The organism is Kitasatospora sp. NPDC048662, from assembly GCF_055587065.1.
The window spans coordinates 1-57,671 of the sequence record NZ_JBVJHA010000015.1; the positions used below are offsets into that span (position 1 = coordinate 1).

Genomic DNA, 57,671 nt, shown 5'->3' on the forward strand with positions numbered 1-57,671 from the left:
GCGTAGAGAACTCCATGATCACGTGGACCCGTGCCCGCACTGCATCCACCCCGCTCGATCACTCCACAGCGGCCGCCTATTGCCGGTCGGTCTTACTCCACGAGGGCGTTCGCCGGTTCGCTCGTCCGCGCCGGTTCGCTCACCGGTGCCGGTTCGTTGATCTGCGCCGGTTCGTTTATCTGGCCGATCGGGATGTGCACGCTCGGCGTGGTGCGCGCGGTGCTGTCGAGATGGACGCGCTGGTCGTCGAAGAAGATGTGCGGGCGCAGTACCTCCATGATCCGGCCCTTGTCGATGCCGCCGAGGAAGAACGCGTCGTTCACCCGGACGCCCCAGCGCTTCAGGCTCTTGACGGCCCGTTCGTCGGCGGGGGAGTTGCGGGCGGTGACGATCGAGACGGACACCCGCAGGCGGTAGCCGGGGTCGGTGCGGCGCCGGTCCTCCTCGCGCTGCTGGATCCGGTTGATCCCGGCGAGGAAGTCCCTGAGCGGTCCCGCGTCGTGCGGGACGTCCGCGTGGGCCACCTCGTAGTCGCGGAACTTCTCGATGCCTTCGCGCTGGTAGACCTGCTCGGCCCGGTCGGAGGCCAGCACGCCGTCGAAGTCGAACGCGATCCGCAGGTCGGTGTCGTCCTCGTCGTCCTGCGGCATCGGCCCGAGCACCCGTCCGGCCGGCAGCCCGGTCGCGACCGCCTCGCGGACGTCCTCCTCGTTGGCGGACAGGAACAGCGACATGTTGAGCACCGGCATGAAGCTGTACGGGGCGCGGCCCTGCTTGAAGATGGCCCGGGAGATCGGCAGCTTGTGCGCCCGGATGGAGCGCATCACCCGCAGCCCGGTGTCCGGGTCGTTGCGCGACAGCACGATCACCTCGACGAGCGGATCGTCCTCGGTGCCCAGGTTGTTCAGGGACAGCAGCCGCTTGACGAACGGGAAGGCCACCCCGGGCGCCAGGGTGACGTCCAAGTGGCGTTCCTGGTGCGACCGGTAGGCGTCCTCGCCGTCCTCCCGGAACACCCGGTCCGAGTCCGTCAGATCGAACAGCGCGCTGGAGGCGACGCCGACCACCAGCCGCCCGGCAAGCTCGTACGCCACTCCGGCCCCTCCTGTGCACTCCCGCCCCGAAAATCCCGGACGGCCCAATTGTCGCACTGGTGTTTCAGCGGCCACCGCCGCCGTCCTCCCTGCCCACCGCCGCCGTCCGTGCGGCCCGCCGCGTCGGCCGCATGCCGTCGGGAGCTGACCGCGTGAGGACCGCCACCCCCGACCGGTGTCACATAGTGGCGGGCTGTCGGGTCTCTTCCTGTGAAGGCTGGAACACTCCGTTGCGGCCCAGAAACGAAGACCCTCAACTCTCAAGGAAGAGGCCGTCAATGACCAAGGATCAGCACGGCAGCGGCAGCGGCAGCGGCGACGCCAAGGCCGGCGGGACGTCGCGACGCAGTGCGCTGAAGGCGGCCGTGGCCGGGGCGGGGGCGATCACCGCGCTGGGCGCGGCCACCTCCACCGCGCACGCGGACGGGCCCGGGCGCGGCGCGCCGACCTTCGTCCTCGTCCACGGCTCGGGGAGCAACTCCTACTTCTGGCAGCCCCTGTTGCGTGAGCTGGGCCTGCGCGGACACCGTGCGATCGCGGTCGACCTGCCCGGGCACGGGCCCGGCGCGTACCTCCCCGAGTCCTACCAGTCCCCGCAGGACCTCGACCGGCTGCGCACCGAGCCGTCCCCGTTGTCCGAGGTGACGCTGGGCGACTTCGCGGCGCACGTCGTCGGCGTGGTCCGGCGGGTGCGCCGCAACGGCCCGGTGGTACTGGTCGGCGCCAGCCTCGGCGGCGCCACCCTCAACGCGGTCGCCAACCAGGTCCCCGAGCTGATCGCGCACCTGGTGTACGCCTCCGCGTTCTGCCCGACCGCGCACCCCTCGGTGCTGCGGCTGGTGATGACCCCGGAGGGGGCCGCCAGCTCCATGTTCCGGATCCCCCCGGTCCACACGCCGCCGGAGCTGGGCGTCAGCCGGGTCAACTGGCGCTCGGGCGACCCCGCGTTCTTCGCGATCGCCAAGGAGTCGCTCGCCGCCGACCGCCCCGACGCCGAGGTCCGGGCCCTGCTGAACATCCTGGAGCCGGACGAGTCGGCGGCCGTCGGCGCCAGTGAGGACGCCCGCGGCCTCCTGGCGACCTGGGGCCGGGTCCCGCGCACCTTCGTCCGCTACACCCAGGACCGCACCATCCCGCTCCCGCTCCAGGACCTGATGATCCGCGAGGCGGACGAGCTCACACCCCACAACCGCTTCCGCGTCCGCTCGCTGAGCGCGCCGCACGCCGGCCCGCGCGACCCGGCGCTGCTGGCGGACGAGCTGGAACTCGTCGCCCGGCTGTGCCGCTGAGCACGAGCCACGGCTTTCATCGCGGCCGCCGGTCGCGGACGGGCCGGCGGCGGCGGTGCACCGGTACCGAGGGCCGGATCCGCGCTACGAGGCCAGACCGAGCCGGGCCATGACCTCCCGCAGCGCGGGCGCGCACCGGTCGCTGTCGGCGGCGGTGATCCAGGCGAGTTCCGCGATCTCCGCGCCGGGGGTCGGCAGGCCTTCGGCGGGGCCGGTGTAGCAGTGCATGCGCAGCCGGACGCCGGGGCGGCCGTGGGCGGGGGCCTCGACCGTGTGGGCGTGGGCGAACTGCTCGGGCGCGCAGGCCAGGCCGAGCTCCTCGCGCAGTTCCCTGGCCAGGGCCTGCGCCGGGGTCTCGCCGGGCTCCAGCTTGCCGCCGGGGAGGTAGAAGGCGTCCTTGCCGTGGGTCCGGACGGCCAGCAGGCGCTGGTCGCGGACGCAGATCCAGCCCACCGAGTCCAGAATCGCGTCCTGTGCCGGGGTCTCCCACTTGGGCGTGGGCGGCTGCCACCGGGCCATGGCGTCGAGCAGGGCCTCGGGGTCCGTCCCGGTGATCAGGTTCCGGTGCGCGGGGCGGACGAAGCCGGTGTCGACCAGGTGGTCGGCGAGCTCGGTCAGGGGCTGCCAGAAGCCGGACGGGCCGAGCAGCGCGACGGGCTTGGTGTGGAGCCCGAGCTGCTGCCAGGTCCACGCCTCGAAGAGTTCCTCCAGAGTGCCGGCGCCACCGGGCAGCGCGATGAACCCGTCCGCCGCATCGGCCATGGCGGCCTTGCGTCGGTGCATGTCCTCCACGACCTGCAGGCGGGTCAGCCCGCGATGGGCGATCTCCTTGTCCACCAGGGCCTTCGGCATGACCCCGACCACCTCGCCGCCGGCGGCGAGCGCGGCATCGGCCAGCGCGCCCATCAGCCCGACCTTGCCACCTCCGTAGACGATGCCGATGCCCCTGCGGGCCAGCGTGGTGCCCAGGGCAGCGGCCAGGGCGGCGTACTCGGTGCGGCTGCCGGTGGCGGATCCGGCGAAGACTGCGAAGCGCATCAATCCTCCAAATGCGACGCGACGTCGCGTCGCATTATGGCAGGCTGGGCGCCATGACCCCACCCCCGCCCACCCAACCCAAGGGCCCCCGGAGCCGCGACCAGGTGCTCGACGCCACGCTCGCCCTGCTCAGCGAGGCCGGCTACGCCCGGCTCACCGTCGAGGGCGTGGCGAGCACCTCCGGCGTCCACAAGAGCACCCTCTACCGCTGGTGGCCCGACAAGGCGGCCCTGGTGGCCGACGCCCTGGCCTCCCGGATGGACACCGGCCCCCTCCCGGACACCGGCAACACCCGGGACGACCTGACCAGTTGGCTGTGCGGCACCATCGCCAACTACACCGCCACCCCCGCCGGCGCGACCATGCCCGCCCTGATCGCCGACCTGGCCGGCCGCCCCGGAGCCCTGGACGCCTTCCGTGCGGCCTTCCTCACCGAACGCCGCACCAACTGCGCCACCGTGATCCAGCGCGGCATCGCCCGCGGCGACCTGCCCCCCGACACGGACGTCGAACTCTTCATGGACGCCCTGGCCGGCGCGGTCTTCTACCGCCAACTCGTCACCGGCCTCCCCATCGACCCCGACCTCCCCACCCGCCTCGTCCGCATCCTCGGCCTCTGACGCATGCGCCACTTACGGCAGTTGGTGGCGCTACAAGGTGCGATGTCGACGAGCCCCGGCGGCCTTCCGCGTCAGGCGGGGAGGCCGACGGCGCGTTCCTTGGTACGGCGTTGCTGGATGACGACCGCGACCACGAGCAGCGCGCCCTGGGCGACGTTCTGCCAGAAGGAGTTGATGCCCTGGACGGTGAGTCCGTTCTCGAGGGCGCCGAGGAGGGCGACGGCGAGGAGGGTGCCGCCGATGGTGCCCTTGCCGCCCTTGAGGGCGCAGCCGCCGAGGGCGGCGGCGGTGATGGCCTTGAGTTCGAGGCCTTCACTGCCGGAGGTGGGCTGTCCGCTGCCGGTGCGGGCGGTGAGCAGGATGCCGGCGATGGCGGCGGCGGTGCCGATGAGGGCGTAGACGGCGACCAGGTACTTGTTGATGTTGATGCCGGCGAGGCGGGCGGCGGTGTCGTTGCCGCCGACGGCGTAGATGTTGCGGCCGATGTCGGTGTAGGTGAGCAGGACATGGACGGCGAGGGCGACGGCGATGAGGATCCAGACCATGACCGGAAGTCCGGCGATCCTGCCCCGGCCGAGGAAGACGAAGACGGCATTGTTGAGGACGTAGCCCTGGGCCCGGCCGTCGGACAGGAGTTGGGCGAGGCCCTTGTAGGCGGCGAGGCCGGCGAGGGTGGCGATGGTGGGGTTGACCCGGCCGTACACGATGATCGCGCCGTTGAGGACGCCGATCAGCAGGCCGACGGCGACGGCGGCGGCCATGCCCGCGAAGGCGTTGGAGCCGGCAGAGGTGAAGGCCATGGCGCTGACGACGGAGGCGACGCCCGCCTGGGAGCCGACCGAGATGTCGAGTCCGCCGCAGATGATGACGACGGTCTGGACGACGGCGAGCAGGCCGGTGATGGTGGCGGCCTCGGCGATCACCTGCATGTTGGTGAGGCTGAGGTAGTTGTCGTTGAGGAGGCCGAAGACGGTGAGGACCGCAACCAGGGCGCCGATCAGGCTGAGGTTCTGCCCGCCGATGGCGCCCAGTACGGGAATCCTTGCGGCGGGCCGGCGTCGGCCTCCGTTGTCCGAGACGGCAGGCGGTGTGGTGGTGGTTGTCATGAGGTCGCTCCTGGGGCGCTCGTGCTGATGTCATCGGCCATCGCGAGGGCGAGGACGGCCTCCTCGGTGACCTCCTCACGGTTCAGCTCACCGGTGGTGCGGCCGTTCTGCATGACGACGATCCGGTCGGCGAGGCCGAGCAGTTCGGGCAGTTCGGAGGAGATCACCAGCAGGGCGACGCCCTGTTCGGCGAGATCGGCGATGATCTGGTAGATCTCGGCCTTGGCGCCGACGTCGATGCCGCGGGTGGGCTCGTCGAGGATCAGCAGCTTGGGCTTGCGGGCGAGCCAGCGGGCGAGAACGACCTTCTGCTGGTTGCCGCCGGAGAGCTTGCGGACCTCGTGCTCGATGGACGGTGCGCGTACCCGCAGGCGGTCGGTGTACTCCTGGGCGAGGTCGCGTTCCGCTCCTCGCTTGACGAAGCGGAAGCGGCGCAGTCGCTCCAGTACCGCGATGGAGGTGTTGTCCCGGATCGTGCGGTGCAGGAACAGCGCCTGCGCCTTCCGCTCCTCCGGGGCCAGACCGAGGCCGGCGCGGATCACCGCTCCGGGGTTGCCGGACGGCAGCGGCTGCCCGTCCAGGGTGACGCTGCCGGAGCGGACGGGCAGGTCCCCGGCGAGCGCGAGAGCAAGTTCGGAGCGTCCGGCGCCGATCAGTCCGGCGACGCCGACCACTTCGCCCGCGTGGATGCGCAGGTCGATGCCGTGGACCCGGTCCGTCGTCAGGTCACGGACGTCCAGGACGACCCGGTCGGTGACGGTGGGTCGGCGGACGGACATCGTTGACAGGTCGCGGCCGACCATCAGGCGTACCAGGTCGCCTTCGGTGGTGGTCCTGGCATCCTGGACGCCGATCAGGGCTCCGTCGCGCAGGACGGCGATGCGGTCGGCGAGCTGGAAGATCTCCTGCATCCGGTGCGATACGTAGATGACGGCGACGCCCTGGTCGCGCAAGCGGTTGATCAGTGCGAACAACGCGTCGACCTCGTGCTCGGACAGTGAGGAGGTCGGCTCGTCGAACGCGATGACCCGGGCGGCGGTTCGGCCGGTCAGCGCCCGCAGGATCTCGACCAACTGGCGCTGGGCAGCCGTCAGTTGTGATCCGAGGAGATCGGGTTCCAGGACGTCGGCGAACCCGAACCGATTGAGGTCCGCGGTGATCCGGCGGCGCAGCTCGGCCCGGTCGAGGCGGCGGCCGGCCCGGCGGGGCAGGGACCCGGTGTAGACGTTCTCGGCGACCGAGACGTGCGGGATGATCTCGGGTTCCTGCGGGATGATCCGGATGCCGGCGGCCCGTGCGTCGGCCGGGGAGCGCAGCTCGACCGGTCGCCCGTCCAGGAGGACGCGTCCCTCGGTGGGCTGGTGGTCGCCGGTGAGGATCTTCAGAAGAGTGGACTTCCCGGCCCCGTTCTCACCCATGAGGGCGGTGACTCTGCCGCTGGGGAGGTCGAGGGTCACGTCGCTCAGGGCCTGCACCGCGCCGAACCGCTTGGTGATCCCCTCGACCCGCGCCCCGGCGGCGGGGGGTGGGTCGGCGGGCGGCCGGGAGTGCGAGGCCGAGGGGTGTGCTCTGCTCACTGCTGGGTCACCTCGGGACTGGAGCGGCGGAGTGGGGACGGTCGCCCGCCCACCGGGCGACCGCTGGGGAGGACGGTCAGTTGCAGGTGACGCCGGCGCTCTTCCAGGTGGAGGCGTCGACCATGGTGGTGGGGGCGAACGCCTCGGCGGGCATCTCCTTGTTGTTCTTCAGCCGGTCGTACACGGTCTGGACGGCGAGTGCGCCGACGTCCCTGCCGTTGATGAACAGGGCGGCCTTCATCCCGGAGGGCTTGCCGCCGCTCCAGGCCTTGCAGGCGAGGTAGGCGCCGAGGCCCACGCCGTCGATGTCGTCGGGGCTGACGCCGGCGTTCTGCAGGGCGGTGACGCCGCCCTGGACGTTCTCGTCGTTGCAGCCCCAGACCACCCAGTGCTTGACCCCGGCATTGGCGGTGACCGTCGCAGCGACCTTGTCCTGCGCGCCGGTCGGGGTGTTGTCGGTGGCGACGTCGATGTTCCGGACCCCGGGGACGGCGGAGTCGAAGGCTTCCCGGGCGGCCTTGACCCGGTCGCCGCAGACGGTGACGTCCTGCTTCCAGGCGGAGATTGTCCGGGTGTCGGCGGCGTTCCAGCCGGCCTTCTTGAACTCCTGGGCGGCGCGCTTGCCGACCTCGCCGCCCATCTGCGCGCCGGAGAAGCCGATCCGCGGCACCAGGTCGGACTTGGCGCACTTCGCCGGGTCCGGTCCGGTGGCGCAGACCTGATCGTCCGAGGTGAGCAGGGCGATCCTCGCGTCCCTCGCGGTCTGCACGACCTGCGGGCCGACGGCCGGGTCGGGCACGACCACGATGATGCCGTTGGTCTTCTGCGCGATCGCGGACTGCACCTCGCTGATGGTCTTGTTGGCGTCGTTGCCGAGGTTCACCACCTTGATGTCGATGCCCAGTTCGGCGGCCTTTGCTCTGGCACCGGCCGCCTCGCCGACGAAGTACTCCTGGTCGCCCTGCTTCTGCAGGTAGGTGATCGAGATCTTTCCGCCGACCGGGGCGACCGAGGGGGCACCGGAGGTGGACTCCTGGCCGGTGGAGCAGGCGGTGGCGGTCAGGCCCAGGGCGAGCAGGAGTCCTGCGGCGGCACGGCAGTTGATGGCACGGGACATGAGGGGAGGCTCCTTTTCGTCGAACGCGATGGGGAAGGGACTCCTGGCTCCGTCGCGCAGGCTCTGGTGGCCCGTCAAACCACCAGAAACAAACATGCTCAAACGCGACCCGACATATCACAGTGCCATTGCACAAACATGTCAAGAGGGAGGGTGTGTGGACACCCTCCCGTGGCGTTCTCTGGTGCAGTCAAGCGCCAGTTCGGCCTGAAGCTTCGTGAAGACGGCGCGTTCGGGGTCTTGAGTGCTCGATTCCTGTCTGGCTACCATGTGTTGCTTTCTGTTTGAAGATTCCTCCAGCCGTCGATCTCTGGAGATGGATTCAACAGAACCCACCGGCATGTCACGGTCCCCCGCAGGCTCACCTGGAGCGCCCCCATGCGTCCATCCATGCCCCGCACCCTGCTGCACACCCTTGCGGCGTTGTCCCTCGCGGCATCCGGCCTCACGGCCGTCCTTGCCGACTCCGCCCCCGCCGCGGCCCTCGACAACGGCCTCGCCCTCACTCCACCGATGGGCTGGAACTCCTGGAACACCCTGGGCACCGCGGTGACCCAGCAGCAGGTCGTCCGGACCATCGACTTCATGTCGTCCAAGGGCCTGGTGGCGGCCGGCTACGACACCGTCACCATCGACGACGGCTGGTCGCTGTCCCACCGCGACGGACAGACCACCGACCTCGTCAAGAACTCCTACGGCGCGATGCAGCTGTACGACGCCGACCGCAACCCCGTCAGCGGTACCGACGGCAACGGCTTCGACCTGACGACGGGACACCTGATACCGGACCCGGACCACTTCCCGGCCCACACCGTCAACGGGCAGACCCTCAACGGCATCCAGTACCTGTCGTGGTACGCCCACACCAAGGGTATGAAGTTCGGCCTCTATGCCACCGGCACCTACACCACCTGCCAGGGGCACCCGGGCAGTCTCGGGCACGAGTCGACCGACGCCGCCGACTTCGTCGCCTGGGGTGTCGATTTCGTCAAGTACGACGACTGCCCCTACGGCCCGCCGATCACCGGTCCGGACGGGTACAACTACGGAACCCAGGGCGAGGGCCGGGAGTTGACCCGCTCCATCTACGCCCGCACGCAGGACTTCCAGCGTGCCCTGGACGCCGCCTCCGCCGCCCAGGGCCGACCGCGCGTCGTGCTGAGCGTGTCCGCCCAGCCCGTGCACACCGGCATCCCGTACCTGCTGGCCGGTGACGACCCCGCCCGCACCGACCCGGTGATCAGAGCGGCCGGCACCCCCGCCCGGCAGGCCCCCGGCTACGCGCCGACCGGCGTCTGGTGCGGTCAGGTCGCGAACCTCTGCCGGATCGGCGGCGACCGCGGCCCGGACCTGGAAGGCGTGCTCCACAACGGCCAGTTGCGGACCGCGCTGCAGTATCCGGGCAATGTCCGGCCGGGGAGCTGGAACGACATGGACATGATGTTCGCCGGCTGGCTCGACCCGTACGGCCTCTACGGCGTCACCGACACCTGCACCTGCCACAAGCCGATGAGCGACACCGAATCGCGCAGCGAGATGTCGATCCTCGCCATGACGGCCGCCCCGCTGATCTCCGGCGCCGACCTGCGCAGCGCCGCCGACTCCCAGCACAGCGACCGCGGCTACACCTGGTCAACGGGCATCAGCGACTCCGCGCTCGCCATCTACAAGAACGCCGACGTCATCGCCGTCGACCAGGACAGCCTCGGCAAGCCCGCCACCCTGGTCGGCGACCCGCCGAACAGTCCCACCGCCCCGCTGGTCCTCAAGCGGCAGCTGGCGAACGGCGACACCGCCGTCCTGCTGGTCAACCAGGACCCGAACTCCAGCCAGACCGTCTCCACCACCCTGAGCGCGCTCGGACTCACCGGCCCCGGCTACTCCGCCAAGGAGCTGTGGACCGGCGCCACCGGCAACGTCACCGGCACGCTCGGCGCCTCGGTCGCCCCGCACGGCGTCGCCATGTACCGGCTCAAGGCCCTGCCCGTCACCGTCCCCGCGACGGTGATCGGCGACGGCCGTTACCACGGCATCAGTGCCGGCGGCACCGGCGGCCAGGTCCTGGAGGTCCGGGGCATGTGCAGCGCCCCCGACGGCTCCACCACCGACGTCAACACCTGGTGGGACTGGCACACGTCGGAGCGGTGGCGCTTCGACGCCAACGGTGACGGCACGGTGCACATCACCGACGACTGCTACACCGACACCCAGGTCCACGGCACCCTGACCGGACCGGCCACGCCCGGCACCGCAGCGCGGGTCCTCAACAGCTACGACCCCGACAGCCCGTACCAGAAGTGGCGCGTCGTTCAGAACACCGCCACCGGTGCACTGACCATCACCAGCGTGGCCACCGGCCTCGTCCTGGACGCCCCGCAGTCCACACCCACGTCCGCCGTCGTCCTCAACCAGCCCGACGGATCGGCCGCAGGCCAGTCCTGGAGCCTGCTGTCCTGACGCGGCGGACCCACCAGCCCGGAGGGTGCGGGGCGGCGCCGCCTCAGGTCCCCGCACCCTCCGCCGAGGAGCCACCCGACTCCGCACGGTCCGCGCCACGGCGTCGGCGGACCGTGTGACGACTCCTTACCCGATCCACTTTCCGTGCGGTCGAGTTCCGCACGTCCGTTCCCGGGAGGAACCTTGCCATCCGTACGCGTAAAACTGTCCCGCCGCGTCAGTGCGACGTTGACGTCCCTCACCCTGCTGGCCGGTGGCGGCGCGCTCGTCGTCGGCGCCCAACTTGCCACTGCCCCACCGGCGCTGGCACTCGACAACGGCATCAACCTGACCCCCCAGATGGGCTTCAACAACTGGAACACCACCTGGTGCGGGTCCCAGTTCAACGAGAACCTGGTCAAGGGAATGGCCGACCTGTTCGTCAGCAAGGGCCTCAAGGCGGCCGGCTACCAGTACATCAACCTCGACGACTGCTGGGCGCTGCCCGCCCGGGACTTGTCCGGCAACCTGGTGCCCGACCCGGTCCGGTTCCCGCACGGCATCAAGGCGCTCGCGGACTACGTTCACGCCAAGGGCCTGAAGTTCGGCCTCTACTCGAGCGCCGGCATCCACACCTGCGACGTCCAGGGCTTCCCCGGCGGCCTCGGCCACGAGCAGCAGGACGCCAACCTGTGGGCTTCCTGGGGCGTCGACTACCTCAAGTACGACAACTGCAACAACATGGGTGTCGATGCACAGACCCGCTACAAGGCAATGGGCGACGCGCTGAAGAAGACCGGCCGACCGATCCTCTACAGCATCTGTGACTGGGGCTCCAGCGGCCCGTGGAACTGGGCGCAGCCGGTCGGCAACTCCTGGCGCACCACCGGCGACATCAGCGACAACTGGCAGAGCATGATCTCCATCGCGCACGCCAACCAGGGACTGTCCGCCTACGCCAAGGCCGGCGCCTTCAACGACCCGGACATGCTGGAAGTCGGCAACGGCGGCATGACCGGCACCGAGTACCGCACTCACTTCAGCCTCTGGGCCGAGATGGCCGCACCACTGCTGATCGGCGCCGACCTGCGCACCGCCCAGCAGGAGACGTTCGACATCCTCACCAACGCCGACGTCATCGCGGTCGACCAGGATCCGCTGGGCAAGCAGGGCTCGGTGGTCTCCAGCGACAACGGCCTGGTCGTCATGTCGAAGCCGCTGGCCGACGGCAGCCGCGCGGTCACCCTCACCAACGAGGGCTCCTACGAGGCCACCATCACCACCACCGTGCAGGCCGTCGGCATCGCCGGCGCGCCCTCGTACACGGTCAAGGACCTGTGGTCGAAGAAGACCACCATCAGTACCGGGGCGATCAGCGCCACGGTCCCCGGCCACGGCACCGCGATGTTCCGGGTCACCCCGAGCGTGCCCGTCCCGCCGCCCACCGGCATGAGCTACCTGAGCGACCTGCCGTTCCTCGCCCAGGTCAACGGCTGGGGCCCGGCCGAGCGCGACCACAGCAACGGTGACTGGGTCGCCGGTGACGGCCGCACCCTGGCCATCCGCGGCACCACGTACGCCAAGGGCATCGGCACGAACGCCGCCAGCGACATCACCTTCAACCTCGGCGGTACCTGCAAGAACCTGGTGACCAGTGTCGGCATCGACGACGAGACGTCCGGCAACGGCTCCGCCGTCTTCCAGATCTTCAAGGACGGAACTCTCGCCGCCGACAGCGGAAAGCTCACCGGCAAGGACGCGGCCAAGAAGCTCACCGTCGACCTCACCGGTGCCAGCACCCTGCGCCTGGCGGTCACCGACGGCGGCGACGGCACCAGTTGGGACCACGCCGACTGGGCCGACGCCAAGATCGCCTGCGGTAACGGCCCCGCCGCCGGCGCCCACCAGCTCTCCGACCTCACCTGGACCTCCGCGAGCAACGGCTGGGGCCAGGTCGAGAAGGACATGAGCAACGGCGACAACCAGTCCGGCGACGGACGCACCATCACCATCAACGGCGCGACCTACGCCAAGGGCCTGGGCACCAACGCGTTCAGCGAGATCGTCTACTACCTCGGCGGCACCTGCACCTCGCTGACCACCGATGTCGGTGTCGATGCCGAGGCCATGGGCCGCGGCACCGTCGCTTTCCAGATCTGGAAGGACGGCACCAAGGTCGCCGACAGCGGCGTGCTGAACGCCGCCGCCGGCGCCAAGCACCTCACCGCCGACCTCGCCGGTGCCAACGAGCTGCACCTGGTCGTCACCGATGGCGGCGACGGCAACAACAGTGACCACGCCGACTGGGCGGGTCCGGTTCTCACCTGCTGACCGCTCCTCCGCGCGGGTGCGGTGCCGGACGACCCGTCCGGCACCGCACGGTTTCCGCAGGCGCCCCTACAGGTCGTCGTTCTGACGGGCACCTCAGGGCAGGCGGGAGTGCGGGGGCCAGGCGCCGTCCGGAGTGTCGTAGTCGCTGGAGACCAGGAGGAGGACGGTGGCGCGCCTGGTTCCCAGGGAGCGGAGCCGGTGGGGCGTGGTGGCCTTGAAGTAGGCGCAGTCGCCGGGGTCGAGCGTGATCGCGCGTGAGGGGAGGACCAGTTCGACCCGTCCCGCGTGGACGAAGACGAACTCCTCGCCGGGGTGGTCCCGGAAGACGGCGGGGCCGTCGTCGAGCGGCGGGTAGAGCATGAACGGGGTCATGCCCTTGGCGCCGGCGTCGAGTGCCATGCCCTCGTAGCGGGTGCCGGGCTCGTCCGGGGAGGTCAGGGCCTGGCGTTCCGCGGCCCGGGTGACAGTGACCTCGCTCAGCTCGTCGGCGTCGGCGAAGAGGCTGTCCAGGGGGACTTCGAGGGCCTTGGCCAGGGAGGCGCACACGGCGATCGAGGGAACGCTCTGCCCGCGTTCGACCTTCGACAGGTAGCTCTTGGTGACGCCGGACCGCTCGGCCAGCGCCTCCAGGGTCATCAGCCGTTCCTTGCGCAGCCGGCGCACCCGGTTGATCACTGGCGTCTCCCTCTCCCGTACCCCCGAATCGACGGGGCCGTGCGCTGCGGAGCGTGCCGTCCGCTCCTGATGACACCTCGTGTCCTATAGCGAACAATGCTACGCCGCGGCGTGACCGGCATGCCTGAGAGGTGCAGCCCGCCGGCGCCCGTCGCGGGCCTCCCTTGGCGTGCCGGGGCTGCGGGCGCCTTGCCCGGGGCGGGTCACTCTTGCCGTCAGGAAACCTTGTGTCCTATGGTGAACGAGGTTTCCTCCGGAGCTGCGGCTCCGGACGCAGGCCCTGCCACCGGGGCAGGGTCGGAGAGCGGGAGCAGAGACACATGGCGAAAACGCTGCAGGACTCGAAGGACGTCCTCGTCGACCGCGCCGAGCGGCAGATGAACCGGCACTTCGGGGACTCGAAACTGACCACGCGCCAGAAGCTGGCGCTCACCTGCCGGATCGCCTACGACGGCGGCCACGACTCGGGCCTCGCCGGGCAGATCAGCTCCCGTGGGCGGGAGCCGGGCACCTACTACACCCAGCGTCTGGGGCTGGGCTTCGACGAGATCACCGAGGACAACCTGCTGCTGGTGAACGAGGACCTGGAAGTCCTGGAGGGGGAGGGCATGCCCAACCCCGCCAACCGCTTCCACTCCTGGATCTACCGGGAGCGCGCGGACGTCAACTGCATCATCCACACGCACCCGTTGCACACGGCCGCACTCGCCATGCTGGAAGTGCCGCTGGTGGTCTCCCAGATGGACACGACGCCGCTGTACGACGACTGCGCCTTCCTCAAGGACTGGCCGGGCGTGCCGGTGGGCAACGAGGAGGGCAGGATCATCTCCGCCGCCCTCGGCGACAAGCGGGCCATCCTGCTGGCCCACCACGGCCAGCTGGTGACGGGCTCCACGGTCGAGGAGGCGTGCACCCTGGCGCTGCTCATCGAACGGGCCGCCCGCCTGCAGCTGCTGGCGATGTCGGCGGGGACAATCCAGCCCCTGGACCCGGCTCTGGCCCGTGAGGCCCACGACTGGACCTCCACCGACCGGCGCAGCAGGGCGAACTTCGACTACTACGCACGCAAGGCGCTGCGCAACCACCCCGACTGCGTGACCGGACAGGTGGAACTCTGATGGCCAACCCGCCCCTGAAGGGCATCATTTCCTACCCGGTCACCCCCTTCGACGCCATCACCGGCGAGGTCGACCTGCCCGCGCTGCGAAGCCTCACCGGCGACCTCGTCGCCGCCGGCAGCCACGCCGTCGCTCCGCTGGGCAGCACCGGCGAGAGCGCCTACCTGACGGACAAGGAGTGGGACGCGGTCTGCGAGACCACCCTCAACACGGTGGCCGGGCAGGTGCCGACCCTCGTCGGCGTCTCCCACTGGAGCACCAAAGGCACGGTCCGCCGCGCCCGCGTGGCCGCCCGCCACGGCGCCACCGCGATCATGGTGCTGCCTCAGGTGTACTGGAAGCTGACCGAGGGCGAACTCGCCCGCCACTACAGCGAGGTGGCCCGGGCCACCGACCTGCCGATGATGCTCTACAACAACCCCGGTACCAGCGGTGTGGACCTGCGCCCGGAGGCGGTGGTCGCGCTCGCCCGGAAGATCCCCAACCTCACCATGGTCAAGGAGAGTTCGGGCGAGGTGTCCCGCTTCCGCGCCATCCGTGAGCTGTCCGACGGAGAGCTGTCCGTCTACAACGGCAGCAACCCGGTCGCCCTGGACGCCTTCCGCGCCGGAGCCGTCGGCTGGTGCACGGCCGCCCCCTGCCTCGTACCGGAGTGGGTGCTGGAACTCCACGCCGCGGCCGTCGCCGGACACGACGACCACGCGGACGCACTGCTGCGGGAGCTGCTGCCCTTCCTGCGCTTCATCGTCAACCACGGCCTTCCCCGGGCCATCAAGGCGGGCCTCGACATCCAGAACCGCCCGTCCGGGCCGCCACGGCCGCCGTTGCTGCCCCTGCCCCAGGACGAGACGGCGCAGCTACGGGAGATGCTCGGCCACCTCCTCCCCGACCGCCTCCCGCCATCCGCCAACTGACGGCGCGAACTCCCCACGGCGCCGGGTTCCATGACGGCAGCCGGGCCTTTACGGGGGTCAGGTGAGCGCTTCCACGATGTGGGAGCAGCGCACCCGGTCCTCTTGAACCCGCTCGCCGAACCGGCCAGCGTTTCCGCAGGCCAGCGAGGTTCCGACCTGCGGAAACAAAGGTCTCACCGCCGAGTTCGCGGCCGAGCTCGGCGGATCCCCTGGCCGCTGTGCGCCTCTCGCTGAGTTCGATCCCCGTGCGCTCATTTCGCACTCACTTCACATCGCGAGTCTGCGACCGCGCCCGGCGCAGCCTCGACGGCCGTCCCGATCGCGGCACGGGGGGCGGCACTGATGAGTGACCGCCGTCCGGCACCGGGCGCTGTGTCGGGGAATCTTCGGCGGGTCGCTGCCCGGGCGCAGGTGCTCGCCTGGACCGGCGGGGCGGCGCTGTGGATCGCGCTGACGTTCGTCGAGTGGCTGATCCGTGGGCGCCGGGATCTGCCCCAGCCGTTCGTGGAGCTGCCCGGCGATACCGCGCGGAGGCCACTGACCCGGCCGCTGATCATGTTCGCGGTGATCCGCGCCCTGGTCATCGGCGGCACCGTCGCCCTCGCCTTCGGGCTGGACCTGCCGCACGGCTACTGGATTTCGGGCGCGGCCGTGATCGCGATGAAGCCGAGCCTGGAGCAGTCCACCCTCGTCTCCCTCCAGCGCCTGGTCGGCGCGCTGATCGGGCTCCATCGCGGCGGCGCTGCTGCTCCTGCTTCCGGCCAGCGAGACCGGTCTCAAGCTGTTCGCGATGACGCGCGGACTCGAAGTCGTCGCGCTCGTCCTGTTCGTGCACGCGGTCGGTATCCGCTTCCTGAACCACACCCTCTACACCGCGGCCATCGCCGCAGGGGTGCTGATCCTGACCGATCTTCCGCAGCCCTCCGACTATGCCGCCGAGGGCTACCGGGTGCTGTGGACGGCCTGCGGAGTCGGTATCGGCGTGATCGTCATGCTGCTGGCCGGGCTGCTTGCCCGCACCGCCAAGACGCCGCCGCCGAGGGCCTGATCCTGGTTCTCACTCACCGTCCTCCGCGCTGGCCCGGGCATTCACCTCGGCGTTCCTGCGTTCCCGGCCGCGGCGGACGGCACCCACGACCACCTTGATGGCCAGGCCGAAGATGATCAGGTCGGCCAGCATCTGCACGGTGACCGCCAGCTGCGCCGTGTCGTTCTTGGCCGTGATGTCGCCGAACCCGACGGTGGAGAACACGGTGACAGTGAAGTAGAGCCCCTGGGTGTGGGAGAGGTGCTCACCGAAGCTGGAAGGCGACTGGGCCGCCAGTGTGACGTAGGTGCCCGCGAACAGCAGCAGGAAGAACGGGACACTGGTGGCCAACGCCTCGACGGCCCGCAGCCCCGGGTGCCGGGCGAGGAGGATCGCTCGGACCTGAACGGCGACCAGGGCGACGAATCCCGCCAGTCCGACCAAGAGCACGGTGACGGCAACGCCCGTGGAGAAGTGGTCCAAGGGCAGCAGGTAGTACGCGGCCACCAGTAAGGCGACCGACCCCACCACACGCAGTGTGGCCCAGACGACCCTCACGGAGGGCGGCCGGTCTGCCACCCGCTCCTGTGGAGTCGCTCCGCTCCGCGCGCTCATGATGCCCGCCGCATTCTGCTGATCGCGGCACGCCAGGACATGCCGCGCTCGTCCCCCATCATGCCGGTGGCCGCGCCCAGGATGATCACCACTCCGGTCGCGATGAAGAACGCCATGAGGGAGAAGACGACCCCGATCGGCCCGTACTTCGTGTCGTCGCTGACGATCATGCCGGAGAAGGTGAAGCGGAAGACGATCAGCATGCCGATCCAGAACAGGCCGGTGGCGACGGCACCCGGGAGCAGTCTGCGCCCGGCGACCCTCCCGGCCAGAGCAGACACGATCAGCAGGAACGGAACGGCGCACAGCAGCAGCGTCGCGGCCAGCTGGAGCGCCTGATTGAGGAAGTCCACCGCGTTCAGCCGCTGCCACAGGTTCTCGGCCCAGGACCCGACATACTTCGCCCGGCCCCACTCGGCTGTGCGCCGGGCACGTCGTACGCTCGCCCGGCCGGCCGCTCTCCCGCTCGGCTGCCCGCTTTCCGGCGCGGCTCTGGTTCGTGCCGCACACCCGTCTGGTGACTTGCCCGGGGCGTTGTGCGTCCGCATGGTCAACCTCCCGGCGATGATCACTCGGATCGGTGATCAGCTGGAGCCCTGTATCCACCCTCCCACTGCTGCCCTGGCGGCAGCGCGGCGACAAGGACCCGCCGTCGCGACCGCGTGACCGGCGTCAAGGACCAGGTTGCTGCCGGGTTGCCAGCCCCGGCAGGGGGCGACTCTCGCCGCGCGTGTTCGCCCCCGCGTGCTGCTCGTCATGTCACGTGAGCGCGGATCGTGCGGTGGCGGTTCAGGCCGCTGAGAGATCATCGCGAGCCCCGACCTGCGTTTTCCGCAGGCCGGAGGCGCTCCTACAGGTCGTAGTACAGCTCGAACTCGTGCGGGTGCGGCCGCAGGGCGATCGGGGCGATTTCCTGGGTGCGCTTGTAGTCGATCCAGGTTTCGATCAGGTCGGTGGTGAAGACGCCACCGGCCAGCAGGTATTCGTGGTCGGCTTCGAGGGCGTCCAGGACGGCGCTGAGGGATGCGGGGACCTGAGGGACGGCGGCGTGTTCGTCGGGGGCGAGTTCGTAGAGGTCCTTGTCGACGGGCTCGGCGGGTTCGATCTTGTTCTTGATGCCGTCGAGGCCGGCCATCAGCATGGCGGAGAAGGCCAGGTAGGGGTTGGACGCCGGGTCGGGGGCGCGGAACTCGATGCGCTTGGCCTTGGCGTTCGAGCCGGTGATCGGAATCCGGATCGCGGCGGAGCGGTTGCGCTGCGAGTAGACCAGGTTGACCGGGGCCTCGAAGCCGGGCACCAGGCGGTGGTAGGAGTTCACCGACGGGTTGGTGAAGGCGAGCAGCGACGGGGCGTGCTTGAGGATGCCGCCGATGTAGTGGCGGGCGATGTCGGACAGGCCCGCGTAGCCCTGCTCGTCGTAGAACAGCGGGGTGCCGCCCGTCCAGAGCGACTGGTGGACGTGCATGCCGGAGCCGTTGTCGCCGAAGATCGGCTTGGGCATGAAGGTGGCGGTCTTGCCGGCCCGCCAGGCCACGTTCTTGATGATGTATTTGAACAGCATCAGGTCGTCCGCGGCATGCAGCAGGGTGTTGAACCGGTAGTTGATCTCGGCCTGCCCGGCGGTGCCGACCTCGTGGTGCTGACGTTCCACGGTCAGCCCGGCGCGGCCGAGTTCGAGGGACATCTCGGCGCGCAGGTCGGCGAAGTGGTCGACGGGCGGGACGGGGAAGTACCCGCCCTTGTACTTGACCTTGTAGCCGCGGACGTCGCCCTCCGCGGAGCCGGTGTTCCAGGCGCCGGCCACCGAGTCGATGTGGTAGTAGGACGCGTTGGCGCTGGTCTCGAAGCGCACCGAGTCGAAGACGTAGAACTCGGCCTCGGGCCCGAAGTACGCGGTGTCGGCGATGCCGGAGGAGGCGAGGTAGGCCTCGGCCTTGCGGGCCACGTTGCGCGGGTCGCGGCTGTAGGCCTCGCCGGTGATCGGGTCCTGGATGAAGAAGTTGATGTTGAGGTGCTTCTCGGTGCGGAACGGGTCCAGCCGGGCGGTGGCGAGGTCCGGGACGAGGGCCATGTCGGACTCGTGGATGGCCTGGAAGCCGTGGATCGAGGAGCCGTCGAACATCAGGGTCTCGGTCGGGTCGAAGGTGTCGGCCGGAACCGCGAGGTGCTGCAGCACGCCCGGCAGGTCGCAGAACCGGACGTCGACGAACTTGATGTCGTTGTCGGCGATGTACTGCTTCACCTCGTCGGCGTTGGTGAACATCCGTACTCCTCCTCGGCGTGCGGTCTGAGCCTCCGTCACGGGCGACGGGAGCCCCCGTGCAGGGGGCTCACGATAGGAATGGGCCGTTTCCTGATCGTGACCCGACTGTTTCCCACATGTTAACCAGGCCATTCCGGTGGGTGGCAAAACAGCATGGTTCCGGGCAAATCGCCAAGCTCGCAGCAGCGATGTGCGGCACATGGTCCAGACCACTTGGGGCAGTCGGGCGAACCCCGGTTCACCCCGACGGGATTCCGGCCCGGCGTGCCCGGCCGCGGGCCCGCGAACGGGTTCGGCGGTAAGCCCGGTTAGGGTGGGTCCGTGGACACCAGAGAAGCACTCGGATCGTGGATCGACGGCCCGAAAGCGGCCGCCGAGAAGATGGGCGCCGACTTCGGCTACCGCGGCGAGCGCCTCGGCCTGCCGCGCTCCGGCCCTGGCTCGATGGCCGGCCCCGGCCGCCGGATCGGTGCCCTTTTCGTGGACGGCTGGCTGGTCAGCCTGGTCGCCTACGGCCTGATCGCGCACGGCGACCAGGGATCGGCCAACCTGTGGACCACCCCGCTGTTCTACGCCGTCACCGTGCTGTTCCTGGCCACCACCGGCACCACCGTCGGCAAGCGCCTGTTCGGCCTGCGGGTGATCCGGCTGGACGGCCGCCGCGCGACCATCCCGCAGGTGCTGCTGCGCACCTTCCTGCTGTGCCTGATCATCCCGGCCGCCGTCTGGGACCGCGACACCCGCGGCCTGCACGACAAGGCCGTCGGCACCGTCGAGGTCCGGATCTGACGCCGCCAGGGCCATCAGCCAAGGCCCGTCAAGGTCAGGGAACGTCGAACGGCCCCGCTCGCGGAGAGGAATCTCGCGAGCGGGGCCGTGGTGTCCTACGGGGGGAGTGGCTGCTTAGCGCGCGCCGCCCTTGGGCATCCGGGCGCCCTTCGGCATCGGGCCCTTGGGGATCGGCGCCTTCGACAGCAGGTCGCCGAGCGCCCGCAGCCGGTCGTTGGTCTCGGTGACCTGGGCGGCGGTGATCGCCCGCGGCAGCCGCATCAGGTGGATCTGCAGCTTCTTCAGCGGGATCTGGTCCTCGCCGTTGCCGACCATGATGTCGTGCACCGGCACGTCGCCGACGACGCGGGACATCTTCTTCTTCTCGGACGCCAGCAGCGGACGCACCCGGTTCGGGTTGCCCTCACCGATCAGCGCGATGCCGGCCCGGCCGACCGCGCGGTAGACCGCGTCCTGGCTGCGGGTGACCGCGACCGGGGTCTGGTTGGCGCTCCAGCCGCGGCGGATGTTGCCCAGCACCGCGGCGACCGCGCCCGGCTGGCCCTCCATCTGCCCGAACGCGGCCCGCTCGGCGCGGCGGCCGAACACGATCGCGACCGCCAGCACCGCCACCACGAAACCGAGAATGCCCAGGTAGACCGGGTGGTCCAGGGCGAAGCCGATGGCGAGGAACACGCCGAAGGTCAGCAGGCCGACGCCGGCGATGATCAGGCCGATCTTGGAGTCGACCTGCTTGGTCATGACATATGCCTGGCGGATCTGTGCGAGCCGCCCAGGAGTATCGGATTTTTGCCTCGCCATACCGCTCATGGTACGTGGCATGGGTGGCGATCATCCAAGCGGTGCCGGTTCCGTGACCCTGGACTTTCCCGAACACGACCCCGACGTCACCAGCGGTTCACGCGCTGCGTTCGGGCACCCGTTCGGGCTGCTCGCGCTCGCCCGCCAGCCGGCGGTTCTCGCACACCGCCGCCCACGCGTTGCGGCGCGCGCCGCGGATCAGCAACAGCTGTTCGGCCCGCCGCAGGGCGGTCCTGAGTCCGGTACGCATGACCACACCAACTCCTCGACCCGGGTACCGCTTCAGCGTCCCGGACGCCCGTTACCGTACGGTGACCCGACCGTCAATGCCACGTGAAACGTCGGCGGTTAGCCCGGACAGCTCCCCGAACGCCGGAGGGCACGCCCGGGCAGCTCCCCGAACGCCGAAGGGCGGGCCCGATCGGGCCCGCCCTTCAAAGCGACTACCGGAAAAAGCGACTACCGGCTCAGACCGCCGCCTGCTCGCGACGTTCCAGCGCCTGCCGGTACAGCCGACCGGCCCGGTACGAGGAACGCACCAGCGGGCCGGACATCACACCGGCGAAGCCCAGCTCCTCGGCCTCCTGCTGAAGCTCGACGAACTCCTGCGGCTTCACCCAGCGCTCCACCGGGTGGTGGCGCAGCGAGGGCCGCAGGTACTGGGTGATGGTGATCAGCTCGCAGCCGGCGTCGACCAGGTCGGCCAGCGCCTCGCTGACCTCCTCGCGGGTCTCGCCCATGCCCAGGATCAGGTTGGACTTGGTGACCAGCCCGGCCGCCCGGGCCTGGGTGATGACGTCCAGCGAGCGCTCGTAGCGGAACGCCGGGCGAATCCGCTTGAAGATCCGGGGCACCGTCTCGACGTTGTGTGCGAGCACCTCGGGACGGGACGAGAACACCTCGGCGAGCTGCTCCGGCACCGCGTTGAAGTCGGGGATCAGCAGCTCGACGCCGGTACGGCCGGCCTCGCGGGCCGCCGTCATCGCGTGCACCTGGCGGACGGTCTCCGCGTACAGCCACGCGCCGCCGTCCTCCAGGTCGTCGCGGGCGACGCCGGTGATGGTGGCGTAGTTCAGGTCCATGGTGACGATGGACTCGGCGACCCGGCGCGGCTCGTCCCGGTCGAACTCGGCGGGCTTGCCGGTGTCGATCTGGCAGAAGTCGCAGCGGCGGGTGCACTGGTCGCCGCCGATCAGGAAGGTCGCCTCGCGGTCTTCCCAGCACTCGAAGATGTTGGGGCAGCCCGCCTCCTGGCAGACCGTGTGCAGCCCTTCCTTCTTCACCAGGGAGTGCAGGGCGTTGTACTCAGGCCCCATCTTCGCCCTGGTCTTGATCCACTCGGGCTTCCGCTCGATGGGGGTCTCGCTGTTGCGGACCTCCAGGCGGAGAAGCTTCCTGCCGTCGGGTGCGACAGCGGACACGTGCGACTCCTAGAACTAGACGGGGTACCCCAAAGGGTACGCCGTTGCTTCGGTGGCCTGCTCCGGGCCCCGGGCCTTCGTTCGGAAGGCAACACCGGGCGCGGCGCGCCGATTCCCGGTCCCGTGGGGATCAGACCTTGACGGCCGGCTCGGGCAGTTCGGCGAACACCTCGCGCAGCGTGCGCTCCACCGTTCCCACCGCGTCCCGCACCGCGAACGGACGGGCGAGCTCGCCGCTCAGCGAGGCCACCCCGGCGTCCCGGATGCCGCACGGGACGATCTTGTCGAAGTACGTCATGTCCGGGTCGCAGTTCAGCGCGAAGCCGTGCATGGTCACGCCGCGCGCCACCCGCACGCCGATCGCCGCGAGCTTGCGGTCGTCGCCGCGCTGGCCCGCGTTGGAGGGGGCGTACTCGGGGCCCGCGAGGCGTGGGTCGATGCCCAGCGGCAGGCCCATCCGCAGCGTCAGCTTGCCGATCTCCACCACCTGCGACGGGTCCACCACCGCGCCCGGGATCTCCGCGCCGAGCTTCCACACCCCGCTGCGGCCCTCGATCCGGGTGGTCTCCACCCCGAACTCGGTGCACGCCCGGATCAGCGCCTCCTCCAGCCGCCGCACGTACGCCACCACGTCGATCGGGTCCGGCAGCTTCACGATCGGGTACCCCACCAGCTGGCCCGGGCCGTGCCAGGTGATCTCCCCGCCGCGATTCACCTCCACCACCGGCGTCCCGTCCAGCGGCAGGTCCTCCGGGTTGGTGCGCTTGCCCATCGTGTACACCGGGTCGTGCTCCAGCAGCAGCACCGTGTCCGGAATCTCGTCCGCGACGCGCAAGGCGTGCAGTCGCTGCTGCTCCGCCCACGCCTCCTGGTAGGGGACGGTCCGTTCGCCTATCCCCATCCGCACGAACTGCACGTTCTCGCTCACCACACGCTCCTGCCCTGCCGGCCGGCTCAGCCCAACCTGGTAACTGTACGACTGAAGCAAGGAGCGCGTGGGGGGCACCTCCCGGCCCCCTGGGGCTGGGGGAGAACCGCGCGAAGCGGAGGACGAACGTCGGCAGGATCGCGACGCACGACAATGACGTGCACGTGGACGCGACCTTGCAGACGTGCGCTCTTCTACTCCCCGGCCAGCAGCAGCAGCCGCAGCGCGAGCTGCAGCTCCAGCGCCCGTTCCGGCTGGTTCCAGTCGCGGCCGAGCAGCACCTCGACCCGGTCCAGCCGCTGGACGACCGTGTTCACGTGGACGTGCAGCAGGTCCTTGGCCCGGGTCAGGCTCCCGCCGCAGTCGAAGTAGGCCCGCAGGGTGCGGACCAGTTCGGTGCCGCGCTTGGCGTCGTAGTCGAGCAGCGGGCCGAGGGTCGCGCGGACGAAGCCCTCGACGTCGTGGCCGTCGCCGAGCAGGACGCCGAGGAAGCCGAGGTCGGTCGCGCACGCGCCGTCCCCCTCGCGGCCGAGCACCCGCAGGGCCCGGACGCACCGCACCCCCTCCGCGTAGGCCGCGGCCAGCGGGCCGGGCCCGCTCGCGGCGCGGCCGGTGCCGACGGTGACGGGCACCCCGACCAGCCGGGCCAGCCGCTCCGCGGCGAGGGCGGCGACCGCGCCGTCGCCGGTGCCGTCGTGCGGGACGAGCAGCACCACGCCGTCGCCGAACTCGGCGCTGATGCCGCGCGAGCCGAACAGGTACCGGGCCGCGGCCCCGGCCAGCCGTTCCCGGGCATGGACGTCCGCGGCGACCGCGACCAGCACCAGGTGCGGGCGGCCCAGGTCCACGCCGAGGCGGCGGCCGCGGGCGGTGAGGCCGGCCGGGTCGCGGTCGGGGGCGGTGAGCAGGTCGGCCAGCAGCTCGCCGCGGACGCGGTTCTCGGTCTCGGCGACCGAGCGCCGCAGCAGGAGCAGCAGCGCGGTGACGACGCTCGCTCGTTCGAACACCCGCCGGTCGGCGTCATTCAGCTCGGGTCTGCCGTGCAGCACGAGCGAGCCGAGCAGTTCCTGGCCGGCCAGCACCGCGCACACCCAGTCCGCGCCGTGCCGCACGGCGTGGCCCTCGGTGCGGGAGGAGGCGACGGCGTCGGAGAGGCCGTCGAGGGCGCCGCCGGGGCCGGTGAGCGGGGCGCCCTCCGCGTCGTGGACGGAGGCCTCGCCGTCGAGCAGCGCGGCGACCTCGGCGGCCACGTCGGCGACCTCCGCGCCGCGCAGTACGAGGTCGGTGAGCCGGTCGTGGGCCTGTTCGGCGCGCTGGACGGAGCCCGCGTGGGCGCGGATGACGGCGTTGGCGGTGGCGAGTTCGGCGAGCGCGGCGCGGGTGTCGGCCAGCGACTTGGCGGTGTCCAGGGCGATCGCGGCGTGCGCGGCGAGGGTGCACAGCAGCGCGACCTCGTCGGGGGAGAAGGTGCGCGGGGTGCGGTCGGCGGCGAACAGCACGCCGATCACGGTGCCGCCGAGCAGCAGGGGGACACCGATGATGGCGACCAGGCCCTCGTCGAGCACGCCGGCGTCGATCTGGCCGGTGTGCCGGAAGCGTTCGTCGATGCGGTAGTCGTGGCTGGCGTAGGGGCGGGCGGTCTGCGCGACCAGGCCGCCGAGGCCGTCGCCGAGGCTGAGCCGCAGGGTCTGGAAGATCGGCGAGACGGAGCCGTCGGTGACCCGCATGTAGGTGTCGCCGGCCCGCTCGTCGGGGAGGGTGAGGTAGGCGGTGTCGGTGCCGAGCAGCATCCGGGCGCGGCGGACGATGGCCTGCAGCACGGCGTCGAGGTCGCGGGAGGCGGCGAGATCGCCGGCGGTGTCGAACAGCGCCGTCAGTTCGGCTTCGCGGCGGCGGTGCTGACGCATCGTCCGGTGCACCCGCAGGGCCTGCCAGGTGGCGTCGTCGATCTCGGTCAGGACCTGGGCGGGTGCGCCCTGCCGACGGGCGTCGGCGAGGACTTCGCCGAAGTCCTCGGTGGCGGCGCCGGTCGCCAGCAGGTCGAGGAGTCGGCGCAGCGCCGGTGCGGCGGTGGTGTGGCGGTCCATTCGGTCTTCCCTGTCACTCGTGCCCCCCGTGGCCCCCGTTGCCCGCGGCCCGTCGCACGGGGGCCTGTCCGGCCGATCTTGCCGACCGGACAGGCCCCGGACGGGCCGGGGCCGCGCCGCCGGGCGGGTGCCCGGTGACGCGGCCCTGATTTTGTCGGAAGTGCTCAGGCCGTCGTGGCGGCCTTCACGGAGTCCACCCGAGCGTCGTCCCCTTCGGCGAGGTCGGTGCCGCGGGTCTCCCGGCCGCACAGCACCGCGAGGACGGTGATCGCGGCGGCGATCGCCACGTACACGGCGATCGGGGTGGCGCTGTCGTAGTCCTTGAGCAGCGCGGTGGCGATCAGCGGGGCGGGGGCGCCGGCCGCGACGGAGGAGAACTGGGCGCCGATGGACGCGCCGGAGTAGCGGGTGCGGGTGGCGAACAGTTCGGCGAAGAACGCGGCCTGCGGGGCGTACATCATGCTGTGGAAGAACAGGCCGACGGTGATGGCGGTGACCAGCGCGGTGAAGTTCTTCGTGTCGACCATGCCGAAGAACACGAAGGCCCAGATGCCGACGCCGACCGCGCCGACCAGGTAGACCGGCTTGCGGCCGACCCGGTCGGAGAGCGCCCCGAACAGCGGGATCAGCGCGAACTGGATCGCCGAGCCGATCAGTACGGCGTTCAGCGCGGTCTGCTTGGGCAGGTGGGTGTGGCCGACGGCGTACGCCAGGACGAAGGTGGTCATCACGTAGTACGAGATGTTCTCCGCCATCCGGGCGCCCATCGCCACCAGCACGTCCCGCCAGTGGTCGCGCAGCACCGCCACCAGCGGCGGCTTCTGCTTCTCGGCCCGCTGCTCGGCGGCCGCCAGCGCCGCCTTGAACAGCGGCGACTCGTCCACCGCCAGCCGGATCCACAGACCCACCATCACCAGCACCGCGGACAGCAGGAACGGCACCCGCCAGCCCCAGGCCAGGAACGCCGCGTCCGACTGGACGGCCGTCATCAGCGACAGCACTCCGGCCGCCAGCAGGTTGCCCGCCGGCGCGCCGCCCTGCGGCCAGGACGCCCAGAAGCCGCGCCGCCGCTGGTCGCCGTGCTCGGAGACCAGCAGCACCGCCCCGCCCCACTCGCCGCCCAGCGCGAAGCCCTGCACCAGCCGCAGCACCGTCAACAGCACCGGCGCCGCCACGCCGATCTGGTTGTACGTCGGCAGGCAGCCGATCAGGGTGGTCGCGCCGCCCATCAGCAGCAGGGACAGCACCAGCAGCTTCTTGCGGCCGATCCGGTCGCCGAAGTGCCCGAACACCAGCGCGCCCAGCGGCCGGGCGGCGAATCCGATCGCGTAGGTGAGGAAGGACAGCAGAGTGCCCGTCAGCGGATCCGACTTCGGGAAGAACACGTGCCCGAAGACCAGCGCCGCCGCCGATCCGTACAAGAAGTAGTCGTACCACTCGATCGTGGTGCCGATCAGCGAGGCGGCGACCACCCGGGGCAGGGAGGCGGGTCTCGCGACGTCGGGAGAGGCAGCCATCATGGATTCCCTTGCAGAGGTGGGGGTGAGGGAGTGTCAGGGACCCTATCGGCCCGCTGCGGCCGGACTCAGTGCGCGGTCCAGCCGCCGTCCACCGGCAGGCTCGCGCCGGTGATGTAGGAGGCGCTCGGCGAGCACAGCCACACCGCCAGCTGCGCCACCTCCTCCGGTTCGATCAGCCGCTTCACGGCGGTGCGGTCGAGCATGATCTGCTCCACCACCTCGTCCTCGTGGATGCCGTGCGCCAGGGCCTGCGCGGCGATCTGCTTCTCCACCAGCGCGGTGCGCACGTACGCCGGGTTGATGCAGTTGCTGGTCACCCCGTACGGGGCGCCCTCCAGCGCGACCGTCTTGCTCAGACCCTCCAGCGCGTGCTTGGCCGTCACGTACGCCGACTTGAAGGCGCTGGCGCGCAGGCCGTGCACCGAGGAGACGTTGATCACCCGGCCCCACCCGCGCTCGTACATGTGCGGCAGGGTGCGGCGCAGGATCCGGAACGGGGCTTCCACCATGACCCGCTGGATCAGCGTGAACCGCTCCATCGGGAACTCGTGCACCGGCGCGACGTGCTGCAGGCCGGCGTTGTTGACCACGATGTCCGCGTCGGTGGGCAGCGCCTCCACCGCGTCCGGGTCGGACAGGTCGGTCACGTGCGCGACCCCGCCGATCCGCTCCGCCAGCTCCTCGGCGGGCGCGGCGGCCAGGTCGACGACGTACACGCGCGCGCCGGCCGCGGCGAACGCCTCCGCACAGGCCCTGCCGATGCCGGAAGCGGCGCCGGTGACCAGCGCGGTGCGGCCGAGCAGCGAGGGCTGGGGGAGGGGGGCAGAAGTGGTGTCCATGGCCGAGAACGGTAGGAATCCGCGGCCCCCACAACGATGTGGGCGAACACCACAGCATCCCCGTCCTGCATGGTGCTGTCCGCCATGCCGTCCGAACGCGGGCAACGGCCCTCGAACTCAAACACGCGGCACCCGGGCTTCCTCAGAACGGGCGGGCCTGGTTCACCCGTTCGGAGGATCGACGGGCTGAATCCACCCATAGCGCCCCAATGCTCGCTACATTCGCGCCGATTCCCGATCAGGGGGCGCTGTCCCGGGCAGGAGGGGCCGGAACGGCGCCTGAGAGGTGTGGACTGCTATGCCCCAACGGCCCGTAATCGACAGCCCGGCGTACCGATCGCTCGACCCGCTCGACCCGCGCCAAACCGGAGCGGCCGAGACCCCTCCGCGCGCCGCCGAGCCGGCCGACGCACCGTCCGGCGGGCGCGCTCAGAACCCCCAACTCGCGGCACTCATCGAGGAGTCCGGCTTCTCGCACGCCGGCCTCGCCCGCCGGGTCGACCAGCTCGGCCTGGAGCACGGCCTCGACCTGCGGTATGACAAGACCTCCGTGACGCGCTGGCTGCGCGGCCAGCAGCCGCGCGGTGCCACCCCGGCGCTGATCGCCGAGGTCTTCACCCGACGCCTCGGCCGCCGCCTCACCGCCCAGGACGTCGGCCTGGACGCCTGCGCCCCGGTCTACGCGGGGCTGGAGTTCGCCGAGACCCCGCAGGAGGCCGTCGACATCGTCGCCTCCATGTGGCGCAAGGACAACGGCCCCTACGCCGAACTGCGAAAGATCGCCTTCACCCCCGCCGGACTGGTCGTCCCCAGCCGCGACTGGCTGATCGGCCGCACCGACGAACGCGTCGCCCGGGACGGCACCACCCTCAGCGCCGAGGAACTGCGCACACCCCCGCCGGGCGCCACCGCCCGCGTCCCCCAGCAGGGCGCCCGCCGCCCCACCGGCGGCACCCTCGAACCCACCGCGGACCCCAGGGAGGCCCGGCCCCCGGTCCGGGTCGGCCGCGGCGACATCGCCGCCATCCGCGCCGTCGGAGACCTCTTCCGGGCCCTCGACCACGCCTACGGCGGCGGCCACGCCCGGCAGGCGCTGGTCCGCTACCTGGAGAGCGAGGCCGAGCCGATGCTCCGCGGCCGCTACGGCGAACAGATCGGCCGCGCCCTGTTCGGCGCCGTCGCCGACCTGACCAGGCTGGCCGGCTGGACGTCCTTCGACATCGCCGCGCACGGCCTCGCCCAGCGCTACTTCGTGCAGGCGCTGCGGCTCTCCCAGGCGGCCGGGGACCGGATCCTCGGCGGCTACGTCCTCACCACCATGAGCCAGCAGGCCGTCCACCTCGGGCACGCCCGGGAGGCCATCCAGCTCGCCCGGGTCGCCCAGCAGGGCGTCGGCACCACCGCCGCACCCGTCGTCCAGGCCCTGATGCACGCCGCCGAGGCCCGCGGCCACGCCCTGGCCGGCGACGTGCGGGCCTGCACCACCGCCCTGGTCCGCTGCGAACGGGCCCTGGCCACCGCCCGCAGCGGCGACGAAGTCCCGTCCTGGGCCCGCTACTTCGACGACGCCCAGCTCGCCGACGAGTTCGCCCACTGCTACCGCGACCTCCAGCAGTGGCGCCCCGCCGCCCAGCACGCCGAGAAGTCCCTGCGCCTGCGCGCCCCCGCGTACGCCCGCAGCCGCATCCTCTGCCGCCTCGTCCTCGCCTCCGCCCGTCTCGGCATGGGAGACGTCGACGAGTCCTGCTCCATGGCCACCGACAGTCTCCGCGCAGCCGGCGAGATGCGCTCCGCCCGCACCGTCGAATACCTCCGCGACTTCCACCGCCGCCTGGCCCCGTACCGCACCACGCCCGCGGCGCGCGCCTTCGAGGAGGCCACCCGGCAGGCGGGGGTGATCTGACCCGGCATGCCACGGGCCGCCGCTCCCGCGAGGTGCGGAGGCGGCGGCCCGGATTCGGCGTTCGAGGGGTCAGAGTGCGGTCGGGTTGTACGTGTTGGAGCTCCAGATCGCTGTGCCGGCGGTGTTGTAGACGACGAAGTTGCAGTCGCTCTGGACCTTGGCGTAGGCGCCGTTGTTGCCGCTGGTCTGGGAGGAGTTGAGGGTGGTGCCGTTGGCGTCCGTGATCACCAGGTTGCCGTCGGCCTGCATGGTGGCGGTGGCGCCGGGGTGACCGGCGGTGCCGGTGTTCCAGATCGGCTTGCCGTCGAACAGGTAGTAGAGCACCAGGTTGCCGTCGGTCTGCATGGTCAGCCGGATTCGGCCGGAGGCCACCGAGGCGCCCGGCTTGAGCGTGGTGCCGGGGGTCAGTACGGCCTCACTGGCGGAGCGCAGTGCGCCGGTGACGGTGGCGGGCAGCGGCCCGTTGGAGGCGCTTTCGAACAGTTGCCGGTCGACCGCGGAGGTCTGGGCCAGCCGCGGCGGGGTGGTGAAGCCGCTCGCGTTGCCGGTGTAGAACAGCGTGCAGCCGGTGGGGCAGGTGGTGGACTTGTCCGCGCCGGCCGTGTCGCGGTAGGTGACGGCGGCCGAGTCGGCGGGGGTGCCGGCCCAGAACGCGGTCGCCTGGGTCGCGTTCGGGGTGAAGCGCCGGTAGGTGTAGCCCTCGCCCGGGTCCTCGACGCCGTTGTCGTTGGCGTCCTTGAAGGCGGCCACGGTCGTCACGGTGCCGGCGGTGTTCCCGGCGACCGCGAACTGGGGGCGCTGCTGGAGGTCGCCGGTGCCCCACCGCTGGGGTGCGGCCAGGCCGTACGTGCCGGCGGTGACCTGTCCGGGGAACAGCCACACGGTGCCGTCGCGGTTGTCCTTGGCGAGGATGTCCGGGGTGCCGTCGCCGGTGAGGTCGCCGGGGGCGCCGGCGGTGTACATGTTCCACGGGACGCCGGCGCTGATCACGCGGCCGCCTGCCAGGTCGAGCGGCGCCGTGTGGTTGGGTGTGCGGCCGTCGGCCAGGACCTTGCCGCTGTAGAGCCACAGCTTGCCGTCCTCGGTCACCAGCAGGTCGTTGCCGGGTTTCCCGTCGATGTTGCCGGGGGCGAGGATCTGGGTGGCGGCCGACCAGTCGGCCTTGGTCGGGTGGACGAGCTGGAACTTGGCCTCGTACCGCAGGTGTCCTGCGCCGTCGCCGCCGTAGATGAACATCCTGCCGCTGCTCTCGCGCGCGATCATGTCCTCGTAGCCGTCGGCGCCGGCAGTGAGGGAGGCGGCGCCGATGAAGTCGCCGCGGTGGGTGATCAGGGCGCCGGCCAGGTTGTTGACGCCGAAGGTGCGGGTGCCGAAGCCGCCCGCGCCGTTGCCGGGGTAGATCCACAGGTCGCCGTTGGCGTACACGGTGGCCAGGTCGGCGTAGCCGTCGCCGTCCATGTCGCCGGGCACGTCGTGCTCGGCCTCGGTGAGGACGTTCCAGTCACCGGTGGTTCCGGCCTCCCGGACGAACTCGGGCGGGGCGGTCTTGATGGTCCAGTTGGCGCCGCCGCCGGGGTTGTCGGTGCCGTCCACGGTGCTGCGGTTGCCGGCCTTGTCGTACGCGGCGACGTGCAGTTCGTTGCTGGGCCACTGGGTCTGCAGCACGGTGATGGTCGCGGTTCCGCTCGGGGCGTCCACCCAGGTTCCCTGCTGGCAGCGGGTGTTGGAGGTGCTCAGCGGGCGGTTCAGGATCCAGCAGAAGCCGGCGAAGTTGGCGTCCGAGGAGGTGAGGGTGAGGGTCCGCGGCTTGCGGGCGGTCAGCGGGGTGGAGAGCGGGACGCCGTCGGCCGGGGTGACGATGGGGGCGGTCGGTGCGGTGCGGTCGACCTTGAACGCGCAGTACGGGTCGCCGGGCACGTAGCCGGACTGGGTGATGCCGTCGCGGGCGGCGATTCCCCAGCGGTAGAGGGTGTTCTCCTCGAACTCGGAGGTGGGCCAGCTGCGGGAGGACCAGCTGCCGTTGCCGACCGTCTCGTCCTGGTCGTGGTACCAGGACCAGCCTTCCTTCCAGACCCGGTAGTAGGCGTTGGTGCTGGTGCCGTCGGGGTCGGAGACGCGCGCGGTGAGGGTGAGGTCGTTGTTGCCGATGACGGCCGGCTTCGCGGGGTCGCGCTCGCACGCCACGGGCTTGTTCCCCGCGCCGCCCGGGCTCCAGGTGCCTTCGAAGGCGCCGTACTCGTTGACCACGGGGGTGCGGTTGTAGGTGATCTCGAGGTGCGGGTTGTTCCTGAACCGCTTGTAGCTGGAGGTGCTGCCTTCCTTGCCGCTTTCCGCGGCGAGGCTGAGGGTGAGCGAGGAGGCGTTCCAGTCGGCCATCTGCTGGACGGCGGCCTTCAGTCCGTCGGAGACGAAGTCGTGGCCGAGGTCGTCGGGGCAGTAGTCCGGGTTGCCGCCCGCGAAGCTGTCGGCGGCGACCTTGTTGATCCGGGGGAGCGGGTTGTTCCAGGTCGGATCGTGGTCCCAGCCGCCGACCACCCACAGTTCGGTGTTGCCGGCGTCCGACGCGCTGCAGCCCCACGAGTGGGTCTCGACGGTCTGGAGTGTGGCGGTGAGGATCTGGGCGCCGCCGAGCCCGTTGGTGTCGATGGTGAAGAAGCTCTGGTGCTTGGAGTCGCCCGAGTAGCCGACCCGGAACTCGTCGGTCGGGTTGTTCGACGTCCAGCCGCTGCCGGACACGAACGCGCTGTTCGGGTACGAGGACGCGGTGAACGACCACTTCTGCCGGGAACCTCCGGTGAACACCGGGTCGATCACCAGCGGGAACTGTGCGTCGGCCGCGGTGAGCAGGCCGCGGTCGGGGGTGAGCCGGATCTCGCCCTGGCCGAGCTTCACGCCGAGACGGGCGGACTTCACCGGCAGCGCGGCGGGTTCCTGGCCGCCCCGCGCTGCTGCCTTGGCGGGTTCGGTGCTCGTCGGGGTGTCCCACATGGTGGGTGCCGGGGCCTGGAAGACGGTGCTGCCGTCCTTGGCCTTCGCCTTGATGCCGCCGTCCTCGGCGCTCTCCAGTGACAGGCCGTCGGTCTCGGTGAGGAGCCTGAGTTCGGCCAGCGCGGGATTGGCCGCGGCCTGGCGGGTCTTGACGATCAGGTGCTCGGCGAAGCCGTCGACATTCGCGAGGACCTTCAGGTCCACGCCCGGCAGCACCTCCGGGTACAGGGCGGTGTTCCCGGACAGCGTCGGGGCCGGCAGGGCGGTGGGCCAGCCGACCGACATGGTGTGACCGTCACGGGTCATGGTGGCCAGCGGAGTTGTGCCGCCGCCGGAGAAGGTGATCGGGAAGGTCGGGGCAACGGGTGCGACCCTTCCGTCGCCGGCCCGCGCCAGCGTGGCGTCCGGAGTGCGCCAGGTTCCCCCCACCTTGGCCCGGACGGGCTCGACGTGGCTGCGGCGGGTGAAGGTCCCGTCCGGGTTCGCGAGTGTCTCGGTGAACTCGTCGAGCAGCTCGGTGACTTCGACCGTTTTGCCGGTCTTCTTCGCCTCCGCGGACGCCCGGGCCTCCGGCGACGGGGCGGGAGCGGCGGTCGCGGTCCCGGTGTCGGCGGCGGCGATGCCGGTGGCGATCAGCGGCGTGGTCAGTAGCGCGCTGGTGGTGAGGATCGCGAGGAGACGGTGCCGTCTCGACTCGCGTCCAGGTGCAGTGCTCATGTGAAGGACCCCCCTCGATCCGTGTCGGCCATGCCGGGGGATGGTAGCGAGACCGGAAGGGCGGAACCAGGCCTCACTGGGCGTCAACAACGTTTACGGCATTTGTTGTTCGCTCAAAATGGTGGGGCGTTCGCTGGCGAAACGTCAGTAAACGGACTCGGTAAAGTGTGCGCTACCTCACACCTCCCTTGCCGGTGAGGGAGCTCCGGGTGGAGGATCTCGCAGGAATTTGCGTGGATGGGGGTTCAGGTTCGGGGGAGCGTGGGTCAAATCTGCATCAAGTGTAGGGAAAACCTGCATTTCGTTCTCGTCCTCGCGTCGGCGGGGCGAGGAAGCCGACGTGGACGAACGGCCCTTTCCCGTCCAGGCAGATGGAGCCGGCGGCTCCACTCGCACGGGGATCGATCGGGGCAGGGCGAGTGGGGAGCGGCGTGTGAGCCGCAGGACGGCCCGGCGTGAATTCAACGGCAATCGGACGCGCGGGAATCTCCGGTGATCGCGCGATGAGGGGTGGGACCAGGTGCGAGACAGAAGGTCAAGATCAGATATGGCGGGGGAGTTGTCACGAAGGCGGACCACTGTCGCCGGCGTGACCGCGACCGCACTGGTGGTGGGCCTGCTTTCGGCTCCGGTGGCGGCTGCGGCGGGCCTGCCCGGATTCGAGGTGCGGCCCGTTCAGCAGCCGACCTCGGTGAACGGCCAGGACCTGGGCGTCCAGCCCAAATCCGGTGCATCGCCGAGTTCGGCGAACTGGAAGCCCGGTGAGGTGAGCTGGCCGAAGGGGGCGACCGCCCGGGTCGACCTCGCGAATGCCGGTAAGTCGTCCCGGCAGGCCGAGGGCACCCCGGTCAAGGTCGCGGCAGCTTCCGACCACGGAGCGCCGAACGCGGTGTCCGTCCAGGTGGCGGACCATTCGGCCGCTCAACGGGTCGGAGTGGAAGGCCTGTTGCTGGGCATCCGGCGCGACGACGCGTCCACTTCGGCAGCCCCGGTCACCGTCTCGGTGGACTACGGGCAGTTCAAGGGTGCCTTCTCCGCAGATGCCGCCTCGCGCCTGACGCTGGTCAGCCTGCCGGCCTGCGCGCTGACGACGCCGGAGAAAGCGGAGTGCCGTACCCGCACCGCCCTGCCGACGGTGAACGACCCGGTGGCGGGGACGCTGACCGCGAAGGTCGAGGCGGCCGCGGCGCCTTCGGGGCAGGCCGGGTTCGCGCCCACCGTGCTGGCGACGACCGCCGACACGGCGGCGTCCGGCCCGATGGGCGACTACAAGGCCACCTCGCTGGCGACCACCGGCTCCTGGTCGCAGACCGGCAACACCGGTGGCTTCAACTGGAGTTACCCGATCAGCGTCCCGGCCGTCCCGGGCGGCTTCGCACCCAATGTCGGGCTGGGCTACAGCTCGGCGAGCACCGACGGCCGGACGGCCTCGACGAACAACCAGGTGTCCTGGATCGGCGAGGGCTGGGACTACAACCCCGGTTTCATCGAACGCAGCTACACCGGCTGCGCCAACGACCAGTACCAGGGCAACAACTCCACGAAGACCGGCGACCTGTGCTGGAAGTCCGACAACGCGACCATGTCGCTGAACGGCACCTCCACGCCGCTGGTCAAGGTCGACGACCGGACGTGGCGCCCCGCGGCCGACGACGGCTCGCGGATCGAACGGATCCGTGGCGAGGCGATCGGCAACGGTGACGACGACAACGAGTACTGGAAGGTCACCGACACCTCCGGCAACCAGTGGTGGTTCGGCCGCAACAAGCTGCCGATCCCGGTGGAATCCAACGAGGACACCAACTCCGCCTGGACGGTGCCGGTCTACGGCAACCACGCCGGCGAGCCCGGCAACGCCGGCGCCTTCGCCGACTCCGTGAAGACCCAGGCGTGGCGCTGGAACCTCGACTACGCCGTCGATGTGCGCGGCAACGCCATGGCGTTCTACTACGACCGCGAGAACAACGCCTACGCGCAGAACCGCAAGACCGACTCCGGCGCGGTCTCCTATGTCCGCGGCGGTTACCTGAAGCGGATCGACTACGGGCTGCGCGGCGACCTCGGCGCGCCGTCCAAGCCGTCCGCGCAGGTCACCTTCACGGTCGCCGAACGCTGCCTGACCACCTGCACCACCTTCGACAAGGCGCACGCCACCGACTGGCCGGACGTGCCCATCGACCAGGACTGCGCGGCCAACTCCGCCTGCGCCAACACTTCCCCGACGTTCTGGTCCCGCAAGCGGCTCACGACGATCAACACCTTCTCGCGCCTCGGCGGAACGCTCACCGCAGTGGACCAGTGGTCCCTGGCCCACAGCCTGCCGCCGACCGGCGACTCCTCCACCCCGTCGCTCTGGCTCACCTCGATCGACCGGACCTTCCAGGCCGGCGCGCTGGACGACGTCAAGCTTCCCCAGCCGATGAAGTTCACCGGCGAGCCCTTCGACAGCCGCGTGGACGGCGCCGAAGGCCGCCCGCCGATGCACAAGTACCGCCTGACCAAGATCACCAACGAGACCGGCGGCGACACCCTGATCGCCTACCGGCCGAAGGAGTGCGTCTACGGCTCGACCCCCGCCCCGGAGTCGAACGACAAGGCCTGCTTCCCGTCCTACTGGACCCCCGAGGGCCAGGCCCAGGTCCTCGACTGGTTCCACAAGTACCTGGTCGAGTCGGTCACCGAGGACGACACCACGGCCGGCTCGGGCTCCGAGTCCAATGTGACCTCCTACGAGTACCTCGGCGGCGCCGCCTGGCACCGCGACGACTCGGAGTTCACACTCGACACCAACCGCACCTACGGCCAGTTCCGCGGCTACGCGAAGGTCCGCACCCGGGTCGGCTCGGTCAACAAGACGCTGAGCGAGACCGAGTACTTCCGGGGCATGGACGGCGATGTCCTTCCGGGTGGCGGCAAGCGGTCGGTCAGCGTCAACGGCATGGCCGACCTCAACGGCTACGCGGGCCGGGTGGCGAAGGTCTCCACCTTTGACCAGGACAACGGCACCGTCGCTACCGAGACGGCCAGCACGCCCTGGCAGGGCAGTGCCCGGACCACCGCCACCCCGAAGAGCCTGTCGGGCAAGGACGGTCAGGCCGGCGTAGACCTCCCCGCCATCGAGGCCCGGTTCTCGGGCACGTCGAGCGAGCAGACCCGCACCTTGATTTCCGGATCCACCTGGCGGATGACGAAGCTGACCCGCACCTACGACACGGCGTTCGGCCGGGTGACCGAGGTGAGCGACGAGGGGGACACCGCCGTCACCGGCGACGAAGCCTGCACCCGCACCGAGTACACCGCAACCGACTCCGTCAACTGGCTGAACAACTACCCGTCCTCGGTGACCACCCATTCGACGGCCTGCTCGACCTCGGCCTCCCCATCGACGGCGGTCGGCGCGACCCGAACCTCCTACGACAACCAAGCCGTGGGCGTGGCCCCGGTCCTCGGACGCGGATACGTCACCAAGACCGAACAACTGGAGCGCTACAACGGCTCGACCGAGGTGTGGAACACCACGCTGAAGGCCGCGTCCTTCGACCGCTACGGCCGTTCGACCTCCGTCACCGGCGAGGACAACCAGACCACGACCACCGGCTACACCCCCGCCGACGGAGAACAGCCCACCACGGTCAAGGTCACCGATCCGGCGAGCCGGATCACGACGACCACCTACGACGGTCTGCGCGGCCTGACACTCTCCACCACCGATCCGGGGGGTCGGGCCAAGAGCAACTCCTACGACGCCGCAGGACGGTTGATCGCGACCTGGGCCCCCGGACGGGCAACCGACCGACCGGCCAGCGCGACGTTCGCCTACGCGATCTCGGCGACCGTCCCTACGGCCGTCACCACGAAGGTGCTGTTGGAGGGCGGTTCCTACGGGGCGAGCATCGAGATCCTGGACTCGTTTCTGCGGTCACGCCAGACTCAGATCGAGTCGCCGAAGACCGGCCGGACGATCGCGGACACCTTCTACGACAGCCATGGCCGCGCCTGGAAGACCAACGCCCCGTACTGGAACAAGCTGGCAGCCACCACCACGATGTACTCCGTGGCGGACAACCAGGTTCCGTCGCAGACCGTGACGGAGTTCGACGGTCGCTCCCGGCCGACGGCGTCGGTCCTCAAGTCGCTGAACGAGGAGAAGTGGCGGACCACCACCGCGTACGGCGGTGACTGGACTTCAGTCGTGCCGCCCGCCGGCGGGACCGCCACGCTCTCCCGAACCGACGCACTTGGCCGTACCGTCGAGCTGCGCAAGTACAAGGACAGCAACCCGGCCATCGGCGCGGCGAGCAGCCAGTTCGAGTCGCTCGGCTACACCTTCGACGCCGCAGGCCGCCTGGCGAAGGTCACCGACGCGACCGGGAAGAACAACTGGATCTACGGCTACGACCTCCGCGGCCGTAAGACTCGCACGGTGGACCCGGACAAGGGCACCACGGACTTGAGCTACGGCGCGGATGGCTTCCTCGCTACGACGACTACTGCGGTCGGAACGACCGAACAGGCGGTCGTCGGCTACACCTACGACGCCATGGGCCGGAAGAAGACACTCCGTTCCGGTTCTGTCTCAGGGCCGATCCTGGTCGAGTGGACGTACGACACGGCGCAGAACGGTGTCGGACTCCCCGCGGCGAGTACCCGCTACCGGACGGTCGGGGGTGCGACGTACGCGTACACCAGCACCGTCACGGGTTACGACGCTTCGGGCAAGCCGACCGGACAGACCTACACGGTGCCAAGTGTGCCGAACGAGGAGAAGCTCGCGGGCGATTACACCCTTGGCTACACCTACACCCCTAACGTCGGGCTGCCGAAGACCATCGAGTACTCGACCACCAACAAGGACGCGGAGTCGGCACTACCGGCCGAGATGCTGACCAACGGATACGACAAGTACGGGCAGCTGGGCTCGATCTCGAGCTCCCTGGGCATCAGTTACCTGGGCGGCGCGCAGTACTCGGAGTTCGGGCAGACCCTGCAGGCGCAGCTCGGCACGATCGGCGGCAGGGTCGTTCGGACACTGACCTACGACGAGCCGACCCGTCGCCTGACGACCGTGAAGGACGACCGCGAGGCCGCCGGCCCACAGATCCTGACCAGTGCGGCGTACACCTACAATCCGGCGGGAGACATCACCCGGATCCAGGACCTGCAGAACGACAACGCCGTCAACGACACGCAGTGCTTCAAGACCGACTGGTCCAGGCGCCTGACCGAGGCATGGACCTCCGGCGACAGCTGTGCCACCAGCCCGGACAGCGCCGGCGGGCCGAACCTGGGCACAATCGACCCGTACTGGCTGAGCTGGACCTTTGACGCGGCGGGCAACCGGTCCAAGGAAACCCGGCACAAGGGTGGCTCGATCACCGCCGACACCGTCCAGAGCTACACCTACCCCGCCCCCGGCACCGCCCGTCCTCACGCGGTCACCCAGGTGTCCACCACCGGCGGTGCCACCGGCACTGCGGCCTACGGGTACGACAGCAATGGCAACCTCAAGTCGAAGACCGTAAATGGGACCGTCCAGCAGAGCCTGACCTGGGACCAGGAAGGCAGGCTGGCCACCTCGACCCCGGGGCCGACGGCGGGCTCCACCACCAGTTCGGACGTCTACGACGCCGACGGTACCCGGGTACTCCGACGTGATCCGGGCACGGCAACGCTGTATCTGCCGGGCGGCCAGGAGTTGGCGCTCAACATCGCCGGCAAGACGCTGAAGGGTACCCGCTACTACACGGTCCCTCAGGCGACCGCAGTCCGTACCAGCGGCGACGGCCAGGTCCGGTACTTGTTGGCCGACCAGCACGGGACCAACAATCTTTCGATCAACGCTTCCACCATGGCCTTCAACCGCCAGAAGTCCTTGCCGTACGGCGGGCTTCGCGGCGCTGCCCCGGCAGCCTGGCCTGGCGAACGCGGCTTCGTCGGAGGCACCGTTGACACCGCGACCGGCTATACCCACCTGGGCGCCCGCGAGTACGACCCGGGGACCGGACGGTTCATCAGCCCGGACCCGCTGATAGATCTCACCGACCCGACGCAGATGGGCGGTTATGGCTACAGCAACCACAACCCGGTCTCGTCCAGCGACCCGACCGGTTTGATGAACATGGCGCTCATCGACGGTGGAGAGTACACCCCGAGCGGGCAGGAATGTGACGCTGCCTGCCAGGCCGCTGCCAAGGTTCCGCACCCGGGCAACTGGGTGGGCAGTGCGCCGAGCGAGGAACAGAAACAGCGTGACATGTCGCGCGCACGCCGCAACAAGGGCCTTCAACTGGAGGAGGAGTACGCGGCCCGGTCACCCTACCCGCGCTACATCGGGGACCATCCTGCTCTCTACTACGTGCCCGATGCCGAATGGCTTGATCATTTCGAGTGGGAGAGGCCCAAGGACAAGAAGTCAGCGAGTCCCGCCGAGCAGGAAGTGTGCGTCCTCAGCGGCTTCGACGGGGGCTGTGGCCAGGCGGCGGAAATAGCGGACTGGGCCTATGAAATGCAGCAACAGGAGTATCCCGGCGAGCCTGATTCGAACGACAAGGTCAACTCGTTCCGTCATGCCCTGTGGCAAGCACGCCTGACCTACGAGCTGGGCGAACGGCTCGCGGTCGAGTGGGCCGATGCCCATGAAGCCTATGGGCCGCCGTCCGACCTCCGCGAGTACAGCTACCGCGATCACCTGACCGATCTGGTCAACAACGAACGCGGGAGGCTGATCGGCAGGGAGGCCATCGAACTTCGAGGCGGCGTGAGCAACGAAAAGGCCTTGGACTACATCATGCAGCAGGCCAGGGACTATATTGCGAGCGGGAACTACGCGAGGCGGGACGACTTCCTGCCGGATGCCAAGTAAGCGGTAGATCGAATGTGGTGCGGCGGCCTGCATGGCGCCGCCGCACCACGACACGAAGGGGGCCCTCCGGTATGGCGGTGCGAGTGGTCAGAGGTTCCAAACTGTGGATTCCGTACCTTGCTGCGCTCGGGGTCGCCACGGCTGTTGTGCTCTGGACCCAGGCTGCCAGTGACGCCGTTTCAGAGATGCCGCAGGACCTCCTCGGACGCTGGTCCGTAGGGGAGGAGACGATGGAACTGCGCGCCGACGGGAGCCTGGGGGACGTTCGGATCCTGCCCTCGTTGTGCGGCGGCGGATCTTCGCCCGCGGGGAGTTCGCAGAGCTTCAGCGGGAGCTGGAAGGACGAGGGTGTGGTCGACTACGAGCGGGTCGTCAGCATCACCTTCAACGACTTCTACGGTCCGGGGAAGCCCTGCCAGGTGCCGTTCGGTCAGATGACGGACGAGGCGGGGACGAAGCTGGTGCCCCCGGTCGCCGATGCGCGACAGCGAGGATTTCGACGTCAGTAGACTCCGGTAGGCCGGCCCCGTTCGAGCGTGGCCGGCCTGTCGGCGGTCGTGGGGACTAGGCGGCCACCTCCGCCACGTCGGGCTCGACGCGCACCCCCAGGTCCTTCAGGAGCGCCGTCGCGGCCCGCCGGCCCGAGGCGATGGCGCCGGTCAGGGTGCCGGTGTCGCGGTGGTCGCCGCAGACGTACAGGCCGGCCAGGAGGCGGACGGAGCGGCGGAAGTGGTGCGGGGGCGGCATCGAGACCACCGCGTCCGGGACGTGGCGGACCGTCAGGAACTCCCAGGCGGCGGTGGAGGTGCCGTACAGCTCGGACAGGCGGCGGCGGACGACGGGTTCGTCGCCGGCCGGGCCGCCGGAGTCGAAGGCGCGGCGGCCGAGCACGGTGGTGGCGATCAGGGCCCGGCCGTCGGGCGCGTAGGACGGGTCGGCGTCGCTGAGCACCAGGGAGTACGAGATGCCGGTGCGTTCGGCGTCCAGCAGCAGCACGGGTTCGCCCAGCGGCGAGCGGTTGGCGGCGTGGTAGTAGGTGGTGACGGGGTGGAACCCGGGCTGCCGGAGGCCGGGGAGCAGGGTGGTGGCGGTGGCCGCGTCGGTGGCGACGATCACCGCGCGGGCCCGGATCGGGCCGTGCGCGGCGGTCTCCACGCCGTCCGTGCCGACCGAGGTGACGTCCACGCCCGGGCGCAGTGTGCCGTCCGGCAGTCCGGCGGCCAGTTGGGCGGGGACGGCGCCGATGCCGGCGGCGGGGACGCACAGCCGGCCGAGGGCGTAGTCGCGCAGGACCAGGTCGGCGACCCGGCTGGAGGTGCCGAGTGCCGGGTCGGAGAGCAGTGCGGCGAGCAGCGGGCGCAGGAAGCCGTCCACGGTGCGGCCGGGCAGGCCGCGGTCGGCCAGGGCGCGGGCGGCGGTGGTCTCCTGACGGGTGAGCAGCCGGGTGGTGGGGGTGGCGGCCAGCCGGGCCAGTGTGCCGGCCAGCCGGGCCCGGTCCAGCGGGGTGCCGAGCGGGCTGCGGGTGGCGGCCTGCCGGGCGGGGGTGAGCTGCGGGTCGCCGACCCGGTAGGTGCGGCCGTTGCTGTGCACCAGGACGCCGGGGGCGAGCGGACGCAGGTCCAGCCGGTCCACGTCGAGGTGGCGGCCGAGTTCGGGGAACGCGGTGTTCAGCAGGTGGCCGCCGAGGTCGAGGCGGAAGCCGTCGAGTTCCCGGGTGGCCGTGCGGCCGCCGACGCGCTCGGTGGCCTCCAGGACCTGAACGCGCAGGCCCTGGGCGGTGAGCGCGGCGGCGGCGGTCAGCCCGGCGACGCCGGCGCCGACCACGATCGCGTCGGGGTCAGTGGCATGGACACGACTGATGAAGTCTTGTGCGGGCACGAGTGGGTGCTCCCTCCCTGGCGGAGCCCTCCGCTGCCGCCGCGCGCGGCAGGGCCCGCGAGCGAGCGGGTGGGTGCCGGGGCGGGCTGCGGGGGGCGAGGACAACATGGTCCGTCGAGGTGATGCCCCGTCATCGGGCAACCCAGACCGCCGACCGCCACCCAATCGGTTCATCTCACTGGCGGGGGAGCACGGCGGGGCGGCTCCGTCACCCACCGTGCGTCAAACGGGGCGCGCGGGGCGGGAGCGGGCGCGCACGGTCACCGTTCACGCCCCACGCGCCGTCCCCATGCACCCGTGCGCCCCCCTGTTCCGTCAGTGCCCGCGCCGTCCGAGCGCCGCCGCCACGATCGACGAAAGATCCGGGTCACGGAACTCGAACCCCGCCTCCATCAGGGCTTTCGGTACCACCCGGTGACTGCCGACCACCTCGACGGCCATCTCCCCGAGCACCGCGCGCAGGGTCCACTCCGGTACCGCGAACACCGCGGGTCGCCGCAGTTGCCGGGCCAGCTCCGTGGTCAGCTCGCCGTTGGTGACGGGCTCGGGCCCGGCGAGGTTGACCGGGCCGCTGATGTCCTGGTGGTCGATCAGGAAACGCAGCGCGGCCACCTCGTCGGCCAGCGAGATCAGGCTCCAGTACTGCTTGCCGTTGCCGAGCCGGCCGCCCAGCCCGAGTTTGAACAGCGGCAGCAGCCGGGCCCCCGCGCCGCCCTTCCGGTCGAGCACCAGCCCGGTGCGCGGGTGCACCACCCGGATCCCGGCGGCCGCGGCGGGCTGCGCGGCCCGCTCCCACTCCTGGCACACCTCGGACAGGAAGTCGCTTCCGCTGGGCGCGTGTTCGTCGATCAGTTGGTTCCCGGTCTGCCCGTACCAGCCGACCGCGGACGCGCTGACCAGCACCTTCGGCGGGGACTTCAGCCGGGCCAGCGCGGTGGCCAGTGTCTCGGTGCCGAGCACCCGGCTGTCCCGGATCTCCCGCCGGTAGGCGTCCGACCAGCGCCGGTCCCCGACACCCGCCCCGGCCAGGTGCACCACCGCGTCCACGCCCTCCAGCGCGGCGCCGTCGATCTGCATCAGGAGCGGGTTCCACCCCACCCCGACCGTCCCGTCCGGCTGCGGGCCGGTGCGCGAGCGCCGCCGCACCAGCCGCAGCACCTCGTGCCCGTCCCCGACCAAGGAGTCCACCAGCGCGGACCCGATCAACCCCGTGGAACCTGTCACCGCGATACGCATACCGGCCATCCTCGCAGCCCTTACCGCCCCGCCCGGGCAGCCGGGCCGCCCGCCCGCTCACGGGGCGACAATTCCCGGCAAGATCCACAGCGGAGCGCCTAGCATGGCCGCCATGTCATCGACCGATCCGATCATCCGACCCGCCGCAGAGCAGGACGAGCAGGCGATCCGCGCCATCGACAACGCCATCTGGTCCACGCTCAGCGAGGTCGCCCCGAAGGGCGCCGCCGACGCGCCGGTCTTCGACCAGCAGCACCGGCCCGAGCAGTACCTGCTCGCCGAACTCGACGGCCACATCGTCGGCTACATCCGCCAGCTGCAGGAGATCCCGCTGGAGTCCAGCGCCCACGTCCGGCAGATCCAGGGCCTGGCGGTGCTCCCGCAGGCCCGCGGCCGGGGCGTCGGCGACGCCCTGATCACCGCCGCCTGCGACGCCGCCCGCGCCGTCGGCGCCCGCCGGATGACCCTGCGGGTGCTCGGCCACAACGCGCCCGCCCGCCGCCTGTACGAGCGCAACGGCTTCGCGGTGCTCGGCGTGCTGCCCGAGCACTTCCTGCTGGACGGCGCCTACGTGGACGACGTCTGGATGGGCCGCGCCCTCGACTGACCACCGACCCGGTGGCGGCCCCGCACCCGGGCGGCCGCCACCCTCCCGCCCAACGGGCCGTCAGTCCCCGTACAGCTCCCACAGCCGCGGGTAGCGGGCCGCCATCGCCGCCTTGTCCGCGAAGTCGAACGGGACGCCCTGCGGCGCGGGCGGCTGACGCACCCCCAGGTCCGGCAGCGGCAGCCCCGTCAGCCGCTCGTACGCCTCGTCGGCGGCGTACCCGAGATCCTCCGCGTCGCCGTCCTCCTCGTCGTCGAAGTCGGGCAGCAGCTCCGCGAGTTGGTCCGGATCGTGCACCCCGCCCTCGAACACCTCCCGGCCCTGGCCGATCAGCCAGCAACGGAAGTAGTCGAAGCTGTCCTCCGAGGCCCCGCCCAGCAGCAGGTACGCGGCGCCCCACAGCTCCACCGTGTACGCCCGCTGGAACCGCGCCTCGAACTGCCGGGCGAAGTCCAGCACGTCGTCCGGCGTCAGCCCCATCAGCCGCTCCACCAGGGCCTGCGCCTGCTCGTCCGGATCACCCCCGGCCGCGTCCCGGGCGTCGTCGATCAGCTGCCAGAATGCCGTCTCGTCCATCACCGCTCCAGCATCCACAATCCGCACCGCGCCCGCACCCGATCACACCGCTGACGGCACAGCCCGACAAGTGCCCGCACACGCAGAAGCCCCGCACCGTCCGGGGACGGTGCGGGGCTTCTGACGGGGATGCCTTACAGGCCGAGCTCGACCTCGAACTCGCCGGCCTCCAGGATCTCCTTGACCGCGACCAGGTAGCGGGCGGCGTCCGCGCCGTCCACCAGGCGGTGGTCGTAGGAGAGCGACAGGTAGGTCATGTCGCGGATGCCGATGGCGGTGCCGCCGTCGGCCTCGATCACCACGGGACGCTTCACGGTCGCGCCGATGCCCAGGATGGCGGCCTGGTTCGGCGGGACGATGACGGTGTCGAACAGCGCGCCGCGCGAACCGGTGTTGGAGATGGTGAAGGTCGCACCGGACAGCTCGTCCGGGGTGATCTTGCTGTCACGGACCTTGGAGGCCAGCTCCGCGGTCTTCTTCGAGATACCGGCGATGTTCAGGTCGCCCGCACCCTTGATGACCGGGGTCATCAGGCCCTTCTCGGAGTCCACCGCGATACCGATGTTCTCGGTGTCGAAGTAGGTGATGGTGCCCTCGGCCTCGTTGATCCGGGCGTTGATGACCGCGTGGGCCTTCAGCGCCTGGGCAGCGGCCTTCACGAAGAACGGCATCGGGGACAGCTTCACGCCCTCGCGGGCCAGGAAGGAGTCCTTCGCCTTCGCGCGCAGCGACATGATCTTGGTGACGTCCACCTCGACCACGCTGGTCAGCTGCGCCTGCTCGTGCAGGGCCTTCATCATGTTGTCGCCGATGACCTTGCGCATGCGGGTCATCTTGACGGTCTGGCCACGCAGCGCGGACGGCGCGGCGGCGGCCTTCGCCGGGGCGGCGGCAGCGGGGGCGGCGACCGGAGCCGGCGCGGCCTTCGCGGCCTCGGCGGCGGCGATGACGTCCTGCTTGCGGATGCGGCCACCGACACCGGTACCGGCGACGGAGGACAGCGCGACACCGTGCTCGGCGGCGAGCTTGCGCACCAGCGGGGTGACGTAGGCGTCACCGGCGTCCGCGACCGGAGCGGCGGCCACCGGGGCGGCGGCAACCGGAGTCGGAGCGGCCGGAGCCGGGGCGACCGGGGCGGCCGGAGCGGCCGGAGCCGCGACCGGGGCGGCGGGCGCGACCGGCGCGGGGGCCGGGGCAGCGACCGGAGCCGGAGCGGCAGCCACCGGAGCCGGGGCAGCCGGGGCAGCGGGGGCGGCGGGGGCGGCCGGGGCCGGAGCAGCGGGGGCGGCCGGGGCCGGGGCGGCGGCAACCGCGCCCGCGGCGCCGATCAGCGCCAGCTGGGCGCCGACCTCGGCGGTCTCGTCCTCGCCGACCAGGATCTTCACCAGGGTGCCCGCCACGGGGGAGGGGATCTCGGTGTCGACCTTGTCGGTGGAGACCTCCAGCAGCGGCTCGTCGACCTCGACGGTGTCACCCTCGGCCTTCAGCCAGCGGGTGACGGTGCCCTCGGTGACCGACTCGCCCAGCGCGGGCAGCACCACCGGGGTGGCGTCGGCGACCGGGGCGGCGGCAACCGGAGCGGCAGCCGGAGCCTCGGCGACCGGAGCCTCGGCGACCGGCGCGGGAGCCGCAGGGGCCTCCGCAACCGGAGCGGCCGGAGCGGCCGGAGCGGCCGGGGCAGCCGGAGCGGCCGGAGCCTCGACGGCGGCCGGCGTCGGAGCGGCAGCCGGGGCGCCGGAGCCGTCGTCGATGACCGCCAGCTCGGCGCCCACCTCGACGGTCTCGTCCTCGCCGACCTTGATCGAGGCCAGGATGCCGGAGGCCGGCGCCGGGATCTCGGTGTCGACCTTGTCGGTGGAGACCTCGAGCAGCGGCTCGTCCATCTCCACGCGCTCACCCTCGGCCTTCAGCCAGCGGGTGACGGTGCCTTCGGTCACGCTCTCGCCCAGCGCGGGCAGTGTTACTGAGACCGCCATGGTTCCAGCGACTCCTATCAAGTCTTGCGTTCAGGAATGAAGGGGGACGGGGGCGCGATCAGTCGTGCGCGTGCAGCGGCTTGCCGGCCAGCGCGAGGTGGGCCTCGCCCAGGGCCTCGGACTGGCTCGGGTGCGCGTGGATCAGCTGCGCGACCTCGGCGGGCAGGGCCTCCCAGTTGTAGATCAGCTGGGCCTCGCCGACCTGCTCGCCCATGCGGGCGCCGACCATGTGGACACCCACGACGGCGCCGTCCTTGACCTGGACCAGCTTGATCTCGCCGGCGGTCTTGAGGATCTTGCTCTTGCCGTTGCCGGCCAGGTTGTACTTGAGGGTGACAACCTTCTCCTTGCCGTACTGCTCGACGGCCTTGGCCTCGGTCAGGCCGACGGAGGCGACCTCGGGGTTGGAGTACGTCACCCGCGGGATGCCGTCGTAGTCGATCGGGACGACCTTGAGGCCGGCGATCCGCTCGGCCACCAGGATGCCCTCGGCGAAGCCGACGTGGGCCAGCTGCAGGGTCGGGACCAGGTCGCCGACGGCGGAGATGGTCGGCACGTTGGTGCGCAGGTACTCGTCGACCAGGACGTAGCCGCGGTCCATCGCGACACCCTGCTCCTCGTAGCCCAGGCCGGCCGAGACCGGGCCGCGGCCGATGGCGACGAGCAGCACGTCGGCCTCGATGGACTTGCCGTTCTCGGTGGAGACCCGGACACCGTTCTCGGTGTACTCCACGCCGGAGAAGCGGGACTTCAGCTCGAACTTGATGCCGCGCTTGCGGAACGCGCGCTCCAGCAGCTTGGAGGAGTTCTCGTCCTCCAGCGGCACCAGGTGGGGCAGGCCCTCGACGATGGTGACGTCGACGCCGAAGGACTTCCAGACCGAGGCGAACTCGCAGCCGATGACGCCGCCGCCGAGGATGATCGCGGACTTCGGGATGTAGTCCAGCTTCAGCGCGTGGTCGGAGGAGATGATCCGGTCGCCGTCGATGTCCAGGCCCGGGATCGAGCGCGGCACGGAGCCGGTGGCGAGGACGATGTGGCGGCCCTCGATGCGCTGGCCGTTGACGTCCACCGAGGTCTGCGAGGACAGCCGGCCCTCGCCCTGGATGAAGGTGACCTTGCGGGAGGCGACCAGGCCCTGCAGGCCCTTGTACAGGCCGGCGACGACGTCGTCCTTGTACTTGTGGACGCCCTTGATGTCGATGCCCTGGAAGGTGGCGAGGACACCGAAGTCGGCGGCTTCGCGGGTCTCGTCGGCGACCTCGGCGGCGTGCAGCAGCGCCTTGGTCGGGATGCAGCCGCGGTGCAGGCAGGTGCCGCCCAGCTCACCCTTCTCGATCAGCGCGACGCTCAGGCCCAGCTGAGCGCCACGGAGGGCCGCGGCGTAGCCGCCGCTTCCGCCTCCGAGAATGACTACGTCGAAAACGGTGCTGGCGTCGTTCGCCACGTCACGTCCTCCATGCAAAAGGTGCGGATCGCCGGGCCGGTCGCGGTCCGGTGGGTGAGAGCCCTTGTAAGGGCGCCCAGTCATGCCGGAAATACATCTTTGCACTTGTTGGCGGCGGGTGGCGTCGGAGGGTGCCCCGGCCGGGCCCCGGTGCGGCCCGCGGAGCGGTGGGGTGACCCGGTCCCCGAGGTATCGTCCCAGCTCACAGCCCGGAAATCGGCAATCGGAGGTAGTCCGTTCGGGGGGCTTCGCCGGGCCGGTTCCGCTCTGCGGAATCAAGTTTCGCGGGAGGCGAACAGGTGGCCGGATTGGCATGGTCGGCTACCGGCTGGTAATGCGCGCGGGGCCCGGCACCCACAGGTGCCGGGCCCCACAACGTCAACGGGTCACTTGCCCGCGGCGGTGTCCTCCGCGAAGCGGACCAGGGTGCGCACCGCGCTGGCGGTGCCGCCCTTCGGGGTGTAGCCGGACGCGCTGCCCTCGTTGAACGCCGGGCCGGCGATGTCCAGGTGCGCCCAGTCGATGCCCTCGGCGACGAACTCCTTCAGGAACAGGCCGGCCACCAGGCCGCCACCCATCCGCTCGCCCATGTTCGCCAGGTCCGCGACGGTCGACTCGACCATGCCCTTGCGCAGGTCGGCCGGCAGCGGCATCGGCCAGGATTCCTCGCCCACCGCGCCCGCGGTCTCGTGCAGCTTGGTGCGCAGCTCGTCGTCGTTGGCCATCACACCGAAGGTGCGGCTGCCCAGCGCCACCATCATCGCGCCGGTCAGGGTCGCCACGTCGATGATCACGTCGGGCTGCTCCTCGCCGGCCCGGACGATCGCGTCGGCCAGCACCAGGCGGCCCTCGGCGTCGGTGTTCAGCACCTCGACGGTCTTGCCGCCGTACATCCGCAGCACGTCGCCGGGGCGGGTGGCGGTGCCGGACGGCATGTTCTCCGCCAGCGCCAGCCACGCCGTCACGTTGACCTGCAGGCCCAGGCGCTTGGCGGCGACCACGGCGGCGAACACCGCGGCGGCACCGGCCATGTCGCACTTCATGGTCTCGTTGTGGCCGGCCGGCTTCAGCGAGATGCCGCCCGAGTCGTAGGTGATGCCCTTGCCGACGAACGCCAGCGAGGCCTGCGCCTTCGGGTGGGTGTAGGCCACCTTCACCAGCCGGGGCGGGTTGGCCGAGCCGGTGCCGACGCCGAGGATGCCGCCGAAGCCGCCCTTGGTCAGCGCCTTCTCGTCCAGCACCTCGACCTTCAGGCCGTGCTCCTTGCCGGCCGCCTGGGCGATCGCGGCGAAGGACTTCGGGTTCAGGTCGTTCGGGGCGGTGTTGACCAGGTCACGGGCCCGGTTCATCTCCTCGCCGATCGCCGTGGCGCGCTCGACGGCGGCCTTGGCGTCCTTCGAGCCCTTGCGGTCGGTCAGCACGACCAGCTCGGCGACGGGGGCCTTCGCCACCTCGGCCTTGTAGGTGCCGAACGCGTACGAGCCGAGCAGGGCGCCCAGCGCGATCGCCTCGACGTCCTCGGCGGAGCCGGCCGGCAGCGCCAGCGCGGCCTTCTTCGAACCGGCCAGGGTGCGGGCGGCCGTACCGGCGGCCTTGCGCAGCTCCTCGGCGCCGAACGCGCCGTCAGCGGCGTCGCCCAGGCCGACGGCCAGCACCAGCGGAGCCTTCAGCCCGGCCGGAGCGGGAAGCTTGACCGCCTCACCCTCGGCACCGGTGGCGCCCAGGGTGGTGAGGACCTCGGCCAGCTTGCCCTCGAACGCCTCGACGACCGCCTCGGCGCCGGCCGCCACGACCAGGCCCTTGGGGCCCTTCGCGACACCGATCACCAGGGCATCCGCGCGCAGGCTCGCGGCGGAGGAGGTGCTCACAGACAGTGCAGTCACGACAAATGCGTCCTGTTCTTTCGCGGTCCACGGCCGGTGACGGCTCCGTTGCCGACCGGCAAAACCCAGGCAGACTCCGCGGCAAAACGGGGCATGGGGCCAGGGTGCTCACCGCATGGTAGTCCGCATATTGGGATCGCGCCGCCCCGCCTGCCCCCGTGCACGAACCGGCGCAAGTCGTGACGGTGCGTGAGTTCTTGCGCGGACGTGCCGTCAGGTCAGCGCGAGTGCCACCAGCGTCGCCGTCGCCGAGGTCTCCACCAGCGCCCCCAGCACGTCACCCGTCACCCCGCCGAAGCGCCGCACACACCGTCGCAACAGGCCCGCCGCGACCACCGGTCCGAGCACCACGGCCACCCCGCACTGCCACCGCAGCGCCGTTGCCGCGGCGGCCACCAGCAGCGTCACCGCCACCGCCGCCACCGGACGCACCGTGCCCGCCACCATCGCCCCCAGCCCCCCGGGCCGGGCGGCCGGCACCGACCGCAGGCACCCCCACGCCAGCGCCACCCGGCCCGCGGTCGCGGCGACGGCCGCGGCGAGTGCCCCGCGCCCTGGCGAGATCCCGAACTGCCCTGCCAGGACGGTGATTTGAGTGAGCATCAGCAGTATGAGGGTCAGCACGCCGAACGGCCCGATGTCCGACTGCTTCATGATCCGCAACGCGTCCTCGGCGGGCTTGCCACTGCCCAGCCCGTCCGCGACATCCGCGACCCCGTCCAGGTGCAGTCCCCGCGTCACCACCGCCCCGACAGCCACCACCGCGACCGCCCCCAGCCACGCCCCGCCCCGCCACGCGACCAGCGCGCCCACCGCACCCGCCAGCACCCCCACCACAACCCCGACCACCGGCGCGAGCACCATCGCCACACCCCCGGCCGCCCGGTCCCACCGGTGCACCCGCACCCGAAACACCGTCAACGTTCCGAACGCGAACCTCAGCCCCGCCGGCACCGTGCCCTGCGCAGGCGGGTGCGAAAGCGGAGACTGCGCGAAGCCGGAGGACGACGACGTGGAGCCCGCCACCGAGAGACTCTCCGCGCGCTCCGCCCCGGGCTGTGCGTTCTCGTTGCTCACCGGCTCAGTAGCGACCCAGCAGCTCCGCCGCCGTAGGCAGCTTCGCCGGCGCCCGCGGCGGCAGCGGCTTCGCGCTCGGGACGGCCGTGGGCTCGGCGAGGGTGTCCGTCGCGGCCTGGAGGAGCGGCAGCGCCAGTACCGCGGAGATGCCCTCGCCCATGGTGACGCCGGCGTCCTGGAGCGGCGTCAGGGTGAGCCGGTCGTACGCCTTGGCCTGGGCGGGTTCGCCGGTGAGCGCGGCGGCCCGCCACCACTCGGGGGCGCGGAAGGCGATCCGCTGCGCGACCAGCCCGCAGGCCGCGGAGACCACCCCGTCGAGCACGACGGGAAGCTTGCGGACGGCCGCCTGCAGCAGGAACCCGGTGATCGCCGCGAAGTCCGCGCCGCCGGTCGCGGCGAGCAGCGCCAGCTGGTCGCCGAGCACGGGGCGGGCCCGGCGCAGCGCGTCACGGATGGTGGCGCACTTGACCATCCAGACCCGGTCGTCGATGCCGGAGCCGCGGCCGGTGACGGCGGCGGCGTCGGTGCCGCACAGGGCGCCGATCAGGACGGCGGCGACGGTGGTGGAGCCGACGCCGAGGTCGCCGAGGAGGACCAGGTCGGTTCCGGCGTCGGCCTCCTCGTCGGCGACGGCCATGCCGGCCCGGAAGGCCCGGGTGGCTTCGTCGAGGGTGAGCGCGTTCTCGACGTCGATCCGGCCGGAGCCGCGCCGGACGCGGTGGCGGACGACCTCTTCGGGGAACTCGGCGGGGTCGGCGTCCACCGCGATGTCGACCACCCGGACGTCCGCGCCGTAGCGGCGGGCCAGCACGGTCACCGGCGCGGTGCCGTCGAGCACGGCGCGGACCCGGTCGGCGGTGCCGCCGCGGGCGTCGAGGGTGGAGATGCCGAGCGAGGCGACGCCGTGGTCGGCGGCGAACAGCAGGACCTTGCTGGTGCGCAGCGGACGGGTCGGTGCCTCGCCCTGTGCGGACGCCAGCCAGGCCGCCAGCTCCTGGAGCCGGCCCAGGCCGCCGCGCGGCATGGCCAACTGCTGCCAGCGCTCCTCGGCGCCGCGCCGCGCACTCTCGTCAGGCCGTTCGACGAGCGAGGAGAAAGTGTCGAGATCCACGGTGGTGTCCATCGCTCGGCAATCTACACGGCCGCCGCTTTGATGGTCAGCACCTGTCCGGCGACCACCAGCAGCACCTGCTCGGAGGCGTCGGCGACGGCCATGTTGAGCCGTCCGAGGGTGTCCCGGAAGCGCCGTCCGGAGGCGGTGGCGGGGACCACGCCCATGCCGACCTCGTTGGAGACCGCGACGACGGTCCGCCGGGTGCCGGCCCAGGCCGCGGCCAGTGCCGCGCAGCGCGCCTCGACGGCCTCCCGGCCGCCGGCCGACCACCGTTCGTCGTCCCAGGCGTCGTGCTCGTCCATCACGGCGGTCAGCCACAGCGCCAGGCAGTCGATCAGCACCGGCGCCGGGTCGCTCCGGTCGGCGAGCACGGCCTCCAGCTCGCAGGTCTCGGCGGTGCGCCAGCCGTCCGGCCGCCGGGCGCGGTGCAGTTCGACGCGGTGCGCCCAGTCGGGGTCGCCGTCGCGGGTGCCGGAGGTGGCGACGTACAGGACGTCGGGACACGTGGCGAGCAGCTGCTCGGCGTGGGTGGATTTGCCGGAGCGGGCGCCGCCGAGCAGCAGGGTGCGGGGGAGAGCCATGCGATCATCCTGCCGGACGGCGCATGCCCGTATCCCAGCTGGGCACGCTACTGTCGCAACCCTTCAGCAGCAGCGTGCGATCCGGAGGAGCCCGGCATGGTGTGGACCTGGCGGTACGAGAAGAGCGACGGCACCGTGGTGGCCCAGGACGGCGGCGCCGAGGAGTTCTCCAGCCAGGGCGACGCCGAGACCTGGATCGGCGAGGAGTGGAAGACGCTGCTGGACGACGGCGTCGACCAGGTGGTGCTGGTCGAGGACGGCCGGGACGTCTACCCGATGAGCCTGCACGAGGGCTGACGCCCCGCCGGTTCGTCCGGGGTCACTTCGCCCCGACCACGTGCAGCAGCGCGGCGACGTGCCGGTACGGGTCCTGCTTGCCGGCCCGTTCCTCGGCGTCCAGCAGCTGGCCGAGCTGGCGGCCGTCCACCGGGGCGGCCTCGTCCGGCATGGTGTCGGTGAACACCCGCACCCCGTACCAGTGGCGGACGGGGACGGCGAACTCGGCGAGGGTGGTGGAGAGTTCGGCGAGCCGGTCGGCGCGGGCGGGCAGGCCGAGGCGGTTGGTGTAGCGGGTGGTGTCGAAGGCTTCCTGGCAGGCCCGCCAGTCGCCGGTCAGTCCGGCCCGCATGGCCAGCGCGTCGCCGTTGCGCACCAGCAGGGAGAGCAGCCCGCCGGGGGCCAGGATGCGGGCCACCGAGGCGAGCATCGGGTCCGGGTCGGGCAGGTACATCAGGGTGCCGTGGCAGAGCACCAGGTCGAAGCTGCGCGGCCCGAACCAGCGGCCGACCTGGTGGCCGTCACCGGTGAGCAGCTGGACCCGCTCGCGGACCTCGGGCGGCTCGGCGGCCAGCGCCTCGTGGACGACGGCGAGGATGTTCGGGTCCGGGTCGATGCCGGTGACGAAGTGCCCGGCGCGGGCCAGGCGCAGCGCCTGGGTGCCGTCGGCGCAGCCGACGTCCAGCACCCGCAGCGCGGTGCCGCGGGTGAGCTGCTCGGCGAGCTGCCGGGTCACCAGTTCCTGGCGGACCAGGTTGTGCAGTCCGCCGTGCCGCTCCAGCCATTCGCCGGCCCCGCTGTGGTACGGGCCGCCGCGGGCCGGCAGCCGTCCGTGCCGGCCGCGCGGCAACCCGTACTGGGCGGGGATGCCCGGCGTGCCGAAGGCCCCGACCGGCTGCTGCGCCGGCGGGGCCCAGTACGGCGGAACGGCTTCCGCGGTCAGGGCCGCTCGCCCCGCTTGACCATCGGCTTGGGCAGCCGCAGGCGGCGCATCTGCAGGGTGCGCATCAGGCCGTACATCACGGCGCCGCGGGTGTTGTCGTTCGGGAAGCGCTCGGCGAGGCCCTTGCGCAGCGTGAAGCCGAGCCGGACGAAGTCGAGGATGACCACCACGAAGAAGATCATGAACAGCAGCGTGGAGAGCAGCTGCAGGCTCTGCACCTTGGTGATGCTGAGCACCAGCACCACGACGGCGTACGGCAGGAAGAACTCGGCCGCGGCCCAGCGGGAGTCGACGAAGTCGCGGACGTAGCGGCGCACGGGGCCCTTGTCACGGGCCGGCAGGGCGCGCTCGTCGCCCTCCAGCAGCGCGGTGCGCTGCTTCTCCCGCTCGGCGCGCATCCGCTCGCGGGCCTGGCGGGCGGCCTCCTTGCGGTCCTTGGGAACGGAGACCCGGGTCTTCCGGTTGGCCTCGGCCTCACTGCGCTTGGGCGTGGGCCGGCCCTTCGGGGCCTGCGGGTCGCGGGGCAGCCGCTCTTCCTCCTTCGTCAAAGTGACGGACGAGGAGGCGGCGGAGTCATCGGAGCGGCGTCGAAACACACTCCCAGCGTACGGGTTGACCGGCCGCTTTCCGGCCCGGCCCCGGATGCGAACCGATATCGATCGTGAGGACGATGCCGAACGGACGCCCGCTGTAGCAGCATTGTTGCTGGCTGGTGGACTGCGCCGGGGAGCCCGTCGCGCATACACTCGACCTGTCACGAGACGCAAACCCAGGCCCGAAGAAGGGGGCTATCGAGGCCCATGAGCGACGGAATCATGAAGCGTATGGGGCTGATCTTCCGCTCCAAGGCGAACAAGGCCTTGGACCGGGCGGAGGACCCGCGCGAAACGCTCGACTACTCCTACCAGAAGCAGCTGGAACTGCTGCAGAAGGTGCGCAGGGGCGTCGCCGACGTGGCCACCTCCCGCAAGCGCCTGGAGCTCCAGCTGACGCAGCTGCAGCAGCAGTCCTCGAAGTACGAGGACCAGGGCCGCAAGGCGCTGTCCCTCGGCCGTGAGGACCTGGCGCGCGAGGCGCTCAGCCGCAAGGCCAACCTGCAGTCCCAGATCACCGACCTGGAGACGCAGTACCAGGCCCTGCAGGGCGAGGAGGAGAAGCTCACGCTCGCCTCCCAGCGTCTCCAGGCCAAGGTGGACGCCTTCCGCACCAAGAAGGAGACCATCAAGGCCACCTACACCGCCGCCCAGGCGCAGACCCGGATCGCCGAGTCCTTCTCCGGCATCTCGGAGGAGATGGGCGACGTGGGCCTGGCGATCCAGCGGGCCGAGGACAAGACCGCGCAGATGCAGGCCCGCGCGGGCGCGATCGACGAGCTGCTGGCCTCCGGCGCGCTCGACGACGCCAGCGGCCTGGGCCGCAAGGACGACATCGAGGCCGAGCTGGAGCGGGTGGCCGGCGGCAACGACGTCGAGCTGGAGCTGGCCCGGATGAAGGCCGAGCTGACGGGCGGCACCCCCGCCTCCCAGCCGCAGGCGATCGAGCAGGGGAAGAACGACACCCCGCCGCCCACCATCAACTACCGCAAGTAAGCCCGCGAGCAGGGGAGACGCACCAGCATGATCATGCGGGTCTTGGGTGAGGGGCAGTTCGAGGTCGCGGATGACGACCTGAACCGGCTGAACCAGCTGGACGACGAGCTGCTTCAGGCCGTCGAGGCGGGCGACGAGGGTGCCTTCAAGGCTGCCCTCGGCGAGCTGCTGGCGGCCGTCCGGGAGGTCGGCACGCCGCTGCCGCCGGAGTCGTTGGAGCCGTCGGACCTGATCCTGCCGGACGCCGAGGCGTCCCTGGAGCAGGTTCGTGAGCTGCTGCGGGCCGAGGGCGACGGCCTGATCCCGGGCATCCCGGAGTAGTTCGGGCGCCGTTCGTGACGAGAGGGCGGGCACCCCCCCAGGGGGTGCCCGCCCTCTCGCGTGCCCGAAGCCGGTGCGGCGAATCGTTACGGCAGGGCCAGCATGCGGTCCAGCGCGGCCTTGGCGTACTTCTCGGTCTCCGCGTCCACCGTGATCACGTTCGGGACCCGGCCCTCGGCGAGCGACTCCAGCGCCCACACCAGGTGCGGCAGGTCGATCCGGTTCATGGTGGAGCAGAAGCACACCGTGCGGTCGAGGAAGACGACCTCCTTGTCCGGGTGCGCCTTGGCCAGGCGGCGGACCAGGTTCAGCTCGGTGCCGATGGCCCACTTGGAGCCGGGCTCGGCGGCGTCCAGCGCCTTGATGATGTACTCGGTCGAGCCGACCTGGTCGGCGGCGGTGACCACCTCGTGCCGGCACTCGGGGTGCACCAGTACGTTGACGCCGGGGATCCGCTCGCGCACCTCGTTGACCGAGTCCAGGTTGAACCGGCCGTGCACCGAGCAGTGGCCGCGCCACAGGATCATCTTCGCGTCGCGCAGCTGCTCGGCGGTCAGGCCGCCGTTCGGCTTGTGCGGGTTGTAGAGGACGCAGTCCTCCAGGGAGAAGCCCATCTCCAGCACCGCGGTGTTGCGGCCCAGGTGCTGGTCCGGCAGGAACAGCACCTTCTGCCCCTGCTCGAACGCCCACTCCAGCGCCCGCTTGGCGTTGGAGGAGGTGCAGATGGTGCCGCCGTGCTTGCCGGTGAAGGCCTTGATGTCGGCGGAGGAGTTCATGTACGAGACCGGCACGGTGACGTCCGCGACGCCCGCGTCGGTGAGCACGTCCCAGCACTCGGCGACCTGCTCGGCGGTGGCCATGTCGGCCATCGAGCAGCCCGCGGCGAGGTCCGGCAGCACGACCTGCTGGCGCTCGGAGGTGAGGATGTCGGCGGACTCGGCCATGAAGTGCACGCCGCAGAAGACGATGTACTCGGCTTCCGGGCGGGCCGCGGCGTCCCGGGCCAGCTTGAAGGAGTCGCCGGTGACATCGGCGAACTCGATGACCTCGTCGCGCTGGTAGTGGTGGCCCAGGATGAAGACCCGGTCGCCCAGCTTCTCCTTGGCGGCGCGGGCGCGCGCCACCAGGTCCGGGTCGGAGGCGGCGGGCAGGTCGCCGGGGCACTCCACGCCGCGCTCGCTGTTCGGGTCGGCCTCCCGGCCGAGCAGCAGCAGGGCGAGCGGCGAGGCGGTGGGGTCGACGCCGTAGGTCTCGGTGGTGGTGGTCACGGGCGGGTGCCCTCCTGATGCGGCCGGATCGTTCCCGACCAGCCTTCTCGTCTATCTGACGCTATCTATGATAACCGGTTCTCGTCAGCCTGACGATGGCCGTCCTGTCGATGTGACGAGGACCGCTCACCGGGATGGAGGCTTCCCGCGCGAGAACCCGCCGTGCCGCCGGTTGGCTGGGGCCATGAAGGCAATCGCGATCAACCGCTACGGCGGCCCCGACGTGGTCGAGTACACCGAACTCCCGGACCCCAAGGTCGGCCCCGACTCCGTGCTCGTCCGCACCCGCGCGGTCGGCGTCAACCCCGTCGACTGGAAGATCCGCGAAGGGCACCTCGACGGCATCCTCGACGTGTGCTTCCCGCTGATCATGGGCTTCGACCTGGCCGGCGTGGTGCAGGCGGTCGGCGGCGCCGTCACCGAGTTCCGGCCCGGCGACGAGGTGATCGGCTACGTCCGCAAGGACGTCATCGGGTACGGCACCTACGCCGAACTCGTCGCCGCCCCCGTCCGCACCCTGGCCCGCAAACCCGCGGCACTCGGCTGGGCCGAGGCCGGCGGCCTGCCCACCGCCGGGCTCACCGCGCAGCAGGCGCTGGTGAACGCGCTGCGGGTGCGCCGCGGCGAGAGCGTGCTGATCCACGCCGCGGCGGGCGGCGTCGGCTCGCTCGCCGTCCAGATCGCCACCGCCCTCGGGGCCCGGGTGATCGGCACCGCCGGCCCGCACAACCACACCTACCTGCGCGGCCTCGGCGCCGAACCCGTCGAGTACGGCCAGGGCCTGGCCGAACGCGTCCGCGCCCTCGCCCCCGACGGGGTGGACG

At 71.0% G+C, this 57,671-nt stretch carries 44 protein-coding genes and 2 pseudogenes (1 of these 46 running past the window's edge); 17 read left to right on the forward strand and 29 right to left on the reverse strand.

Annotated elements, in window-relative coordinates; translation table 11 throughout:
* Window positions 1–92: 92 nt before the first annotated feature.
* Entirely contained in the window at window positions 93–1,094 is a 1,002-nt protein-coding gene (locus tag ACZ6R9_RS29365; protein WP_465541492.1) for a 5'-nucleotidase, read from the reverse strand.
* A 278-nt stretch (window positions 1,095–1,372) separates the two neighbouring features.
* On the opposite strand from ACZ6R9_RS29365, the gene ACZ6R9_RS29370 reads away from it, so the two are divergent.
* Entirely contained in the window at window positions 1,373–2,383 is a 1,011-nt protein-coding gene (locus tag ACZ6R9_RS29370; protein ID WP_465541494.1) for an alpha/beta fold hydrolase, read from the forward strand.
* Between the two features lie 84 nt (window positions 2,384–2,467).
* On the opposite strand, the gene ACZ6R9_RS29375 is transcribed toward ACZ6R9_RS29370, so the two are convergent.
* Window positions 2,468–3,421, reverse strand: coding sequence for a TIGR00730 family Rossman fold protein (locus ACZ6R9_RS29375; RefSeq protein WP_465541496.1), 954 nt, complete (start codon window positions 3,419–3,421; stop codon window positions 2,468–2,470).
* Window positions 3,422–3,474: 53 nt separating this feature from the next.
* Between ACZ6R9_RS29375 and ACZ6R9_RS29380 the strand changes: the two genes are divergently transcribed.
* Window positions 3,475–4,041 (forward strand): TetR/AcrR family transcriptional regulator, encoded by a 567-nt coding sequence (locus ACZ6R9_RS29380; protein WP_465541498.1) that lies wholly within the window; start codon window positions 3,475–3,477, stop codon window positions 4,039–4,041.
* Between the two features lie 71 nt (window positions 4,042–4,112).
* Here ACZ6R9_RS29380 and ACZ6R9_RS29385 read toward each other — a convergent pair whose 3' ends face one another.
* From ACZ6R9_RS29385 to ACZ6R9_RS29395, 3 genes are all read right to left on the reverse strand, one after another.
* On the reverse strand, window positions 4,113–5,147 hold the full coding sequence (locus tag ACZ6R9_RS29385) for an ABC transporter permease (protein ID WP_465541500.1): 1,035 nt from the start codon (window positions 5,145–5,147) through the stop codon (window positions 4,113–4,115).
* A complete protein-coding gene (locus tag ACZ6R9_RS29390) occupies window positions 5,144–6,724 on the reverse strand; it encodes a sugar ABC transporter ATP-binding protein (RefSeq protein WP_465541502.1) in 1,581 nt (526 codons plus the stop codon). Before ACZ6R9_RS29390 ends, ACZ6R9_RS29385 begins: the two co-directional genes overlap by 4 nt.
* 76 nt (window positions 6,725–6,800) lie before the next feature.
* Window positions 6,801–7,841, reverse strand: a complete 1,041-nt coding sequence (locus ACZ6R9_RS29395) for a substrate-binding domain-containing protein (RefSeq protein WP_465541504.1) — start codon at window positions 7,839–7,841, stop codon at window positions 6,801–6,803.
* A 378-nt stretch (window positions 7,842–8,219) separates the two neighbouring features.
* On the opposite strand from ACZ6R9_RS29395, the gene ACZ6R9_RS29400 reads away from it, so the two are divergent.
* Window positions 8,220–10,298, forward strand: a complete 2,079-nt coding sequence (locus ACZ6R9_RS29400; protein WP_465541506.1) for an alpha-galactosidase — start codon at window positions 8,220–8,222, stop codon at window positions 10,296–10,298.
* A gap of 228 nt (window positions 10,299–10,526) precedes the next feature.
* Entirely contained in the window at window positions 10,527–12,608 is a 2,082-nt protein-coding gene (locus ACZ6R9_RS29405; RefSeq protein ID WP_380481234.1) for an NPCBM/NEW2 domain-containing protein, read from the forward strand.
* A 93-nt stretch (window positions 12,609–12,701) separates the two neighbouring features.
* Here ACZ6R9_RS29405 and ACZ6R9_RS29410 read toward each other — a convergent pair whose 3' ends face one another.
* Window positions 12,702–13,283, reverse strand: a complete 582-nt coding sequence (locus ACZ6R9_RS29410) for a helix-turn-helix domain-containing protein (RefSeq protein WP_380481231.1) — start codon at window positions 13,281–13,283, stop codon at window positions 12,702–12,704.
* Between the two features lie 320 nt (window positions 13,284–13,603).
* Between ACZ6R9_RS29410 and ACZ6R9_RS29415 the strand changes: the two genes are divergently transcribed.
* The 4 genes and pseudogenes from ACZ6R9_RS29415 to ACZ6R9_RS29430 all read left to right on the forward strand — a co-directional run bounded on the left by ACZ6R9_RS29415 (window position 13,604) and on the right by ACZ6R9_RS29430 (window position 16,363).
* Entirely contained in the window at window positions 13,604–14,401 is a 798-nt protein-coding gene (locus ACZ6R9_RS29415; protein WP_465541508.1) for an aldolase, read from the forward strand.
* Window positions 14,401–15,315 carry a dihydrodipicolinate synthase family protein gene (locus tag ACZ6R9_RS29420; protein ID WP_465541510.1) on the forward strand — a complete coding sequence of 305 codons (915 nt, stop codon included), beginning with the start codon at window positions 14,401–14,403 and terminating at the stop codon, window positions 15,313–15,315. The genes ACZ6R9_RS29415 and ACZ6R9_RS29420 overlap by 1 nt, the downstream gene beginning before the upstream one ends.
* A gap of 555 nt (window positions 15,316–15,870) precedes the next feature.
* Window positions 15,871–15,996, forward strand: a pseudogene (locus ACZ6R9_RS29425) (FUSC family protein); the annotation flags it as partial.
* Window positions 15,997–16,105: 109 nt separating this feature from the next.
* Window positions 16,106–16,363, forward strand: coding sequence for a hypothetical protein (locus ACZ6R9_RS29430; RefSeq protein WP_380481224.1), 258 nt, complete (start codon window positions 16,106–16,108; stop codon window positions 16,361–16,363).
* Window positions 16,364–16,372: 9 nt separating this feature from the next.
* Here ACZ6R9_RS29430 and ACZ6R9_RS29435 read toward each other — a convergent pair whose 3' ends face one another.
* From ACZ6R9_RS29435 to glnA, 3 genes are all read right to left on the reverse strand, one after another.
* Window positions 16,373–16,870 carry a potassium channel family protein gene (locus tag ACZ6R9_RS29435; protein ID WP_380481222.1) on the reverse strand — a complete coding sequence of 166 codons (498 nt, stop codon included), beginning with the start codon at window positions 16,868–16,870 and terminating at the stop codon, window positions 16,373–16,375.
* A gap of 83 nt (window positions 16,871–16,953) precedes the next feature.
* The gene (locus ACZ6R9_RS29440) at window positions 16,954–17,505 is read right to left on the reverse strand and encodes a YhjD/YihY/BrkB family envelope integrity protein (protein ID WP_380481220.1); all 552 of its coding nucleotides are present in this window, start codon (window positions 17,503–17,505) and stop codon (window positions 16,954–16,956) included.
* Window positions 17,506–17,807: 302 nt separating this feature from the next.
* Window positions 17,808–19,220 carry a type I glutamate--ammonia ligase gene (glnA, locus tag ACZ6R9_RS29445; RefSeq protein WP_380481217.1) on the reverse strand — a complete coding sequence of 471 codons (1,413 nt, stop codon included), beginning with the start codon at window positions 19,218–19,220 and terminating at the stop codon, window positions 17,808–17,810.
* 321 nt (window positions 19,221–19,541) lie between these two features.
* On the opposite strand from glnA, the gene ACZ6R9_RS29450 reads away from it, so the two are divergent.
* A complete protein-coding gene (locus tag ACZ6R9_RS29450; RefSeq protein WP_380481214.1) occupies window positions 19,542–20,009 on the forward strand; it encodes an RDD family protein in 468 nt (155 codons plus the stop codon).
* Window positions 20,010–20,123: 114 nt separating this feature from the next.
* On the opposite strand, the gene ACZ6R9_RS29455 is transcribed toward ACZ6R9_RS29450, so the two are convergent.
* The 7 genes from ACZ6R9_RS29455 to ACZ6R9_RS29485 all read right to left on the reverse strand — a co-directional run bounded on the left by ACZ6R9_RS29455 (window position 20,124) and on the right by ACZ6R9_RS29485 (window position 27,605).
* On the reverse strand, window positions 20,124–20,810 hold the full coding sequence (locus tag ACZ6R9_RS29455; RefSeq protein WP_380481211.1) for a DUF4191 domain-containing protein: 687 nt from the start codon (window positions 20,808–20,810) through the stop codon (window positions 20,124–20,126).
* Window positions 20,811–20,907: 97 nt separating this feature from the next.
* Complete coding sequence (locus ACZ6R9_RS29460; RefSeq protein WP_380481209.1) at window positions 20,908–21,060, reverse strand: hypothetical protein; 153 nt, start codon at window positions 21,058–21,060, stop codon at window positions 20,908–20,910.
* Window positions 21,061–21,277: 217 nt separating this feature from the next.
* Complete coding sequence (lipA, locus tag ACZ6R9_RS29465; RefSeq protein WP_380481206.1) at window positions 21,278–22,231, reverse strand: lipoyl synthase; 954 nt, start codon at window positions 22,229–22,231, stop codon at window positions 21,278–21,280.
* Between the two features lie 130 nt (window positions 22,232–22,361).
* Complete coding sequence (lipB, locus tag ACZ6R9_RS29470) at window positions 22,362–23,132, reverse strand: lipoyl(octanoyl) transferase LipB (protein WP_380481542.1); 771 nt, start codon at window positions 23,130–23,132, stop codon at window positions 22,362–22,364.
* A gap of 221 nt (window positions 23,133–23,353) precedes the next feature.
* The gene (locus tag ACZ6R9_RS29475; protein WP_465541515.1) at window positions 23,354–25,246 is read right to left on the reverse strand and encodes a helix-turn-helix domain-containing protein; all 1,893 of its coding nucleotides are present in this window, start codon (window positions 25,244–25,246) and stop codon (window positions 23,354–23,356) included.
* Window positions 25,247–25,410: 164 nt separating this feature from the next.
* Window positions 25,411–26,766, reverse strand: a complete 1,356-nt coding sequence (locus ACZ6R9_RS29480; RefSeq protein ID WP_380481201.1) for an MFS transporter — start codon at window positions 26,764–26,766, stop codon at window positions 25,411–25,413.
* A gap of 65 nt (window positions 26,767–26,831) precedes the next feature.
* Window positions 26,832–27,605: a 3-hydroxybutyrate dehydrogenase gene (locus ACZ6R9_RS29485; protein WP_380481198.1), complete on the reverse strand. Its 774-nt coding sequence runs from the start codon at window positions 27,603–27,605 to the stop codon at window positions 26,832–26,834.
* A gap of 298 nt (window positions 27,606–27,903) precedes the next feature.
* On the opposite strand from ACZ6R9_RS29485, the gene ACZ6R9_RS29490 reads away from it, so the two are divergent.
* Complete coding sequence (locus tag ACZ6R9_RS29490; protein ID WP_380481196.1) at window positions 27,904–29,508, forward strand: regulator; 1,605 nt, start codon at window positions 27,904–27,906, stop codon at window positions 29,506–29,508.
* 69 nt (window positions 29,509–29,577) lie between these two features.
* Here the strand turns inward: ACZ6R9_RS29490 and ACZ6R9_RS29495 are convergent, their stop codons facing one another.
* Entirely contained in the window at window positions 29,578–33,213 is a 3,636-nt protein-coding gene (locus tag ACZ6R9_RS29495) for a hypothetical protein (RefSeq protein ID WP_465541518.1), read from the reverse strand.
* A gap of 589 nt (window positions 33,214–33,802) precedes the next feature.
* Between ACZ6R9_RS29495 and ACZ6R9_RS29500 the strand changes: the two genes are divergently transcribed.
* Window positions 33,803–40,075, forward strand: a complete 6,273-nt coding sequence (locus tag ACZ6R9_RS29500; protein ID WP_465541520.1) for an RHS repeat domain-containing protein — start codon at window positions 33,803–33,805, stop codon at window positions 40,073–40,075.
* Between the two features lie 185 nt (window positions 40,076–40,260).
* Window positions 40,261–40,584 (forward strand): hypothetical protein, encoded by a 324-nt coding sequence (locus tag ACZ6R9_RS29505; RefSeq protein ID WP_465541522.1) that lies wholly within the window; start codon window positions 40,261–40,263, stop codon window positions 40,582–40,584.
* 55 nt (window positions 40,585–40,639) lie between these two features.
* Here ACZ6R9_RS29505 and ACZ6R9_RS29510 read toward each other — a convergent pair whose 3' ends face one another.
* On the reverse strand, window positions 40,640–41,953 hold the full coding sequence (locus ACZ6R9_RS29510) for an FAD-dependent oxidoreductase (RefSeq protein WP_465541524.1): 1,314 nt from the start codon (window positions 41,951–41,953) through the stop codon (window positions 40,640–40,642).
* Window positions 41,954–42,268: 315 nt separating this feature from the next.
* Window positions 42,269–43,198 carry a TIGR01777 family oxidoreductase gene (locus ACZ6R9_RS29515; protein WP_380481183.1) on the reverse strand — a complete coding sequence of 310 codons (930 nt, stop codon included), beginning with the start codon at window positions 43,196–43,198 and terminating at the stop codon, window positions 42,269–42,271.
* Window positions 43,199–43,292: 94 nt separating this feature from the next.
* Here ACZ6R9_RS29515 and ACZ6R9_RS29520 point away from each other — a divergent pair, with 94 nt between their 5' ends.
* Complete coding sequence (locus tag ACZ6R9_RS29520; protein WP_465541526.1) at window positions 43,293–43,796, forward strand: GNAT family N-acetyltransferase; 504 nt, start codon at window positions 43,293–43,295, stop codon at window positions 43,794–43,796.
* Between the two features lie 60 nt (window positions 43,797–43,856).
* Here the strand turns inward: ACZ6R9_RS29520 and ACZ6R9_RS29525 are convergent, their stop codons facing one another.
* The 7 genes and pseudogenes from ACZ6R9_RS29525 to cobU form a co-directional block, all read right to left on the reverse strand.
* Window positions 43,857–44,372, reverse strand: coding sequence for a DUF4240 domain-containing protein (locus ACZ6R9_RS29525; protein WP_380481178.1), 516 nt, complete (start codon window positions 44,370–44,372; stop codon window positions 43,857–43,859).
* Window positions 44,373–44,506: 134 nt separating this feature from the next.
* Window positions 44,507–46,348, reverse strand: a complete 1,842-nt coding sequence (sucB, locus tag ACZ6R9_RS29530; RefSeq protein ID WP_465541528.1) for a 2-oxoglutarate dehydrogenase, E2 component, dihydrolipoamide succinyltransferase — start codon at window positions 46,346–46,348, stop codon at window positions 44,507–44,509.
* A 58-nt stretch (window positions 46,349–46,406) separates the two neighbouring features.
* A complete protein-coding gene (gene lpdA / locus ACZ6R9_RS29535) occupies window positions 46,407–47,795 on the reverse strand; it encodes a dihydrolipoyl dehydrogenase (RefSeq protein WP_380481174.1) in 1,389 nt (462 codons plus the stop codon).
* A gap of 386 nt (window positions 47,796–48,181) precedes the next feature.
* Window positions 48,182–49,678, reverse strand: coding sequence for a leucyl aminopeptidase (locus tag ACZ6R9_RS29540; RefSeq protein WP_465541531.1), 1,497 nt, complete (start codon window positions 49,676–49,678; stop codon window positions 48,182–48,184).
* A gap of 213 nt (window positions 49,679–49,891) precedes the next feature.
* Window positions 49,892–50,632 (reverse strand): adenosylcobinamide-GDP ribazoletransferase, encoded by a 741-nt coding sequence (locus tag ACZ6R9_RS29545; RefSeq protein ID WP_465541623.1) that lies wholly within the window; start codon window positions 50,630–50,632, stop codon window positions 49,892–49,894.
* A gap of 127 nt (window positions 50,633–50,759) precedes the next feature.
* Window positions 50,760–51,878, reverse strand: coding sequence for a nicotinate-nucleotide--dimethylbenzimidazole phosphoribosyltransferase (locus ACZ6R9_RS29550; RefSeq protein ID WP_465541533.1), 1,119 nt, complete (start codon window positions 51,876–51,878; stop codon window positions 50,760–50,762).
* Window positions 51,879–51,889: 11 nt separating this feature from the next.
* Window positions 51,890–52,438, reverse strand: a pseudogene (gene cobU / locus ACZ6R9_RS29555) (bifunctional adenosylcobinamide kinase/adenosylcobinamide-phosphate guanylyltransferase); the annotation flags it as partial.
* 108 nt (window positions 52,439–52,546) lie between these two features.
* Here cobU and ACZ6R9_RS29560 point away from each other — a divergent pair.
* Window positions 52,547–52,747, forward strand: coding sequence for a hypothetical protein (locus ACZ6R9_RS29560; protein WP_465541535.1), 201 nt, complete (start codon window positions 52,547–52,549; stop codon window positions 52,745–52,747).
* A 22-nt stretch (window positions 52,748–52,769) separates the two neighbouring features.
* On the opposite strand, the gene ACZ6R9_RS29565 is transcribed toward ACZ6R9_RS29560, so the two are convergent.
* Window positions 52,770–53,480 carry a class I SAM-dependent methyltransferase gene (locus ACZ6R9_RS29565; protein ID WP_380481538.1) on the reverse strand — a complete coding sequence of 237 codons (711 nt, stop codon included), beginning with the start codon at window positions 53,478–53,480 and terminating at the stop codon, window positions 52,770–52,772.
* Window positions 53,481–53,665: 185 nt separating this feature from the next.
* Window positions 53,666–54,265, reverse strand: a complete 600-nt coding sequence (locus ACZ6R9_RS29570; RefSeq protein WP_380481165.1) for a DUF3043 domain-containing protein — start codon at window positions 54,263–54,265, stop codon at window positions 53,666–53,668.
* Between the two features lie 219 nt (window positions 54,266–54,484).
* Here ACZ6R9_RS29570 and ACZ6R9_RS29575 point away from each other — a divergent pair, with 219 nt between their 5' ends.
* Both ACZ6R9_RS29575 and pspAA read left to right on the forward strand, forming a co-directional pair.
* Window positions 54,485–55,258 carry a PspA/IM30 family protein gene (locus ACZ6R9_RS29575; protein ID WP_380481162.1) on the forward strand — a complete coding sequence of 258 codons (774 nt, stop codon included), beginning with the start codon at window positions 54,485–54,487 and terminating at the stop codon, window positions 55,256–55,258.
* A 27-nt stretch (window positions 55,259–55,285) separates the two neighbouring features.
* The gene (gene pspAA, locus ACZ6R9_RS29580) at window positions 55,286–55,579 is read left to right on the forward strand and encodes a PspA-associated protein PspAA (RefSeq protein ID WP_380481160.1); all 294 of its coding nucleotides are present in this window, start codon (window positions 55,286–55,288) and stop codon (window positions 55,577–55,579) included.
* A gap of 86 nt (window positions 55,580–55,665) precedes the next feature.
* Here pspAA and nadA read toward each other — a convergent pair whose 3' ends face one another.
* The gene (nadA, locus tag ACZ6R9_RS29585; protein ID WP_380481157.1) at window positions 55,666–56,847 is read right to left on the reverse strand and encodes a quinolinate synthase NadA; all 1,182 of its coding nucleotides are present in this window, start codon (window positions 56,845–56,847) and stop codon (window positions 55,666–55,668) included.
* A gap of 184 nt (window positions 56,848–57,031) precedes the next feature.
* Here nadA and ACZ6R9_RS29590 point away from each other — a divergent pair, with 184 nt between their 5' ends.
* Window positions 57,032–57,671, forward strand: the 5' portion of a protein-coding gene (locus tag ACZ6R9_RS29590) for an NADP-dependent oxidoreductase (protein ID WP_380481154.1). It continues 287 nt past the right edge of the window; 640 of the gene's 927 nt are visible here — the first part of the coding sequence; the start codon lies at window positions 57,032–57,034; its stop codon lies off the right edge, out of view.

Bases quoted from the DNA above. Each gene is read 5' to 3' on its own strand.
- ACZ6R9_RS29370 (WP_465541494.1), top strand. From the start codon at position 1,373: ATGACCAAGGATCAGCACGGCAGCGGCAGCGGCAGCGGCGACGCCAAG.
- ACZ6R9_RS29375 (WP_465541496.1), bottom strand. From the start codon at position 3,421: ATGCGCTTCGCAGTCTTCGCCGGATCCGCCACCGGCAGCCGCACCGAG.
- ACZ6R9_RS29380 (WP_465541498.1), top strand. From the start codon at position 3,475: ATGACCCCACCCCCGCCCACCCAACCCAAGGGCCCCCGGAGCCGCGAC.
- ACZ6R9_RS29385 (WP_465541500.1), bottom strand. From the start codon at position 5,147: ATGACAACCACCACCACACCGCCTGCCGTCTCGGACAACGGAGGCCGA.
- ACZ6R9_RS29395 (WP_465541504.1), bottom strand. From the start codon at position 7,841: ATGTCCCGTGCCATCAACTGCCGTGCCGCCGCAGGACTCCTGCTCGCC.
- ACZ6R9_RS29400 (WP_465541506.1), top strand. From the start codon at position 8,220: ATGCGTCCATCCATGCCCCGCACCCTGCTGCACACCCTTGCGGCGTTG.
- ACZ6R9_RS29415 (WP_465541508.1), top strand. From the start codon at position 13,604: ATGGCGAAAACGCTGCAGGACTCGAAGGACGTCCTCGTCGACCGCGCC.
- ACZ6R9_RS29420 (WP_465541510.1), top strand. From the start codon at position 14,401: ATGGCCAACCCGCCCCTGAAGGGCATCATTTCCTACCCGGTCACCCCC.
- ACZ6R9_RS29430 (WP_380481224.1), top strand. From the start codon at position 16,106: ATGACGCGCGGACTCGAAGTCGTCGCGCTCGTCCTGTTCGTGCACGCG.
- ACZ6R9_RS29440 (WP_380481220.1), bottom strand. From the start codon at position 17,505: ATGCGGACGCACAACGCCCCGGGCAAGTCACCAGACGGGTGTGCGGCA.
- glnA (WP_380481217.1), bottom strand. From the start codon at position 19,220: ATGTTCACCAACGCCGACGAGGTGAAGCAGTACATCGCCGACAACGAC.
- ACZ6R9_RS29455 (WP_380481211.1), bottom strand. From the start codon at position 20,810: ATGGCGAGGCAAAAATCCGATACTCCTGGGCGGCTCGCACAGATCCGC.
- ACZ6R9_RS29460 (WP_380481209.1), bottom strand. From the start codon at position 21,060: ATGCGTACCGGACTCAGGACCGCCCTGCGGCGGGCCGAACAGCTGTTG.
- lipB (WP_380481542.1), bottom strand. From the start codon at position 23,132: ATGGGGATAGGCGAACGGACCGTCCCCTACCAGGAGGCGTGGGCGGAG.
- ACZ6R9_RS29475 (WP_465541515.1), bottom strand. From the start codon at position 25,246: ATGGACCGCCACACCACCGCCGCACCGGCGCTGCGCCGACTCCTCGAC.
- ACZ6R9_RS29480 (WP_380481201.1), bottom strand. From the start codon at position 26,766: ATGATGGCTGCCTCTCCCGACGTCGCGAGACCCGCCTCCCTGCCCCGG.
- ACZ6R9_RS29485 (WP_380481198.1), bottom strand. From the start codon at position 27,605: ATGGACACCACTTCTGCCCCCCTCCCCCAGCCCTCGCTGCTCGGCCGC.
- ACZ6R9_RS29490 (WP_380481196.1), top strand. From the start codon at position 27,904: ATGCCCCAACGGCCCGTAATCGACAGCCCGGCGTACCGATCGCTCGAC.
- ACZ6R9_RS29495 (WP_465541518.1), bottom strand. From the start codon at position 33,213: ATGAGCACTGCACCTGGACGCGAGTCGAGACGGCACCGTCTCCTCGCG.
- ACZ6R9_RS29505 (WP_465541522.1), top strand. From the start codon at position 40,261: ATGCCGCAGGACCTCCTCGGACGCTGGTCCGTAGGGGAGGAGACGATG.
- ACZ6R9_RS29515 (WP_380481183.1), bottom strand. From the start codon at position 43,198: ATGGCCGGTATGCGTATCGCGGTGACAGGTTCCACGGGGTTGATCGGG.
- ACZ6R9_RS29520 (WP_465541526.1), top strand. From the start codon at position 43,293: ATGGCCGCCATGTCATCGACCGATCCGATCATCCGACCCGCCGCAGAG.
- ACZ6R9_RS29525 (WP_380481178.1), bottom strand. From the start codon at position 44,372: ATGGACGAGACGGCATTCTGGCAGCTGATCGACGACGCCCGGGACGCG.
- sucB (WP_465541528.1), bottom strand. From the start codon at position 46,348: ATGGCGGTCTCAGTAACACTGCCCGCGCTGGGCGAGAGCGTGACCGAA.
- ACZ6R9_RS29550 (WP_465541533.1), bottom strand. From the start codon at position 51,878: ATGGACACCACCGTGGATCTCGACACTTTCTCCTCGCTCGTCGAACGG.
- ACZ6R9_RS29560 (WP_465541535.1), top strand. From the start codon at position 52,547: ATGGTGTGGACCTGGCGGTACGAGAAGAGCGACGGCACCGTGGTGGCC.
- ACZ6R9_RS29575 (WP_380481162.1), top strand. From the start codon at position 54,485: ATGAAGCGTATGGGGCTGATCTTCCGCTCCAAGGCGAACAAGGCCTTG.
- pspAA (WP_380481160.1), top strand. From the start codon at position 55,286: ATGATCATGCGGGTCTTGGGTGAGGGGCAGTTCGAGGTCGCGGATGAC.